General features: G+C 67.5%; 41 protein-coding genes and 1 pseudogene. 17 read left to right on the top strand and 25 right to left on the bottom strand.

Going from position 1 to position 50,585, the window contains the following annotated elements; genetic code table 11:
• The 5 genes and pseudogenes from ACGVWT_RS11120 to rhmD form a co-directional block, all read right to left on the bottom strand.
• Window positions 1-213: pseudogene (locus ACGVWT_RS11120) on the bottom strand (5-dehydro-4-deoxy-D-glucuronate isomerase); the annotation flags it as partial.
• Window positions 213-1,160 (bottom strand): amidohydrolase family protein, encoded by a 948-nt coding sequence (locus tag ACGVWT_RS11115; RefSeq protein WP_315462488.1) that lies wholly within the window; start codon window positions 1,158-1,160, stop codon window positions 213-215. The pseudogene ACGVWT_RS11120 and the gene ACGVWT_RS11115, both read right to left, overlap by 1 nt.
• A gap of 13 nt (window positions 1,161-1,173) precedes the next feature.
• Entirely contained in the window at window positions 1,174-1,923 is a 750-nt protein-coding gene (locus ACGVWT_RS11110; protein WP_315462308.1) for an SDR family NAD(P)-dependent oxidoreductase, read from the bottom strand.
• Window positions 1,920-2,783, bottom strand: a complete 864-nt coding sequence (locus ACGVWT_RS11105) for a fumarylacetoacetate hydrolase family protein (protein WP_315462309.1) — start codon at window positions 2,781-2,783, stop codon at window positions 1,920-1,922. The genes ACGVWT_RS11110 and ACGVWT_RS11105 overlap by 4 nt, the downstream gene beginning before the upstream one ends.
• An 11-nt stretch (window positions 2,784-2,794) precedes the next feature.
• The gene (gene rhmD, locus ACGVWT_RS11100) at window positions 2,795-3,982 is read right to left on the bottom strand and encodes an L-rhamnonate dehydratase (protein ID WP_315462310.1); all 1,188 of its coding nucleotides are present in this window, start codon (window positions 3,980-3,982) and stop codon (window positions 2,795-2,797) included.
• 136 nt (window positions 3,983-4,118) lie between these two features.
• Between rhmD and ACGVWT_RS11095 the strand changes: the two genes are divergently transcribed.
• The 9 genes from ACGVWT_RS11095 to ACGVWT_RS11055 all read left to right on the top strand — a co-directional run bounded on the left by ACGVWT_RS11095 (window position 4,119) and on the right by ACGVWT_RS11055 (window position 14,913).
• Window positions 4,119-4,883 (top strand): SDR family NAD(P)-dependent oxidoreductase, encoded by a 765-nt coding sequence (locus ACGVWT_RS11095; protein ID WP_315462311.1) that lies wholly within the window; start codon window positions 4,119-4,121, stop codon window positions 4,881-4,883.
• 221 nt (window positions 4,884-5,104) lie between these two features.
• Window positions 5,105-5,899: an IclR family transcriptional regulator gene (locus ACGVWT_RS11090; protein ID WP_315462312.1), complete on the top strand. Its 795-nt coding sequence runs from the start codon at window positions 5,105-5,107 to the stop codon at window positions 5,897-5,899.
• 102 nt (window positions 5,900-6,001) lie between these two features.
• The gene (locus ACGVWT_RS11085) at window positions 6,002-6,820 is read left to right on the top strand and encodes a rhamnogalacturonan acetylesterase (protein WP_315462313.1); all 819 of its coding nucleotides are present in this window, start codon (window positions 6,002-6,004) and stop codon (window positions 6,818-6,820) included.
• The gene (locus ACGVWT_RS11080) at window positions 6,808-8,043 is read left to right on the top strand and encodes a rhamnogalacturonan acetylesterase (protein WP_315462314.1); all 1,236 of its coding nucleotides are present in this window, start codon (window positions 6,808-6,810) and stop codon (window positions 8,041-8,043) included. The genes ACGVWT_RS11085 and ACGVWT_RS11080 overlap by 13 nt, the downstream gene beginning before the upstream one ends.
• A 1-nt stretch (window position 8,044) precedes the next feature.
• A complete protein-coding gene (locus ACGVWT_RS11075; RefSeq protein WP_315462315.1) occupies window positions 8,045-9,013 on the top strand; it encodes an alpha/beta hydrolase in 969 nt (322 codons plus the stop codon).
• Window positions 9,010-9,327, top strand: a complete 318-nt coding sequence (rhaM, locus tag ACGVWT_RS11070) for an L-rhamnose mutarotase (protein ID WP_315462316.1) — start codon at window positions 9,010-9,012, stop codon at window positions 9,325-9,327. The genes ACGVWT_RS11075 and rhaM overlap by 4 nt, the downstream gene beginning before the upstream one ends.
• Entirely contained in the window at window positions 9,324-12,278 is a 2,955-nt protein-coding gene (locus tag ACGVWT_RS11065; protein ID WP_315462317.1) for a beta-galactosidase, read from the top strand. Before rhaM ends, ACGVWT_RS11065 begins: the two co-directional genes overlap by 4 nt.
• Before the next feature lie 20 nt (window positions 12,279-12,298).
• The gene (locus tag ACGVWT_RS11060; protein WP_315462318.1) at window positions 12,299-13,411 is read left to right on the top strand and encodes a glycoside hydrolase family 105 protein; all 1,113 of its coding nucleotides are present in this window, start codon (window positions 12,299-12,301) and stop codon (window positions 13,409-13,411) included.
• The gene (locus ACGVWT_RS11055) at window positions 13,411-14,913 is read left to right on the top strand and encodes an MFS transporter (protein ID WP_315462319.1); all 1,503 of its coding nucleotides are present in this window, start codon (window positions 13,411-13,413) and stop codon (window positions 14,911-14,913) included. The genes ACGVWT_RS11060 and ACGVWT_RS11055 overlap by 1 nt, the downstream gene beginning before the upstream one ends.
• A gap of 18 nt (window positions 14,914-14,931) precedes the next feature.
• Here the strand turns inward: ACGVWT_RS11055 and ACGVWT_RS11050 are convergent, their stop codons facing one another.
• Window positions 14,932-16,860, bottom strand: coding sequence for a rhamnogalacturonan lyase (locus tag ACGVWT_RS11050; protein ID WP_315462320.1), 1,929 nt, complete (start codon window positions 16,858-16,860; stop codon window positions 14,932-14,934).
• Window positions 16,861-17,064: 204 nt separating this feature from the next.
• Here ACGVWT_RS11050 and ACGVWT_RS11045 point away from each other — a divergent pair, with 204 nt between their 5' ends.
• Window positions 17,065-20,184, top strand: a complete 3,120-nt coding sequence (locus ACGVWT_RS11045; protein WP_394426357.1) for a TonB-dependent receptor — start codon at window positions 17,065-17,067, stop codon at window positions 20,182-20,184.
• A gap of 41 nt (window positions 20,185-20,225) precedes the next feature.
• Here ACGVWT_RS11045 and ACGVWT_RS11040 read toward each other — a convergent pair whose 3' ends face one another.
• Together ACGVWT_RS11040 and ACGVWT_RS11035 are read right to left on the bottom strand one after the other, a co-directional pair.
• Entirely contained in the window at window positions 20,226-20,882 is a 657-nt protein-coding gene (locus ACGVWT_RS11040; RefSeq protein ID WP_315462322.1) for a DUF6250 domain-containing protein, read from the bottom strand.
• On the bottom strand, window positions 20,879-23,641 hold the full coding sequence (locus tag ACGVWT_RS11035; RefSeq protein ID WP_315462323.1) for a Tat pathway signal sequence domain protein: 2,763 nt from the start codon (window positions 23,639-23,641) through the stop codon (window positions 20,879-20,881). The genes ACGVWT_RS11040 and ACGVWT_RS11035 overlap by 4 nt, the downstream gene beginning before the upstream one ends.
• Before the next feature lie 145 nt (window positions 23,642-23,786).
• Here ACGVWT_RS11035 and ACGVWT_RS11030 point away from each other — a divergent pair, with 145 nt between their 5' ends.
• A complete protein-coding gene (locus ACGVWT_RS11030; protein ID WP_315462324.1) occupies window positions 23,787-24,800 on the top strand; it encodes a LacI family DNA-binding transcriptional regulator in 1,014 nt (337 codons plus the stop codon).
• 7 nt (window positions 24,801-24,807) lie between these two features.
• On the opposite strand, the gene ACGVWT_RS11025 is transcribed toward ACGVWT_RS11030, so the two are convergent.
• From ACGVWT_RS11025 to ACGVWT_RS11000, 6 genes are all read right to left on the bottom strand, one after another.
• On the bottom strand, window positions 24,808-25,905 hold the full coding sequence (locus ACGVWT_RS11025) for a glycoside hydrolase family 68 protein (protein WP_315462325.1): 1,098 nt from the start codon (window positions 25,903-25,905) through the stop codon (window positions 24,808-24,810).
• Complete coding sequence (locus ACGVWT_RS11020) at window positions 25,902-27,227, bottom strand: MFS transporter (protein ID WP_394426352.1); 1,326 nt, start codon at window positions 27,225-27,227, stop codon at window positions 25,902-25,904. The genes ACGVWT_RS11025 and ACGVWT_RS11020 overlap by 4 nt, the downstream gene beginning before the upstream one ends.
• A 97-nt stretch (window positions 27,228-27,324) precedes the next feature.
• Window positions 27,325-28,572 carry a TolC family outer membrane protein gene (locus tag ACGVWT_RS11015; RefSeq protein WP_315462326.1) on the bottom strand — a complete coding sequence of 416 codons (1,248 nt, stop codon included), beginning with the start codon at window positions 28,570-28,572 and terminating at the stop codon, window positions 27,325-27,327.
• A complete protein-coding gene (locus ACGVWT_RS11010; protein ID WP_315462327.1) occupies window positions 28,565-30,985 on the bottom strand; it encodes an FtsX-like permease family protein in 2,421 nt (806 codons plus the stop codon). Before ACGVWT_RS11010 ends, ACGVWT_RS11015 begins: the two co-directional genes overlap by 8 nt.
• A gap of 10 nt (window positions 30,986-30,995) precedes the next feature.
• On the bottom strand, window positions 30,996-31,673 hold the full coding sequence (locus tag ACGVWT_RS11005; protein WP_024310477.1) for an ABC transporter ATP-binding protein: 678 nt from the start codon (window positions 31,671-31,673) through the stop codon (window positions 30,996-30,998).
• Between the two features lie 11 nt (window positions 31,674-31,684).
• Window positions 31,685-32,980 carry an HlyD family efflux transporter periplasmic adaptor subunit gene (locus tag ACGVWT_RS11000; protein ID WP_315471954.1) on the bottom strand — a complete coding sequence of 432 codons (1,296 nt, stop codon included), beginning with the start codon at window positions 32,978-32,980 and terminating at the stop codon, window positions 31,685-31,687.
• 126 nt (window positions 32,981-33,106) lie between these two features.
• On the opposite strand from ACGVWT_RS11000, the gene ACGVWT_RS10995 reads away from it, so the two are divergent.
• From ACGVWT_RS10995 to yghU, 3 genes are read left to right on the top strand one after another with little or no spacing between them, the layout of a single operon-like run.
• Window positions 33,107-34,327: a sigma-54 dependent transcriptional regulator gene (locus ACGVWT_RS10995; RefSeq protein WP_315462329.1), complete on the top strand. Its 1,221-nt coding sequence runs from the start codon at window positions 33,107-33,109 to the stop codon at window positions 34,325-34,327.
• Complete coding sequence (locus tag ACGVWT_RS10990; RefSeq protein ID WP_315462330.1) at window positions 34,317-35,444, top strand: PAS domain-containing sensor histidine kinase; 1,128 nt, start codon at window positions 34,317-34,319, stop codon at window positions 35,442-35,444. The genes ACGVWT_RS10995 and ACGVWT_RS10990 overlap by 11 nt, the downstream gene beginning before the upstream one ends.
• 55 nt (window positions 35,445-35,499) lie before the next feature.
• Window positions 35,500-36,396 carry a glutathione-dependent disulfide-bond oxidoreductase gene (gene yghU / locus ACGVWT_RS10985; protein WP_315462331.1) on the top strand — a complete coding sequence of 299 codons (897 nt, stop codon included), beginning with the start codon at window positions 35,500-35,502 and terminating at the stop codon, window positions 36,394-36,396.
• Between the two features lie 84 nt (window positions 36,397-36,480).
• On the opposite strand, the gene ACGVWT_RS10980 is transcribed toward yghU, so the two are convergent.
• The 11 genes from ACGVWT_RS10980 to ACGVWT_RS10930 all read right to left on the bottom strand — a co-directional run bounded on the left by ACGVWT_RS10980 (window position 36,481) and on the right by ACGVWT_RS10930 (window position 47,825).
• The gene (locus tag ACGVWT_RS10980) at window positions 36,481-37,149 is read right to left on the bottom strand and encodes a response regulator transcription factor (RefSeq protein ID WP_315462332.1); all 669 of its coding nucleotides are present in this window, start codon (window positions 37,147-37,149) and stop codon (window positions 36,481-36,483) included.
• The gene (locus ACGVWT_RS10975; RefSeq protein ID WP_315462333.1) at window positions 37,149-39,812 is read right to left on the bottom strand and encodes a sensor histidine kinase KdpD; all 2,664 of its coding nucleotides are present in this window, start codon (window positions 39,810-39,812) and stop codon (window positions 37,149-37,151) included. Before ACGVWT_RS10975 ends, ACGVWT_RS10980 begins: the two co-directional genes overlap by 1 nt.
• Window positions 39,809-40,381: a potassium-transporting ATPase subunit KdpC gene (gene kdpC, locus ACGVWT_RS10970; RefSeq protein ID WP_315462334.1), complete on the bottom strand. Its 573-nt coding sequence runs from the start codon at window positions 40,379-40,381 to the stop codon at window positions 39,809-39,811. The genes ACGVWT_RS10975 and kdpC overlap by 4 nt, the downstream gene beginning before the upstream one ends.
• A 12-nt stretch (window positions 40,382-40,393) precedes the next feature.
• Window positions 40,394-42,427: a potassium-transporting ATPase subunit KdpB gene (gene kdpB / locus ACGVWT_RS10965; protein WP_116461526.1), complete on the bottom strand. Its 2,034-nt coding sequence runs from the start codon at window positions 42,425-42,427 to the stop codon at window positions 40,394-40,396.
• A gap of 14 nt (window positions 42,428-42,441) precedes the next feature.
• Window positions 42,442-44,145 carry a potassium-transporting ATPase subunit KdpA gene (gene kdpA / locus ACGVWT_RS10960; RefSeq protein WP_315462335.1) on the bottom strand — a complete coding sequence of 568 codons (1,704 nt, stop codon included), beginning with the start codon at window positions 44,143-44,145 and terminating at the stop codon, window positions 42,442-42,444.
• A gap of 13 nt (window positions 44,146-44,158) precedes the next feature.
• The gene (kdpF, locus tag ACGVWT_RS10955) at window positions 44,159-44,248 is read right to left on the bottom strand and encodes a K(+)-transporting ATPase subunit F (protein ID WP_017978036.1); all 90 of its coding nucleotides are present in this window, start codon (window positions 44,246-44,248) and stop codon (window positions 44,159-44,161) included.
• A gap of 113 nt (window positions 44,249-44,361) precedes the next feature.
• Entirely contained in the window at window positions 44,362-45,210 is an 849-nt protein-coding gene (locus tag ACGVWT_RS10950) for a TorF family putative porin (protein WP_315462336.1), read from the bottom strand.
• 154 nt (window positions 45,211-45,364) lie between these two features.
• Window positions 45,365-46,369: an adenosine deaminase gene (locus ACGVWT_RS10945; RefSeq protein ID WP_315462337.1), complete on the bottom strand. Its 1,005-nt coding sequence runs from the start codon at window positions 46,367-46,369 to the stop codon at window positions 45,365-45,367.
• Between the two features lie 66 nt (window positions 46,370-46,435).
• Complete coding sequence (locus tag ACGVWT_RS10940; protein ID WP_315462338.1) at window positions 46,436-46,930, bottom strand: DUF427 domain-containing protein; 495 nt, start codon at window positions 46,928-46,930, stop codon at window positions 46,436-46,438.
• Entirely contained in the window at window positions 46,927-47,289 is a 363-nt protein-coding gene (locus ACGVWT_RS10935; RefSeq protein WP_315462339.1) for a thiol-disulfide oxidoreductase DCC family protein, read from the bottom strand. Before ACGVWT_RS10935 ends, ACGVWT_RS10940 begins: the two co-directional genes overlap by 4 nt.
• Window positions 47,277-47,825 carry a TspO/MBR family protein gene (locus tag ACGVWT_RS10930; protein WP_315462340.1) on the bottom strand — a complete coding sequence of 183 codons (549 nt, stop codon included), beginning with the start codon at window positions 47,823-47,825 and terminating at the stop codon, window positions 47,277-47,279. Before ACGVWT_RS10930 ends, ACGVWT_RS10935 begins: the two co-directional genes overlap by 13 nt.
• Window positions 47,826-47,911: 86 nt before the next feature.
• Between ACGVWT_RS10930 and ACGVWT_RS10925 the strand changes: the two genes are divergently transcribed.
• The 3 genes from ACGVWT_RS10925 to ACGVWT_RS10915 all read left to right on the top strand — a co-directional run bounded on the left by ACGVWT_RS10925 (window position 47,912) and on the right by ACGVWT_RS10915 (window position 50,559).
• A complete protein-coding gene (locus tag ACGVWT_RS10925) occupies window positions 47,912-48,817 on the top strand; it encodes a polysaccharide deacetylase family protein (protein ID WP_315462341.1) in 906 nt (301 codons plus the stop codon).
• Between the two features lie 68 nt (window positions 48,818-48,885).
• Window positions 48,886-50,085: an NAD(P)/FAD-dependent oxidoreductase gene (locus ACGVWT_RS10920; RefSeq protein WP_315462342.1), complete on the top strand. Its 1,200-nt coding sequence runs from the start codon at window positions 48,886-48,888 to the stop codon at window positions 50,083-50,085.
• A gap of 72 nt (window positions 50,086-50,157) precedes the next feature.
• On the top strand, window positions 50,158-50,559 hold the full coding sequence (locus tag ACGVWT_RS10915) for a DUF2946 family protein (RefSeq protein ID WP_315462343.1): 402 nt from the start codon (window positions 50,158-50,160) through the stop codon (window positions 50,557-50,559).
• Window positions 50,560-50,585: the final 26 nt, after the last annotated feature.

Below are 50,585 nucleotides of genomic sequence, written 5' to 3'. Positions count from 1 at the left end.
CGCCGCCGATGCCGGCTCGGTCTGGTCGGGCAGCTTGACGCTGCCGCTTGCCACCGCGACGCCGCCGATCACGAAGCGCTCGGCGTGCGTATAGTTCAGCACGCACTCGCCGTCGCGGAACAGCCCCTGAATCAGATAACGATCGCGCAGCTCGTCGTTCGACACGCACTCCATCATGTCCGGATGCGTCGCGTAATAGGTCCGGTCGTACATCAGTGATCGTCCTTGGTAAGCGGCAGGTCGAGCCCCAGCCGGTAGATGCGATTGGCGTTGCCGGCGAACAGCGCGCGGCGCTCGCTATCGCTGCAATCGATGACGGCGGCATGGCATGCCTCCATCTGCGCGTCGATGCTGCCGAACAGGCGGTCGGTCGGCAGGTCGCTCGCGAACATCGCCCGATCGGTGCCGAACAGGTCGATGACGGTGCGCACCGTGTCGCGTACGAACGCCGCGTCCCAGTCGCGTCGCGCGAACCCGAAGCCCGACAGCTTCACCGCGACCTGCGGACAGGCCGCCAGCGCAGCAAGGCCCCGACGCCATTCGTCATAACCATCGGCGTCACTCAACACCGCCATGCCGGCATGGTTTACGATCACCGGCACGTCCGGATGCCGCGCAGCGAGCGTCGCGATCGCGGGCATCTGCCCCGGATAGCATTGCAGGTCGAACGACAGGCCATGCCGCGCCAGCGCCGCGAAGCCGCGCTGCCATGCATCGTCCCGGGTCACGTCGCTTGAGGTATAGCTGCGCTGCGGATCGGCGTGCCAGTTGACGATATGGCGGATGCCCCGCACCCGCGGGTGCCGCGCATGCGCGGCAAGCAATGTCTCGACGTCCGGGGCGTCAAGCGCCGCAAAGGCGACGATGCCGGTCGGCAGCCCATCCGCCTCCGCCAGCCCCTCCAGCCACTCCGTCTCGGCGAGCGCGTGCGCGGGATCGGCGCCGGCATCGACGTGCACCGCGCCGACGACGTTCCACCGCGCCATCTCGCGTCGATAGTCGGCGGGCAGATAGGTCGTGGCGATCGGTTCGACCGATCCGTTCGGGCCATCGTCTGCAAACGGCGGGGACAACCACGGATAGCGCAGCCGCGTCAGGTCCCACAGATGAATGTGCGCGTCGACGAACGGAATCGCCGCCTCGCCACCCGCGCCTGTCATCATTGCAGCGCCATCAATAGGTCGTCCGCCCGCCCGACGTGTCGAAGGTCGACGCCGTAGTGAAGCTGCATTCCTCGCTGGCCATGAAGCAGACCATCGCCGCGCTTTCCGCGACTTCGCCCAGCCGCCCCATCGGGATCTTGCCGCGCATATAATCGACCTGGCTCTGCGGCAGCTGCGCGAGGATCGGGCTTTCGAACGTCGCCGGGGTCAGCGCGTTGGCGATCACGCCCTTGCCCGCCAGTTCCTTGCCCAGCGATTTGGTGAGGCCGATCACACCCGCCTTGGTCGCCGAATAGGCCGAGGCGTTGGGATTGCCTTCCTTGCCCGCGACGGACGCCACGTTGACAATCCGACCATAGCCGTTGGCAACGAGATGCGGCACCACCGCGCGGCAGCAATAGAACAGGCCGTTCAGGTTGATGTCGACCACGCGCAGCCAGCTGTCGATCGGATATTGATCGACCGAGGCGGTCGCGCCCGTGATCCCCGCCGAGCAGACGAGGATGTCGACCTTGCCCAGCGCGGCAACGGTCGCGTCGGTCGCGCGGGCGACCGCCGCCGCGTCCGATACGTCGAATGCCTCGACGTGGGTCGCACCGATCTCAGGCTGGGTTTCGGCGAGGCGGTCGGCATCGACGTCCCACAAGGCGACACTGCCACCTTCCTCGACGATCCGCTTCGCCACCGCGCAGCCAAGACCCGACGCGCCGCCGGTGACGATCGCGGTGCGGCCGGCAAAGCGACCTGCATAGCTGCTCACGCGGGAAGCTCCATCGCGAAGGGCACGCAGGTCTGGCGCTGTTCGCCGAGGCCGGTGATGCCGAGGTGCATCGTGTCGCCCGCCTTCAGGAAGATCTTGTCGGGCTTCTGCCCCTCACCCACGCCTGGCGGCGTGCCGGTGATGAGCAGGTCGCCGGGATGCAGCGTAATGAAGCGGCTGACATAGGCGATGCATTCGGCAACGGGGAAGATCATCGTCGCGGTATTGCCGGTCTGCATCCGCTTGCCGTTGACGTCGAGGAACATATCCAGCGCTTGGCAGTCGCTGACCTCGTCCGCCGTCACCAGCCACGGACCCACCGGGCCGAACGTGTCGCAGCCCTTGCCCTTGTCCCACTGGCTGCCGAGTTCCTTCTGGAACGCGCGTTCCGACACGTCATTCGCCAGCACGTAGCCCGCGACGTGATCGAGCGCATCGGCCTGCTCGACGTAGCGGCACGTCTTACCGATCACGATACCCAGCTCGACCTCCCAATCGGTCTTCTGTGAGTCCCTGGGGATCATCACCGGATCGTTCGGCCCGGTCAGGCACGAGATCGCCTTGGTGAAGAAGATCGGTTCGGGCGGCGGTTCCAGGCCCGCTTCCTTGGCGTGATCGGCATAATTGAGACCGATCGCGATGAACTTGCCGATGCCCGCGACGGGTACGCCGTAGCGGGGTTCCCCCTCGACCAGCGGGAGACTGGCGGGATCAAGTGCAGCGAGACGGGCGAGCACCTCGGGCGTCACCTCGGCAGGCGTCAGGTCGGCGATTACGCCCGACAGATCGCGAATCTGGCCGTCTGCATCGATCAGGCCGGGTTTTTCGGCGCCGCGCGCGCCGTAACGACAGAGCTTCATGGCAAAAATCCTCAGTGCGTATAGGGGCGATGCAGCGGCACGTCGGCGTTCAGCTCGACGCCGAAGCCGGGCTTGTCGAGCGCGCTCGCGCGGATGCGGCCGTTCTGCGGCACCGGCTCGCCCAGCAATTGCGGCGCGAACATCGGCACCACCTCGGTCGGGCCGGGGTGCATCATCAGGAATTCGGCGAAGGGCGAATTGTGCCGGGTGATGACGAAATGATAGCTGTAGACCGACGATCCGTGCGGGATCATCATCACGCCGCGGCTGTCGGCATAATTGGCGATCTTGATCAGTTCGGTCACGCCTCCGCACCAGCCCACATCGGGCTGGATGATGTCGCAGCAGCCCATGTCGATCAGCATGCGGAAACCCCAGCGGGTTGCCTCATGCTCGCCGGTGGTAACGAGCAGGCCCGGCGGCGCCTTCTTGCGCAGCTCGGCATAGGCCCAGTAATCGTCGGGCGAGAGGGCTTCTTCGATCCACTTCAGCCCGCATTCGTTCCAGGCGCGTTGCGCGAGCCGGGTGGCATAGTCGAGGTCGAGCGACATCCAGCAGTCGTACATCAGCCAGAAATCGTCGCCGCACTTGGCTCGCATATCGGCGAGCAGCGCGATGTTCTTCTCCATCCCCTCCAGCCCCTCGGCCGGGCCGTGGTGGAGCGGCAGCTTGCCGCCGATGAAGCCGAGCTCCTTGGCGACATCGGGCCTCGCGCCGGTGGCGTAGAATTGCAGTTCGTCGCGCACAGCGCCACCTAGCATGTGATAGACCGGCTCGCCGCGCAGCTTCCCGAGCAAATCCCATAGCGCCAGGTCGACGCCGGAAATGGCGTTCACCACAAGCCCCTTGCGGCCGTAATATTGGGTCGAGAAATACATCTGGTCCCAGATTTTTTCGACCTCGACCGGCGAGCGCCCTTCGAGAAAGCGGGCGAGATGCTTCTCGACGATATAGGCGGCAGGCTCTCCGCCGGTCGTCACCGCGAAGCCGATCGTGCCGTCCTCCGCTTCGATCTCCACGACCAGCGTGCCCAGCACGTTGATGCCGAAGCTTTGCCGCGACTGGCGATATTCGGGATAGCGGCTCATCGGCGTGGCGATGTGATCGTCGATCCAATGGCCTGCGCCCTGATCGTGATAATCGGCCCCCGCCCCGCGCGCGACAAAGGCGCGGACATGCTTGATCTTCGACAACGCCACGGCAAGCCCCTCTGCCCGGTTTACTTTCTCACTTTATGGGATAGGATACTAGCTAGTGAGACTCCGGGCGTCAATCGGCTCTTTGGTCGAAATGGCACCGGGACTACAGCACAATGGATCGACGGAGAGGAATGCGATGAAACTGCTCGAAGGCAAGACGGTGGTCGTCACCGGCGCCTCCACCGGCATCGGCCGCGCCATCGCGATCGGCGCAGCACAGCATGGCGCGGACGTCGCGATCAACTTCGCGCGCGACACCGACGGCGCGGCGCAATGCATTGCCGGGATCGAAGCGGCGGGCCAGCGTGGGGTCGCGATCCAGGGCGACGTCGCCGATCCCGCCACCGCGACCGAGTTCATCGCGCAGGCGGTGAAGGCGTTCGGCAAGGTCGACGTGATGGTGTCGAACGCAGGCATCTGCCCCTTCCACAGCTTCCTCGACATGCCGGTCGAGACGTTCGAACGCACGATGCGCGTCAACCTGCACGGCGGTTATTATATGTGCCAGGCTGCAGCACGACAGATGGTCGACCAGGGCCATGGCGGATCGATCATCGCCGTCTCCTCCATTTCGGCGCTCGTCGGCGGCGAATTCCAGACACATTATACTCCCACCAAGGCGGGGCTCCATTCGCTGATGCAGTCCGCCGCGATCGCACTGGGCCGGCACAATATCCGCTGCAATTCGCTGCTGCCCGGCACCATCCTTACCGAGATCAACAAGGATGACCTCGCCGACGAGGGCAAGCGCAAATATATGGAAGGCCGTGTGCCGCTTGGCCGACTGGGCGTGCCGGAGGATATGGCGGGGCCGGCCATTTTCCTCGCTTCCGATCTGGCGCGTTACGTTACCGGCGCGGCGTTGCTGGTCGACGGCGGCGCCTTCGTGAACCTGCAGTAGGCGGGACCCTACCCCACCGTCACGCCGCGTGCGCCGTCGCCGAGCACGCAACGCGGGTTCGGCGACGTCCGCTGCGCATGGTCCGCACTCTTCTCGGTTCTGGCCGCTGATCGCCGGAAGCCCCCGCGTTTTAGCGCTCGACAGCGACCCGTGCGCCGGGCAAATAGTCCCATATTATGGCACGAGGACGCAGGTCGCTCGCGTCACAGGAGAGCTCGACCATGCCCGCATCCGCCGCCAAGGCCGCCCCAGCCGATCCCAGCGAGGCAAAGTCCCCCTCTGGCAGCCAGACGCTGTTGCGCGGCCTCGACCTGATCGACGCCGTCGCCGATCGCCCGATCGCGCTCGCCGAACTCGCCAGCCGGCTCGGTCTGACGCGCAGCACGACGCACCGCCTCGCCAGCGCCTTGATCGACCGCCGCTTCCTTACCTTCACGCCGCGCCAGGGCTATCGCCTGGGGCCGAAGCTGCTCGAACTGGGCTTCCTCGCGCAGCAGCAGGCCGACGTCGTCCAGATCGCGCGCGATCATATCGAGGCGCTCGCGGCCGCGTCGGAAGATACGGTGCATCTCGGCGTCCGCGACCATGACCGCGCTTTGTACCTCGACAAGATCCCCGGCCGCCGCCGCGTCGAGATCAGCAGCCGCATCGGCGACCGCCAACCGATGACGTCGACCGGTCTCGGCAAGGCGCTGATGCTCGACGATCCCGAGCGCCAGTGGCAGCCGCATTTCGAGGCCGATCATAATACGGCCGATTATGACCTGTGGCTGTCGCGCATGCGCGGTTACGTCGGCCGCGGCTGCGCGTTCGACCTTGAGGAAAACGAAGACCAGATCCGCTGCGTCGCGGCACCGATCCGCGATGCCAGCGGTCGCATCGTCGCCGCGATCAGCGTCTCGAGCGCTGCGCAATATATGTCCGACGATCGCATGACGACGTTGACCGACGAGGTACTCGGCACCGCGCATGCAATCAGCCGCGACCTCGGCTGGCGCGACCCGGCACAGGGCTGACCCCTTCTCATATAACAATCATCTCTTGCACTATATGGGATAGTCTTCCATACCCTGCATCACGGCCGACAAGAGCCGCGGGCGACAGGAGGATGGGTGCATATGGCGACGACGAAGCCACTGCTCGGGATCGCCGCGATCCTGCTGCCGCTGGCGGCCAGCGCCGCCGCGCAGGACCAGGCGAGCCAACCCCAGATGCGTATCGTCATCGCCGGCGATTCGACCGCCAAGGATTACAATGCGCAGCAATATCCGCTGTCGGGCTGGGGCAGCATGTTGCGCTGCGCGGTGGGGCCGGAGGTGACGATCGACGATCGTGCCCAGGCGGGTCGCAGCACCAAGAGCTTCATGGCGGAAGGACGGCTCGACGCGATCGCGCGGACGCTGAAGCCGGGCGACACCCTGCTGATCCAGTTCGGTCATAACGATGCGAACCAGGCCAAGCCCGAACGCTACACGCCTATCCCCGACTACGAAGCGAACCTGAAGCATTTCATCGCAGTCGCACGCATGGCGCATGCCCAGCCGGTGCTGATCACCCCGGTAACGCGCCGCGCCTTTAAGGACGGCCATGTCGTCCCCAGCTTCCCCACCTATTCCGCCGCCGCCAAGCGCGTCGCGGAGGAGACCAAGGTGCCGTTGATCGACCTTGCCGCGCTGTCCGAACGCTGGATCGACGCGCTGGGGCCGGACGGGTCGAAACGCTATTACCTCCATTACGCCAAGGGCGAAGGACTGCCCGGCTATAAGGACGCAGTCGACGACGACACGCACTTCAGCGAGCTGGGCGCGCGCCGCATCGCCGATCTGGTCGCGGGCGGACTCGCCGCTACCGGCCTGCCGATCGCGGGCCATGTCCTGATGGATCGCTCCGCGCTGCGCCGCGATACGCCCGCGGGCGGCCCGTCGTGTACGCTCTGACCGCACTGGCGGCTGCGGTGGCGGTGGCGGTGGCGGCACCCGCCGCCGTGCCCGCACGCACCTATGTCCTCGCCGGCTCGACGCGTGACGCGGCAGCGATTCGCGTCGCGCCCGGCCGGGCTTATGCCGACGGGTTCGGCTATGAGGCCGATCCCCATCTCTTTTCCATCGCGGCGACACCCGGCAATTATGCGGTGACGGTCACGCTGGGCGATCCCGCCCGCGCGACCGATACGACGATCAAGGCGGAGAACCGCCGCCTGATGCTCGACGCGGTCCGCACGCGTCCCGGCGAAATCGTCACGCGGCGGTTCATCGTGAACGTCCGCAACCCGCAACTGGCACCGCCGCCTGCGAACGCGCCCGGCGGCAATGCGGTGCGCCTGAAGCCTCGCGAGCTCGGCGCCCTCAACTGGGACGACCGGCTGACGCTCGAAGTGCTGGGCCACGCGCCCGGCCTGCGCACCGTATCGATCGCGCCCGTCGATGTGCCGACGTTGTTCCTGCTCGGCGATTCCACCGTCACCGATCAGCCTGCGGAACCCGCGGCGAGCTGGGGGCAGATGCTCCCCGCATTCCTCGCGCCCTATATCGCCGTCGCCAACCATGCCGAATCGGGCGAGACGCTGAAATCCTTTCTCACCGAGCTGCGGCTCGACAAGGTATTGGCGAGCGCGAAACCCGGCGACATCGCGATGATCCAGTTCGGCCATAACGACCAGAAAACGCAGTGGCCGCAGACCTATGCCGATGCCGCGACAACCTATCGCGACTATCTGCGCACCTATATCGCCGAACTGCGGCGCCGTGGCGTCATCCCGGTGCTCGTCACCTCACCCGAGCGGCGGATGTGGACCGCCGACGGCCATATCCGCCCGACGCTCGCCGATTATGCCGCCGCCGTCCGCACCGTCGGTGCGGAAACGCAGACGCCGGTCATCGACCTCAACGCCGCCTCGATCCGTTTCTACGAGGCGCTGGGACGGACGCGCGCGCCGCTCGCGTTCAACGACGATGGCCGCGACGCGACGCACCACGACAATTACGGCGCCTGGGTGCTCGCGCATATCGTCGCCGATGCCGCGCGGCGACAGGTGCCAGCGCTCGCCCGCATGGTTCGCCGCGACCTGACGCCGCTCGACCCCACCCAGCCGCCTGCGCCCGAGGCCTTTCGCCTCGCCGCCAGCGGCGCGCGCAGCACGCAACGCCCGGCAGGAAACTGACATGCCATTGGACCGCCGCACCCTGATCGCCGCTGGCCTGTCGCTCGCCGCAACCCCACGCGTGGCGCTCGCCGCGCCCGCCGTCAGCCGCTTCCCGATCTGGCCCAAGACGCCACCGGGCATGCCGACGCCGCCGGTCGTCGACACGTTCGTGCTGCGCGCACCCGAAGGCCCTGCCGACAATATCGCCTGGCCGCATATCGCGACGCCGATGCTAACCGTCTGCCCTGCGACGAAGCCGACCGGCGCGGCGGTGCTGCTGATCCCCGGCGGTGGTTATGCCCGCGTCGCGGTGGGGCGGGAACCGTCCGCCGTGGCGCGCTGGCTCGCGTCGCAAGGCCTCACTGCCTTCGACCTGCTCTATCGCCTGCCCCACGACAATTGGGCGGCGGGTCCCGACGCCCCGCTCCAGGATGCGCAGCGCGCGCTGCGCGTCATTCGTTCGCGCGCACGAGAGTGGGGCATCGACCCGACGAACATCGCCGCGATGGGCTTTTCGGCGGGCGGACACCTCGCCGCGCGCCTCGCATCACGGTCGGCGCTCAAGACCTACGCGCCGGTAGACGCAATGGATACCCAACCAACCACGATCAAAACCGTCGGCCTGTTCTTCCCGGTCATCACGATGACCGAAAGCTTCGCCCATGGTCAGTCGAAACGCGAACTGCTCGGGCGCGCGCCCGATGCCGCGACCGCCGCACGCTACTCCGCCGAGCTGAATCTGCCCGCCGACATGCCGCCGACTTTTCTCGGCCATGCCGCCGACGATCCCGTCGTGCCGGTCGCCAACAGCATTACCATGTTCCAGGCGGTCCACGCGCTGCCCCGTCCCGCGGAACTCCATATCGTCGAAACCGGCGGTCATGGCCCCCGCCTGATCGGCCCCGACGGCAAGCCCCACCCGTGGCTCGTGCGCTTCGCGACCTTCGCCCACCGCCACGGCCTTAACATTCCCGGAGACGATACATGAGCCAGCCGATCGCATTCCGCATGATGCTGAAGCCCGGCATGGCGGCCGAATATCGCCGCCGCCACGACGCGATCTGGCCCGACCTTGCCGAGGCCCTGCGCGAGGCGGGAATCCACGATTATTCGATCTTTCTCGACGAGGAGACGAACGCGCTGTTCGCCGTGCTCCGGCTCCATCCCAACGACACGCGCGACACACTGCCCGGCCAGCCGGTCATGCAGCGCTGGTGGGATTACATGGCCGACCTGATGGAGGTGCAGCCGGGCAACCGCCCGGTCGAAGCACCACTGACGCCGATGTTCCACTTCGCATGAGCCTGGCTGCCGCCCTGCTGCTGGCCGGTGCCGCCGCGCCCCAGGTCGCGCCGCCGACCGAGGTGCCGCGCGTCACCTTCGACAGCCGCTCGCTACGCATCGACGGCAAGCCGACGCTGATCTGGTCGAGCGAATTTCACCCCTTCCGCCTGCCCTCGCCCGATCTGTGGCGAGACATCCTGCAGAAGATGAAGGCCAGCGGCTTCAACACCGTCGCGATCTATATCGACTGGGGTTTTCACAGCCCGAAGAAAGGCGTCTACGACTTCACCGGCATCCGCGACGTTGAGCGCGTGCTGACCATGGCGCAGGAGGAAGGGCTCTATGTCATCACCCGCGCCGGGCCCTATGTGAATGCCGAGCTGTCGCGCGGCGGCTTTCCGGGCTGGTTGGTCAATCAGCCGGGCAAAGCGCGCACCGACGATCCCGAATATCTCGCGGCGGTCGACGAATGGCTCGACCGGATCAACCCGATTATCGCGCGTCATCAGCTAGGGCGGGGCGGCACCGTCATCCTCCACCAGATCGAGAACGAACTGGCGCTGACCACCCCCGCCCAGGGCCGCTACATGCAGCATCTGTACGACAAGGCCCGCGCCGACGGGATCTCCGTGCCGATGTTCCACAACGACCAAGGCCGCAACGGCTATTGGGTGCCCAAGAACTCCGACGTGCCGCTGACCGTGCCGGGGCCACAAGAGCTTTACGCCTTCGACGGCTATCCCGGTGGCGTGTGCGGCGTCGACAACAAGCCGACCAAGGGCGCCCCCGCCCCCGACTGGGGCCTGTATGGACCCGGCGGGGCAAAAGGCGGCGCCAGCGCCTCGCCGAAGACCCCCGGCTTCATCGCGGAGTTCGGCGGCGGCTGGTTCGATTATTGGGGATCGAACGGCATGTATCCGTGCAACGCGATCCAGCGCGGCAGCGGATACCAGCGCGTGTTCTATGGCACCAACATCGCCAACGGCATCGCGATCCAGAGCATCTATATGGGCTATGGCGGCACCAGCTGGGGCTGGCTGCCCGCGCCGGTGGTCTACACATCCTACGACTATGGCTCGGCGATCGACGAGGCGCGAAACCTGCGGCCCAAGGCCCTGGAACTGAAGCAGATCGGCCAGTTCCTGCAAGCGGTGCCCGACCTTGCCCGGCTGGAGAAGGCACCCCCGGTCGCGATCACCGGCAGCGATGCGGTGCAGGTCTATCACGACCGCAACCCCGATACCGACGCGCGCCTGCTGTTCGTCGCGCCCAAGCCGTCCAACGCGACCGGCGATGCGCGATTCACCATCACTGCGGACCTGCCCGACGGGCGCTACAGCTTCGCCAGCGAACTGCACGGGCGCGATGCAAAGCTGCTGGTGGCGGGCGTCAATCTCGAACGCCAGCGGCTGGTCTATTCGTCGTCCGAACTCCAGACGACAATCCGCCAGGGTTCGGAGGATGTCGCGCTCTTCTACGGCCGCGCGGGCGAACCGGGCGAGACGGTGCTGCGCTACGCGAGCGCGCCCAAGGTCACGGTGATCGACGGGCAGGTTTCGAGTGCCTTCGATGCCGCCAAAGGCGACCTGCGCCTGACCTATACCCATCGCGGCCTCGCCCGCGTGCGGATCGAGGGGGGCGGTCGCGCACCGCTCTTGCTGCTGATCGGCGACGTTGCGGCGGGGCAGAGCTTCTTCCGACAGGAGGCGCTGCTGGAGCGTGGTCCGGCGCTGGTGCGCCGTGCGACGGTGCGCGGAAACACGCTCGACCTGACCGGCGACACCGAAACCGCGGCACCGCTGGAAGTCTGGGGCCGGGTCCGTGTAGTCCGCTGGAACGGACAGGCGGTGCCCGTCACCCACTCGGCGAGCGACAGCCTGATCGCCCGCCGCCCCCTGCCCGCGCCCCAGGCTCTGGCCCTCCCCGACCTGATGGCGGCGACGTGGCGCTATGCCGAGGGTTCGCCGGAAGCGCGGACCAATTTCGATGACGCTAGCTGGACCGTGGCAGGCACGGCGCGCAACGTCGCAACCATACGCCCGCCGACCGGCCAGCCCAATCTCGGCGCGGACTCCTATGGCTTCCACGACGGCGACGTCTGGTATCGCGGCCGCTTCACCGGCTCGCCGCAAGCGCAGACCGCCACGATCCATTACGGCGCGGGTGGCGCGGGGATGCTGCAGCTGTTCCTCGACGGCCAGTTGGTCGGCCAGCACGAGCTGGCGGGCGGCCTGCCCCGGCCGATCACGACCGGCGTCGCCGAATTCACCCTGCCCCCGGAGGCACAGGCCCCCGGCGAGCATGTGCTGGCGGCGATGGTGCGGGTGAACGGCCACAACTGGGACCTCGACGTCGACGACGCGCACAAGGAACCGCGCGGGCTGATCTCCGTCTCACTCGCGCGGCCGGGCGGCGACAGCTTTGCCGTGCCGATCGCGTGGAAAATCCAGGGCCGTGCGGGCGGCGAAGACCTGAAGGACGTCGCGCGCGGCCCCAGCAACAATGGTGGCCTGTACGGCGAGCGCATAGGCTGGACGCTGCCGGGCTTCCCCGATGGCGCATGGCCGTCGCTCAAGCTGGCCGACGCCAAGCCCTATACCGGCACCAGCTGGTATCGCACCGTCTTCGACCTGTCCGTGCCCAAGGGCGATGACGCGACGATCGGCCTCCAGATCGGCGATCCCAAGACACCGCGCTCGCCCGGCCGCTACCGCGTGCTGATCTTCGTCAACGGCTGGAACATGGGCCAGTTCGTCGCCAATGTCGGCCCGCAACGCGTGTTCCCGATCCCGGACGGCATCCTGCACCATCGCGGCCGCAACACGCTGGCGCTCGCCGTCACCAGCGACGGTGCGCCCGGCAACGCGATCGAGGCCGTAAAGCTCGTCACCCTCCATCACGCGCGCGGCGGCGTGGGCGTCACCGACGTGGCCGCACCCGCTTACCGCGACCTTTATCCAACCCATTGATCCTTCGGAGAGACTTTCCCGTGGCAGCCCTCAATCACGACATCCCCCGCGCCGAGGTGACGGCGCAGATCGCCAAGCTGATCGACAACCTCGTCAACATCAAGGACGAGACCGGCGAGTTCCTGCTCCGGCTGGAGGACGGTCGCGTCATCGACACCAAGGGGTGGAACGACTGGGAATGGACCCACGGCATCGGTCTGTTCGGCCTGTACCGCTATTGGGAGCAGACCGGCGACGAAGCAGCCTGGGACGTGATGCTGAAATGGTTCGAGGACCGCTTCGCCGCGGGCACCCCGACCAAGAACATCAACACCATGTCGCCCTTCCTGACGCTCGCCAACCTGTACGAACATACCGGCGACCAGACCTATCTCCCCTATCTCGACATCTGGGCCGAATGGCTGATGGCCGATGACGGGCTGCCCAAGACCGAGGAAGGCGGCTTCCAGCACATCGTCTTCAACGACGAGAACCCGCAGGAGATGTGGGACGACACGCTGATGATGAGCGTGCTGCCCTTGGCCCGCATCGGCCAGATCCTCGGCCGGCCGCACTATATCGAGGAGGCCAAGCGCCAGTTCCTGATCCACATCAAGTACCTGTTCGATCGCCAGACCGGGCTTTGGTATCACGGCTGGACCTTCGACGGCCGCCACAATTTCGCGGGCGCATTGTGGGCGCGCGGCAATTGCTGGGTGACGATCGCGATCCCCGAGATCATCGAGATGCTCGACCTAGAGCCGGGCGACGCCTTCCGCACCTTCCTGATCGACACGTTAGCCGCGCAGGTGAAGACGCTCGCTGAACATCAGGACGAGAGTGGATTGTGGCACACGCTGATCGTCGATCCGACCAGCTATCTGGAGGCATCGGCCACGGCAGGCTTCGCCTATGGCATCCTGAAGGCAGTGCGGAAGGGATACCTGCCGCGCCATTACGAAGCGGTCGGCATCAAGGCGATCCGCGCCGTTCTGGCGAACATCGATGAGCATGGCGAACTGAAGCAGGTCAGCTTTGGCACCGCGATGGGCGACACGATGCAGTTCTACAAGGACATCGCGCTGACCTCGATGCCCTATGGCCAGAGCCTCGCCATCTGCGCGCTCGGCGAATTCCTGCGGACCTACATCTGATGTCCACCGCCGCCATCACCCCCGCCCGTCCGGTCCGCTGGTACAATTTCGCCGCCTATGGATCGAACGACATCCTCGGCGCCGGGTCGATGGCGGTCATCAGCACCTGGGTGCTGTTCTTCTACACCACCTTTTGCGGCCTGTCGGCGGCGCAGGCGACGCTGATCTTCGGCATCGCCCGTGTTCTGGACGCAGTGGCGAGCCCAACCATCGGTTATATCTCCGACCGTTTCGGTGACACTTGGGCGGGCCGCAAATTCGGGCGGCGGCGGGCGTTCATCCTCGCCGCCATCCCGCTGCTGCCGTCTTTCGCGATCATGTGGGTGTCGGGCCAGACCTTTTGGTATTATCTCGTTACTTATGTGCTGTTCGAGCTGGTCTACGCGCTCGAGATCATCCCCTACGAAACGCTCGCCGCCGAAATGGCGAGCGATTACCGCAGCAAGGCGAAGTTCGCCGGCTGGCGCATCATGTGCGGCCAGATTTCCGCGATCCTCGCTGCGGTCCTGCCTGGCCGGCTGGTCGAGCATCTCGGCAAGGATGCGCCCGACACCTACCTCTACATGGGCATCCTGTTTGCCGTGCTGTTCATGGGTGCCGCGACGCTGCTGTATCTGTTCAGCTGGGAACGCCCGCGTTCGGCCGAGACCGCGGCCCTCGCCCGCGAAAAGATGACGCCGACCACCGCGATCCGCGACCTCTACCGCAACCTGTTCTCGACGCTGCGGATCCGCGCGTTTCGCCTGCACCTAGGCATGTATCTCGGCGGCTATATCAGCCAGGACATCTTCAACGCCGCCTTCGCCTATTTCGTCGTCTTCGCGCTGGGCGGCACAACGCTGGCGGTGTCGAACCTCGCCGGCCTCACCTATGCGGTCCAGACGGTCGCGGTCCTGCTCGCGATCAACTTCGCGCTGCGCGCGTCGCCCGCGCTCGCCTATCGCATTGCGGGCGTCAGCTTTGCGATCGGCGTGCTGATCTTCCTGGGGCTATGGTGGAGCGGCCATGGCGCCAGCGGCTGGATCTTCGCGATCCCCGTCGTCTTCGCCGGATTGGGCCGCGGGGCGCTCAACTACATTCCCTGGGCGACGTACAATTTCATGGCGGACGTCGACGAAATCGTCACCGGCCGCCGCCGCGAGGGCGCCTTCGCCGGCGTCATGACCTTCGTGCGCAAGATGTCGCAGGCGATCGCGCTGATCGCGGTCGGGCAAATATTGCAGCTGTCGGGCTTTGTCGCCGGGGCAACGAGTCAGTCGTCGGTCACCGTCCATGCGATCGTCGCGGTGATGATCGGCGGCACGCTCGCCATCCTCGCCTTCGGCCTATGGGTGTCGCTGCGCTTCCGGCTCGATCCCACCACCCATGCCGTGCTGATGGACGAGATCGAACGGCTGCGCGCCGGTGCCACGACGCCCGCCAGCCCGCAAAGCGGCGCGATCGTCGAGGACCTGTCGGGCTGGCGGTACGACCAATTGTGGGGCCGCAACCCGGTCCTCTGACCGGGCTGCGCCATCCCCTTACTCGGGTGTATCGGACGCCTTGGTCATGCCGAGGTAGAAGCCGGTATGCGGCGGCTGGTTATACGCCGTGTTCTGCCACGCGATGCCGGCGCGATAGACCGAGTCCTGCAACAATGTGGTGATCCGGTGCGTCGTCGGCCACGGCGTCGTGTAGATGCGCAGCTCGCGATTGTCGGCGCTGCGCCACACCACCTCTTCGCGCCAGTCGCCGATCAGGTCGGCTTGCAGCGCTGGCGTCGCCTTGGTGCCGTTGTTCGACGCCGCACCCTCGGCGACCAGCAGCGGCTCGGCCTTGCCCGTCTTCCAGTTCCATTTCGAGATGGTCGTGCCGTCGAGCAGTTCGCGGAGCAAATCGCCGTCCCACCAGATCGCGAAGTTGGTCGGCTTTGGATGCGGCCCGATCGCCTTGCCGTGGACATCATAGAGATCGGGCTGGTTCGCCCCCCACATTTCCTCGCCGACATACCGTGGGTCGATATCGGCACTGAGGCCGCGGCCGGTGTCCGTCTTTGCGGGCTTGGTCCACAGGATCTTGCCGGTCCGCGCATCGAGCAAAGCCGATCCGATACCGCCATTGTGCGAAATCTGTTCGTGCACCCCGAACTTCTCCAGTCCCGGGCGCGACGGATCGAGGTCTCCGACATGCATCGTGTCGCCATGGTAGAGCGGCTGCGTCCACAGCCCCTTACCGTCGGCGCTGACCGCCATCGATCCGTAGATCACCTCGTCGCGCCCGTCGCCATTGACGTCGGCGATGCTCAACTGGTGATTGCCGCGATCGGCGTAATCCGCGTTGCCCGGCTGGTTCGTGTCGAACAGCCAGCGCTCGGTCAGCTTGCCGTTCCGATAGTCCCACGCGGCAATCGCGGTGCGCGCATAATAGCCGCGGCCGAAGATCATGCTCGGGTGCCGCCCGTCGAGATAGGCGACCCCGGCCAGAAACCGATCGACGCGGTTGCCATAGGCATCGCCCCACAGCTTCGCCATCTCGGCAAAGCCCGGATCGTTGCGGGGGCCTCGCGGCGGATCATAGGGGGCAGTGGCCAGCGCCTTGCCCGTACGCCCGTCGAACACGGTCAGATATTCCGGCCCGGTCAGGATACGCCCGGCGAGCTTCGCCACCATGCGCCCGTCAGCGGTGACATGCGCGCCGGTCTTATCCGCCTGCGGCACTTCGCCGTCGTGCTGGCGCCAGTCGCCCTTGGGGTCGCCGATGACGGTGCCCAGGCCATCGACCGTCCCGTCGGCGGTCTTCATCGCCACTTCGGCGCGGCCGTCGCCATCGAAATCCTGCACCAGGAATTGCGTGTAATGCGCGCCTGCGCGGATGTTGCGGCCCAGATCGATCCGCCACAGCCGTTTGCCGCCCAGCGTATAGCCGTCGAGATAGACCGGCCCGGTATAGCCACCCTGGCTGTTGTCATGGCTATTGGTCGGGTCCCATTTCAGCACCAGATCGGGCTGACCATCGCCGTCCAGGTCACCCATGCCGACGTCGTTCGCCGTATAGCTATACGCCTCGCCGTCCGGCGTCGTGCCGCCCGCAGGGGGATCGAGCGGGATCGACCAATAGCCCTTGGCCCAGACCGGCACCGCCGGCGTCATCGCGCCCGCCGTGCCCGGCGCGATCATCCGCACCGCGTAGCGGCTGGCGGACGTGCCGTCGGGATCGCGGAAGTTGGTCGATTGCGTGATGGGTGCGGGGGTCACCTTGCGTCCGTCGCGATAGACGTCGAACCCGACGCCTTTGGGATCAGACGACAGCGATCGCCAGTCGATCAGCACGCCGCCGCCCTCCGCCGGCACCGCCACGACACCGCGGTCCAGTCGCTCCGCCTGCCGCGCCGGATCCTGCGCCGATGCGGTGCCACCTGCCGCCAGCAGCACCCAGCTTGCCAGCCCGCCCAGCCACATCTGTCGTCCCATCGCATCTCTCCCCAGGCTTCAACGCCCTGTCGTTACCGCCGCGAAAGAGCGGCTTGGGGCAATCATAACAATCCTTCGTGGAATTCCAATCTATACGATTGCATTCCACATTGTGGTCATGTACACGGGTTGTCGAGAATGGGGCTCCATCGCCGCCAACCCGCGCAGATCGGGGGCAAGCATGGACGCACGAGGGAGGATGACATGACGGGTTCCACTGCATTCAAGGATTCACGGCTCGGTGCGCGTCATATGCTGCGCACCTCGGCGTGGGGGGCGCTGGCGCTGGGACTCATCGCAGGCACACCCGCGCTGGCACAGACCGCGACCCCGGCCCCGCAGACTCAGCCTGACGCCCCCAAGCAGGATCTCGACGAAAAGGCACCGGGCGACATCGTCGTCGTCGGCACCCGCGCCTCGCTGCAGTCGGCGATCCAGCGCAAGCGCAACGCCGGCACCGTCGTCGACTCGATCGTCGCCGACGACATCGCGAGCTTCCCCGATAAAAACATCGGCGATAGCCTGGCGCGCGTCACCGGCGTGCAGTTGAGCCGCGAATTCGGCGAAGGCAATCAAATCTCGATCCGCGGCGTCGAACCCGATCTGAACCGCGTCGAAATCAATGGCGTCGGCCAGTCCTCCGCACTCGGTTCTCGCGCCGGTGACTTCCGCGAATTCGCCTCCGAACTCGTCAAGTCGATCGACGTCTACAAGGGCTATCAGGCCAAGCTGACCGAAGGCGGCCTGGGCGGCACGGTCCTGATCGAAACGCGCAAGCCGCTCGAACTGAAGAAGGGCATCGCAACGGTCAACTTCGCCGAGCAGCATCTTGAAACGACCGACGACTGGAAGCCCCGCGCCACCTTGCTGATCGGTACCCCGCGTTTCCTGATCGACGGCCTCGGTGTCCTGGCCAACATCACGTACAGCGACGTCACCACGCGCCAGGATTACGCCAGCAACACCGGCTGGAGCCGCATTGCCGACTTCGATCGTTCGGACCAGAAAACGGTGGCGAATGACGCTTATTCGTCGTTCACTACATATGCCAGTTGCGCCAACGTCGGCGCAACGGCAAGCCAGACGTTCGCAACCCGCCGCGCGGCTTGCGAAAACCAGTTCTTCGACTGGGCACCCAACGGGCCGCGTTACCGGAACCTCGTACGCCACGATAAGCGCCTGTCGGGCGACGTGACGCTGCAGTACGAGTTCGCCAACAACTTCCGCGCCTATGCCGAAGTCCAGTGGAACAACCGCGACCAGCGGCTTCAGGACGTCAACTACGCGCTCGATATGGGCCGTATCCAGCGCTACCAGCTCGACAACCCGGTCGGGTCCAACACGACGCCGCAGATCAAGGCGGGCACGTCCACCGTCGACGCCAACCATGTCGTGACCAGCTACACGACGGCATTGACGTCAGTGCCCGTGAGTAGCACGGTCATCAGCGGGTCGAGCAACATCCTGGGCGTGCAACGGCGCGACTTCCAGTACGATCAGAAATCGCGTTACTATATCACCGGCTTCGACTGGGTCTTTGACCGCTTGCGACTGAAGGGCCTCGCCTCGCGCAGCGAGTCGCGCACCATCGGCAACACCAACCTCATTTCGATCAGCACCGGAATCTCCGGCATGCAGGTCGACCGACGCAACGATCTGGGCGTGCCCGTCTTCATTTACCCCAGCAACGTAAACCCTGGGGATCCGGCGATCTACACCGACTTTTCGCGTCCTGGAAATACGGCGCAGGCGGGCCCGAACGTGCAGTACAGGCCGACTGACAACGGCAACAGCGAGAACCAATTGAAGCTCGACGGCATCTTTGACGCCGATTTCGGCCCGCTAAAGAGCATCGAGTTCGGGGGTCAGTTCCGCTGGGCCGATTATTACGGCTACAACGGCGGCGGCTCACGCTTGCTGACGCCGGCATCGGGCTCGACCCCCGCGGTCTATCAAAGCAGCGCCAACGTCTCGCTCACCACGGCGATCACCAGCGCACCCACGGTGGCGCAGCGCGTCAACGGCACCAGTTACACGCTGACGCAGGCCGAATACGCCAACCTCATCAACGCGCTCGGCACGGCGACCGGCGGTGCGCCGATGTTTACCGGCATCCAGGGTATTCCGTCGGCTATCCCGAACCGTCTCGCCTATGCAAACTTCGACCCGAAGGTACTCGCCCTCTACTACGACTTGTCGGGCTTCAACCAAAGCCTGGTGCGTCAGGCCAATGGCCTGCCGCAGATCCCTGCGGTCAAAATCGATGAAACGATCGCCGCGGGCTATGCACAGGCCAACCTGGAATCGAGCGTGTTCGGTATGCGCCTGCGTGGCAATGCCGGCGTGCGCTACATCTTCACAAAGGACGTCGGCACCGGCACGAACGTCCGTCGCGTGACCCGCTTCACCGCGACCGGCGGTGTCGAGACGGTCACGATCGGCGCGCAGCAATTGTCGCTCTCGACGACCTATGTCGATATTCTGCCAGCGTTTAATGCGTCGCTGGAATTCACGCCGAACCTCGTCCTGACCGCCAACTGGGCGAAGAACCTGGCGCGTCCGAAACCAACCGACCTTGTCCCTAATATCAACTGCCTTGACGATCAGACGATCGCCGCGGCGGACGACGTTTGCACGGCTGGCAACCCGGCGCTGAAGCCGTATCGCGCCGATCAGTGGGAGGTGAACCTGTCCTGGTATCCCAACAAGGATACGCTGGTCAGCCTGGGCTATTACAAGAAGTCCGAAAGCAGCTTCGTCATCCAGAACATCCTGCGGTCGGGCGTCGACCTGTTCCAGGACGGCGTGACCTACACGGTGCGCCAGCCTGCGAACGGCTTCGGCGCGCTGCTCGACGGTGTCGAGGCGAGCGCGCAGACGGCTTTCACCTTCCTGCCCAAGCCCTTCGACGGCTTCGGTGCCAGCGCCAACATGACCTATGCGCGAGCGCTGCGCACCAACCTGACGAATCTCGGGACCAATCAACCGCTGAACGATTATCCCGGTCTGTCGAAGTGGACATGGAATGCGAGCATCTTCTACGACAAGGGCTGGCTGAACGCGCGTCTCGCCTACAACTACCGGTCGGACTGGCTGCAGACCGTGGCCGACTCGACCAACGGTAACCTGCCGATCTATCGCAAGGCGGAAGGCTATCTCGACGCCAAGGTGACGTTCCGCTTCCCGCAGTGGCACTACAGCCTGTTCATGGAAATGCAGAACATCAACAAGGAATACGGCCAGACGTACATCAAGAACATCGGTACGTCCGAAGTGTTCTACCCCGGCCAGCGTTTCTTTGCCGGTGCATCACTGAAGTTCTGATCATACCGCGGGGCCGGATCGCCAGACGATCCGGCCCTTTTCTATGGCCGCAAGAACCGCACGTTCCTGACCCGCAAATGGCTGCGGGTCGTCCGCAGGCCGAACCAGCCGCGCGTGTAAGGCGCAGCATCCTGCATCGTGAACAGCCGCACGCCGTCGCGCTCCACGGCAATCTCCTGCCCTTTGGCGATCAGGCGGATATGCGTCCATCGGTTGGGCACCAGCATCGCGGCGGCGTCGCTGCGGTCGTGTTCGGGCAATAGCGGTCGATCCCCCGTTCGACCGACATAGCGGCGCATGCGGGTCGTCGTGTTCCGATTTCCGCCGATACCCACGTAATAGGTCTTGAGCGTATCATATTGCGCGAAGGCGCCGCTGCGCGGCCGCATCAGCACCGATCCACGCGGCACCGCCGGGTCCTGCGCCATCCAGAAGGCGTTGACGTCGCTGACCGCATCATGCGGCCCGCCCGCCTGCACCGCCATCACGTCGTAATCGATCGCGACCGGTCCGGTCAGCGGCCGGACGTACCACAGCGTCACGCCATCCGCTGCGTCGATATCGATCACCCCGCCGCGCAGCAGCGTGACGGTGGCCCCCGGCTCAGCCTCGATCAGCCACCGCGACAGGGTTTCGCGCGCGCTGGCCGCTGGCGCCGCGATCACCATCGCGGCGAGCAGGAACGCGCGCACGGTCACAAGCTGCCGCCGTCTATCAATGGCGCGAGCAGCACCAGATTGGCGGTCGCCGCCAGCCCCCATTGCGCGGCGTCGTTGGTCGAGACGTCGGCGAGTTCGTCGACCGGCTTCAGCACCGCAGGCGGCAGGATGCGCCGCGTGCCCTTCGTCTGATCCCGACCCGCGCGGTCGCCCGCACCGGTGAACTCCGCCCACGCGCGCCGGGCAAGCGCAGTGTCCTTGGTCGCCACCGCGGCATAAGCGGTGAAGCGCGAATGCGCCTGCGTCAGTGCGCGCCCCTTGCCGGGATCGCCGGTTTTCGCGCGGAACGCGGCTTCGGGCGCGTTATAATACGCGCAATAGTCGATCCACGCGGCGCGATAGGCGGGCACGTCGACCAGTTCGAGCAGCTCGGCCATCGTCTCGAACACGCCGAACACGCCGTTCAGATGGCTCATGCTGACGGTATCGCCGCCCCCCACGAACCGCCCGGTGGCAAGATCGAACGCCGCACCGCCTGCGAACCATTGCTTGGGTAGCGTCGGCAGCGTGCGCATGCCCGCGACGATCCGGTCGCGCCAGCGTGTGTCGCGCGTCCGCTCCCATTCGGTCATCCAGGCGGCGACCAGCGGGCCCCAGATCGTGCCGAACGACATGAACACCTGCCCCGCCGGCAGGGGTTTTTCGGAGACGACCGCGCCCGTTCCCGCCGTCGCGCCGTCGTTGGGCAGATGCGCGCCGACCTTGCGCATGATGTCGACGTTGGCGAGCATCCGGTCGCTGTCGATCAGCGCGTGCATCAGGTCGCCGCAACGTTCGTCGGCGGCAAGGTAATAGAAGATGCGGCGATAGGCGGCGTTGGAGATGCGCGGCTGTTTCGAACTGTCGCCCCAATGCTGCACGCCATGGCGCGTGCCGAAGCCCTTGAAGCGCCCGGTGTGATAGACATCGACCTCGCCCGTGTGGCGCGTCATCGCCTCCGCCATGCGGAACACGTCGGCGCGGCCGGTGCGCAGATAGGCGTACCAGAGCCACAGGTCACTCGACAGCTCGCTATTGTCCCAGGCGAAACCGCCGATGTCGTAGCGCCAGACGTGCCGGTCATCGTCATAGCTGTGCATGACGTCGCCATAATTCCAAAAGCCGTACCAGCGACGCTGCTCGATCTGGCCGATGTAGAAGTCCAGCTCGCGCGCCGCGCGGGTCTCGATGCCGCCGCGCACGCCTGCTCCCGGCGTACCGGCCGGCCCCCAGATGCCGAAGACATTGGCGTCATGCACCGCCGCATTGGCAGCGACGATGCGCGGCGGGCGGGCGACCTGCGCCGCCATCTGCGCGAGGCGCGTACGGCTCGGCGTCGCGGGCAGCGCCCATAGCCGGAACTCGCTGGTCCGCGCGATGCCCGACGCATCGCCCCAGCCGGGCTCGTAATCCTCGTAGGTGACGTCGAGCCCCAAATTCTGGTGGGCATAATCCGCCATGCCCATCGTGCCGTGATAGAAGCGCAGGTCCATGGCCGGCGCGTCGGGTGCGTGATACCAGAGCGTGAAGCGCGCCGCGTCACCGTCCGCACCGGCAACGTCGAGGCCGACGGGGCAGCGCTGCCAGAAATCGTGCATGGCAAAGGCGACGCCGCCGCTCGCCCCCCCGATATAGCCAAGGCCCGCGGCACGCTGGCCGCCATCCACATCGACCCAGCCATGGCCCGGTCCGGTCCGCTTGGTGATCGCGAAGCCATCCGCATTCGGCTGGCGCAGGCGGAATTCGCCCCAGGCGGGGATATAGTCGAGCTTGTCGCGCACCGCCGCCGCCATCTGGCCGATCGACGGCACGGCACGCCCTTCGGTCTGGGCGGTGCGGAACGCCTTGCCGGGATCGCGACGCAGGCCGGTCAGCGGCCGCACCGCCTCGGCCCACAAACCGCCATCCTGTCCGGCGAAGCGGATATGACGGTCGTAGAGCGCGTCGCGCAGCGGCGCCTCACCGGTGACGCCCAATCCCCGGACGAAGCGCTTGGCGGGATCGCCGTCGAAGATCAGGCTATGCACCACCCGCACGGAGGCCGACCCCGCGTAGAAGTAGAGACGTAGCGAGAAGGGCAGCCACCGCTCGCCCTCTCCCTCATGCTGGCCTTCCACCCGCACCACCGCGCGGATCGGACCGGTCTGTTCGACCACCGCACGCTCGATCCGGCTGGCATAGCGCAACCGGCGCGGGGCCGCCTCGGCATCGTCGTCGGACCCATCCTGCGCCGACGCGGTCAGCGTGACATTGCGCAGCACCTCGCGCCCGCCACTCGTCGCACTGCGGATGATCGCGGCGCCACTGCGACCGATCGTCCAGCGCGTGTCCCCCACCGCGACCTCGATCGCGTCGCTACGCTCGGTCACGTGCACCGCCGGGCCCGTAGCGCCGGCCCTGCCCGCCTCGACCCGTAGGTCAGCCGCCAACGCGGCGTCGGCAGGCACCGCATGGCCGGTCCATTTGATTGAGCCATCGGGCCACCATGCCATCGGCCAGCTCTGCACGGGCTGCGTCGCACCGCCTGCGCGGACTCGGTACGCGTCGGCCAGTCGCGTGCCGCGCGGCCACGGCTGCCCCCAGGCCAAGCCCTCGTGCGCTGAAGGTGGTGTGCCGTCGAGCCAGCCCGCATTGCCGCCAGTCGCGGCCGTCGCCTTCGCAACGGGATCGACGGCTGCGACCGCCTCCGTCCCCATCACGCTTGCCGCGGTCGCGGCCGTCGTCGAAAGCAGGAACGTCCTGCGGCTCCAGTCGGCCATGTCCGGCACCCTCTCAAATATAGGACAGCTTTTCATCATATGATACTATTTGACGGCCGCGGTCAAAGGCGATTTCGGGCGGGCGTTTCGCCGCAAGATACGGTCGCGTCTTCATTTCCGCCGCAGCGCGACCTATGCCGTCACCATGACCACGGCTGAGCGCCCGATCCGCACCCTGAAGGACATCGCCCGGCTGGCCGGCGTCAATCCCGGCACAGTATCCCGCGCGCTCGCCAACAGCCCGCTCGTCAACGAACAGACGCGCCAGCGCATTGCCGCGATCGCGGCGGAACATGGCTTTCGCCCCAATCTGATGGCGCGCCGACTGCGCACGCAGCGCACCGGCGTGATCGGTATCGCGGTGCCGCTGGGCCATGAGCGGCGCCAGCATCTGTCCGACCCGTTCTTCATGACCCTGCTCGGTCATCTCGCCGACGGCATCACCGGGCGCGGCTATGACGTACTGCTGTCGCGCGTCGTGCCGGACAGCGACGACTGGCTGGACGATATCGTCCGGTCGGGGACGCTCGACGGCGTGCTGCTGATCGGCCAGTCGGATCAATTTGCGGTGATCGAAGAGGTCGCGCGTCGCTATCGCCCGCTCGTCGTCTGGGGCAGCACCGTGCCGGGCCAGGCGCATTGCGCGATCGGCGTCGACAATGTCGCGGGCGGCCGCTTGGTCGGCGAACGGCTGATCGCACGCGGCTGCCGCCGGCTCGCCTTCATGGGCGAGGTCCGGACGTTGGAGCTGATCGACCGCCACCGCGGTCTGTGCATCGCGGCGGAGGCCGCCGGCCTGCCGCCGCCGTTGCAGCTCGACACCCACCTCGCCTCCGACATCATGGCCGCGGAGATCGCCGCGAATCTAGACCGCGCGGGCGACGCGATCGACGGCATCGCCGCCGCGTCCGACGTGATCGCGATGCAGACGATCGCGGTGCTCGACCAGCGCGGGGTCGCCGTACCGCAGCGGATCGCCGTCACCGGCTTCGACGATCTGCCCTTCGCCGCGCAGGCGCGCATCGGGTTGACGACGGTGCGTCAGGATCTGCCGCGCGGCGCCGCGGCGATGGTCGACGCGCTGTTCGCGCGCATTGCGGGCGAGGATCGCGCGTCGCTGGTGATGGAACCGGTGCTGGTCGCACGCGACAGCGCCTGACGAGGGATCATTCGATCCGCGCGGTATCGCCCTTCAGGTTTAACCGGAAAAAGGGCGCCGCGGTGCCGCCGAAATGCGCGCGGCGAAAGGCGGCGTCGGTGCCGCGCGCGACGTCCTTCAGCCCCCAATAGTCGACGAAGCTCAGGACATCGCCCTCGCCCGTCACCCACCAGCAATAGGCCTGGCTGGGCTCCTCGACCGGGTTGGCGGCGACGAGGCCGCTGCCGTTGAGTGGCCGCCACGGACCGCGCAGATCGTCGGCCACCATGCCGTACAGGCCTGTGGGTGCGCCGATGCCGGCGGCGAAGCGTTTGGCCTGCGTCGACCAGAACAGATAATACAGGCCATCGCGCACGACGATATGCGGCCGCTCCAGTTCGTTGTTGACCCCGATCGCGCTCACCAGCGGCGCCTCCACCGCCCAGCCGAGGCCGTCGCGGGTGGCAAGGCCGATGACGCCGTCGTGGACGTCCGCCTCGCCCGCGGCGGAGCCGGTGAACAGCAGATGCTCGCGCGCCGTCACGGGATCGTGGAAATAGCCCGGATCGCGAAAGCCCTTGATCCGGTCGTCCACCGGCGCGTCCTGTTCGGTCGGCGCATACCAATGCCCGTCGGCGCGCACCGTCTCGATCGGTTCGCCCCAGTCGGTGACGCGGCCGTCGACGAGGCGCCCGGTGGTTTCGAACAACCGCTGCATGAAGCGCGGGCCACCGCCGGCCGCACCCGCCGCGGTGAAGTGCATCGTCAGCGTCTCACCGTCCTCGTGCAGCCAGGCGCTGCCCGACCATTCGCGTGTGCCGGGCGTGAAGCCGTCGGGAAAGGCATTGCCGTGATCGCGCCAGCCATCCGCGCCGATGCTGTATAGGCGGATGCGGGCGACGTCGTGTCGCGCCTCGGGATCGGGCGCGTGCGGCACGGCGAGGAAGAACCAATATTGCCGCCCGTCGATCGTCGCGGTCGTGCCGTCGCGACGCGCGATCGGCCACATGTCCCACAGGTCGCGCGCCGGATCGATCGCCACCACGTCTTTCGCCAGGATCACCGGCAGCCGCGCTGCCGCATCGGCCACCGCCCGCGCGGCATCCTCGCGCCGCCACACGCTCATGCCCGTGCCTCCACCGCGGGGCGCTCGCGCACCCAGACCACCGCCGCCGCCGCGCAGACCATCAGCACGCCGCACACTGTCAGCACGTTGCGCGGATCGCTGCCCAGCCACGGGCCATAGATCAGCGGCATCGTCGCCGAGAAGATCAGCATCGGCACGACGATCATCATGTTGAATATGCCCATGTACACGCCCGTCCGTTCGGGCGGGATCGCGCCGGCCAGAATGACATACGGGTTGCCCATCATGCTCGCCCAGCCGATGCCGATGCCGATCGCGGGCACGAACAGCATCGCTGCGGTCAAGACATGCGGCAGCGCCATCATCCCCGCGCCGGCCAGGACCAGGCAGACGGCATGCAGCTTGGCCGCGCCGATCCGGCGGGCGAGCGGCACCATCGCAAAGGCGGCGACGCAGGCGATGCCGTTATACCACGCCGCCATCACGCCGTTGGTCAGCACCGCGGAATGGAAGCCGCTGGAGGTCGCGTCGGCGGTGCCATAGACTGACCGGCCGATCGCGTAGATGACATAGGCCCAATAGGCCATCATCGCATACCATTGGAACAGGCTCATCAACGCGAGCTTACGCATCGCCATCGGCATCTGGACGATCGCGGTGCCGATCTCGCGCAGCGCCGCGCCCAGCCCCTTGGGCGCCGCCGCGATCCGCGCGCGCTCGGCGAGCGACAGCGGCAGTTCGGGCACGCGCCGCACCGAATAGACGATCGTCGTCAGCGACAGCACCGCGCCGACCATGAAGGCGATGCGCGCGGTATAGGGGATGTTGTGCGCGTCGACCCAATCCTGGTTCATCCCCGCCCAGACCAGCAGCGACGGCGTCAGGAAGGCGAGCATCTGTGCAAGGCCCGTAAACGCCGATTGCGTCAGAAACCCGATCTGATGCTGGCTGGGATCGAGGCGGTCGGACACGTAGGCGCGATACGGCTCCATCGTGATGTTGTTGCCGGCATCGAGGATCCACAGCAGCGACACCGCCATCAGGATCGAACTGCTCAGCGGCATGCAGAACAACCCGATCGCGCACATCAGCGCACCCACCAGGAAATAGGGCGTCCGCCGGCCCCAGCGCGAATCCGTCCGGTCGCTCAACGCGCCGATCAGCGGCTGGACCAGCAACCCCGTCATCGGCCCCGCCAATTGCAACAGCGGCAGCGACGCCTCCGACGCGCCCAGATAGCTGTAGATCGGCGCCATATTGCCCTGCTGGAGCCCGAAACTGAATTGCAGCCCCAGGAACCCGAGATTCATCTCAAGAATACGCGGCACCGACAATCGCGGCTTCATCTCCGGCATACGCATGGCGCCTCTCCCTGACGGACGCCATCGTCGCAGCGTCGTCAGGTCAGCGATAGCGATTTGCGCCGATCAACACAACAATCGATTGCATGCCGTGCAATTAGCCATAGGCGTTGCCGTCCAGCCGCCCCGTCGCGCGCAGCAGCGCTGCCTGCGCCACCAGGACATCCGCCCGCGCCGACGCCACCGCCAGTTGCGCGCTGCGATAGCTTTGGTCGGCGACAAGAATGTCGATCGTCGTGCGCAGGCCGACGGCATATTCGGCGCGCACTCCCTTCAGCGCAAGGTCGGCGGCGGCGAGACCGTCGACGTTCGCACGTAGCCGATCCCGCGCCGCACTCAGCGTCGCCCAGGCGGCATCGACGCTACGGACGGTTTCGCGCTGCGTCGCTTCGGCCTGAAAGCGCTCAGCGCGGTTGGTCGCCTGTGCCTGGCGAATGCGCGAGGGCACGAGGCCACCGGTCAGCAACGGTATGCGCAGACTGAGCCCGGCGGAGGCGGCGGCGTCATACCCACGCGTCCGGCCATCGGCGACGATCAGGCCGCGGCCGTAACCGCCCGTCAGGTCCAGCGATGGCGCGCCCTCCGCGCGGGCCGCATCGATCCGTGCGGCGGATCCTGCGACGACGCGGCGCTGCTGAAGCAGCAGGGGGTTCGACGCCTCGGCCGCCTCGCGTGCCTGGGCACGATCGACGGGCAGCGCGGCGGGCGGCGGCACGTCGGCCACCAAAGCACCGGCCTCCTGCCCCACCGCGGCGCGATAGGCGGCGGCGGCGGTGGCGAGCGCCCCTTCTGCGTCGGCGAGATTGGCGACGACGGTCGCGCGCTGCGCCTCCAGCTGTGCGACGTCGGTGCGCGTCCCCTGCCCCAGATTGAAGCGCGAACGTGCCTCGTCCACCTGTCGGTCGAGCCGCTCGATGCCGACGCGCGCCACCTCGACCGCCTGCTGGTTGTAGAGCAGGTCGGCATAAGCGAGCACGACGCCTTGCAGGATCGCCGCCTCTGTATCGCGCAGCCCCTCCGCTCCGGCGGCGACATCCTCGCGTGCCGCCCGGACCGCGGCGCGCACCCGCCCGCCGGTCCAGATCGGCACATCGGCGGCGACCGACGCGTTGCCGGTACTGCCATAGCCGAGCCGGTCGTACCCCGCGCCCCCGTTGGCCGACAGCGTGGGCCGCCCGAGCGCCCGCGCCTGCACGGGCGTCTCCGCCAGCGCCTCCTGCCACGCCCGCGCTGCCGCGAGCTGCGGGTTGGTGGCATAGGCCGCCGCGATCGCCTCGCGCAGTGTTTCGGCAGAGGCGGGCGCTGCGCTCAGCAGCAGCGCGATGGCGGCGAGGCGCTTAGTCATGGCGCAACGCCCATGCCGGCGCCGCGCGGCTCGCCTTCAACGCCTGCCCCAGCACGGTCAGCACGGCGATCACGACGGCGAGCAAGGTCGCGCCGAGGAAGAACAGCGGCGACAGGCTGATCCGATCTACGAAGCCCGCCAGCCACGTCCGCATCGCGAAGAAGGCGATCGGCCAGGCGACGAGGTTGGCGATCAGCACCGGCCGCAGGAACTGCCCGACCAGCAGCTTCACGATATCGCCGGACGACGCGCCCAGCGTCTTGCGGATGCCGATCTCCTTGATCCGCCGCGCGGTGTTGAACGAAGCAAGCCCCCACAGACCGACGCAACCGATCACCACGGCCAAGCCCGCACCGATCGCGAACAGGCGCGTCGCCTGCTCGTCGGCCTTGTAGAAGTCATCGAGCCGGTCATCCGCGCTCTTGCCGCCGAACGGCACCTGCGGCGCCATCCGCTGCCATATCGCCTTCACCTGCGCCAGCGCGACACGCGGATCGCCTGCCACCCGCACGCTCGCGACGGTCACGAACGACGGCGCCTTGGTCGTGTAGTAATAATAAGTCGCCACGGTCGGCGTGCGGGGCGATCTGAAGCGCATATCGGGGACGACCCCGATGATCGTACGCGGGCGGTCGCCGCCGACTGTCTTCCCGATGGCCTCATCCGCCGAACGGAAACCCAGCGTACCGACGGCCTTCATCGTGATGATGATGTTCTTGGCCGCCCCGGATGGTCGCTGACTGTTGTCGTCCATGCGATGCGCGTTGTCGAACAGCCGCCCCGCCACCGCGCCGACTCCATGCGCTTTGAAAAAGTCGGGTCCGACATCGACCCAGTTCAGCATCGGGCCGTCTCCCGGCCGCCCTGGGATCGGAACGTTGTCGCTGCTCATGCTGCCGCTACCGCCCACAGCAAAGTTGGAGAGGCCGACCGCCCTGACCATCGGCAGCGCGCGGATCGCGGCGACGATAGCGTTGGCCTGGCCCGGACTGATCTGCGAGCTGGACAGCGACGGGATCACCAGCAAGCCATCGCGCCGGAAGCCTACATCGGCGGTCCGCACGTAGCGGGTCTGCGCGACCAGCACCGCAGTGCCGATCATGAAGGCGATGGCGAGGCCGAACTGAAAGACGACCAGCGCCTCGCGCGTCCGCGTTCCCGCCCGGCCGCCGCCCGGCGCTCGTGACGACGCCAGCACCGCCGCCGCCGGAAACCGTGCGAGCATCACCGCGGGATAGAAGCCCGCCGCAATCCCCGTGACGAGCGCCAGCACGACCAGCGCCGGAACGATCACCTGATACGGGATGGTCAGCGACAAGCCACCCGCCGCATTGACCAGCGGCAGGCCCAACTCGGCCAGGATCAAACCGGCCAGCGCTGCCACTGCGACAGTCAGCACGGCTTCGCCCAGGAACTGGCGAACGAGCGCGCTGCGACTGCCACCTAGTACCTTGCGCATCGCGACCTCGCGTGCGCGTAACCCCGCGCGCGCCGTGGCAAGATTGACGTAATTGACCAGCGCGATCAGCAGCGTCAGCACGCCGACGATGCCCAGCGTCACGACCGTCTGCCGCTGTCCGTCGCCGATATCGTTGGTCAGATGCACCTTGGTCAGCGGATACATGGCAAGGCCTATCGATTCCGACGGCTTCGGCCCCATGTCCCGCACGCCATGCCGCTCGACGAACGCAGGCATCTTCTGTTCGAACGCCTGCGCCGCCGCCGGCGTGTCGAAGCGGAGATAGGTCGACAGCGACGTGCTGCCCCAGTGCGTCCATTGCTCGGGATGACCTGTCTTTGGTAGTTGGACCAGCATCGTGAATTGCCGTTCGGTCGCCGCGGGGAGATCGCGGAAGATGCCCTTGACCTGATATTGTTTCGGCAGGTCCCCAGCTGCGGCGATCGTCATCGTCTGGCCGATCGGATCGGTGGTGCCGAAATATTTGCGCGCCTGGCTTTCGCTGAGCAGCAGGCCGGTCGGCGATGCGAGCGCCTGTCGCCCGTCGCCCTTCACCATCGGGATATCGAACACATCGAAGAAGGACGGATCGACCTGCGCCACGTCCTCGCGCGTCGCGACGCCGTTGCGCAGCACGCTGCCGCCGTTCTTGCCGCCGGAGTAGCGCGTGCCAACGATATCGGGGAAATCGCCCTTCAATTCGTCGAGCAGCCCACCCATCGTTTCAGGCGTCGGGCCGTTATATTCGCTTCCTTTCAGGTTCCAGATGGTTTCGACCAGGTAAATCTTGTCGTGGTTCGGCAGCCATTTCTCGAACCCCGTCTCGAACCGGACGTACAGGCCCAGCACCAGGAACACGGCGATGCCCACGGCGAGGCCGCCGATGTTGAGCGCAGCATACAACTTGTGCCGGGTCAGCGAGCGATACAGCGACAAAAGCGCGAAGCGGTTCATGGCGTCCCCCTCAGATCGCGCGCATGGCGCTGGCGACGATGCGGCCGTCGAGCATGTCGATGCGGCGCTTCGCCATGTCGGCGTGGCTGGGCGAGTGGGTCACCATCACGATCGTCGCGCCCTCGGCATTCAGCGCGGACAGGATGCCCATCACCTGCTCGCCGTTGGCGGTGTCGAGGTTGCCGGTCGGTTCGTCCGCCAGGATCAGCTTGGGATCGCCGACGATCGCGCGGGCGATGGCAGCGCGCTGCTGCTGGCCGCCTGACAATTGGTGCGGGAAGTGTCGCGCGCGATGGGCGATGCCCACCTTGTCCATCGCCGCGGCGACGCGCGCCTTCCGGTCGCCTGCGTCCTTCCGATAGGCGAGGCCGAGCGCGATATTTTCCTCGATCGTCAGTTCGTCGATCAGGTTGAAGCTTTGGAACACGAAGCCCAGCGTACTGCCGCGAAACTTGGCGAGCTCCGCCTCATCCAACGCAGCAAGGTCGCGATCGCCAAACAGGTAGCGACCGCCCGTCGGGCGATCGACCGTGCCCAATGTGTTGAGCAACGTCGACTTGCCGCAGCCCGACGGCCCCATGATGGCCAGGAATTCGCCCGCCGCGACGTGCAGGTCGATGTCGGCAAGCGCGGTCGTTTCCACCTCGTCGGAGACGTAGCGGCGCTGGATATTTTCGAGACGGATCACGAATGGCCCTTTCAACGGATGTTGAGGATGTCGCCCTTCACGGACGACGTGTTGCTGGTGACGATGCGTTCGCCGGGCTGCAGACCGGACAGGATCTCGACCTGTTCGGGGTTGCGACGGCCGGTCTTGATGGTGCGGCGGCGGGCATGGCGGCCATCGGCGTCGAGAACGAAGGCCGCGGTGCCACCACCCGATTCCAGCCAGCCACCAACCGGCGCGACCAGAGCGGGTGCGGTGCTGCCGAGCGTGATACGCGTATCGATCGTCTGGCCGCGGTTCAGGCTCGCCGTCGGCGCCCGGTCGAACGTCAGTTCGACGCGGAAGCGACCGTCCTTCACCGCCGGCAGCACCTTCGACACGGTCAGCGCCATGCCGTTCGCCGTGGCGCGCTGACCGACCGCGACGCGGCCGAGGTAATATTCGTCGACATCTGCCTCCAGCTTCCACGACCCTTCGCTGTCGACCTGCCCCGCGGGGTCGCCGGGCTTCAGCGTCTGCCCGGGCTGAAGTATGAAGTTGGTGAGCCGCCCGCCTGCGGGTGCGCGGATTGTCAGCGCGTCGAGCCCCGATCGCACCGCGGCAAGGTTGCGCTCCAGCCGCGTGCGCGTGTCGTCGAGCCGCGCGCCCTGCGTCGTGGTGATCCGCGCCTCGGCGGCACCACCCGATTGCAGCTGCGCCAACCGCTTTTCCTGATACGCCGCTTCTTCGGCATAGCTCTTCACGCCAGCATCGGAAACGAAGCCCTTGTCGTGCAGCTGCTGGCGAATGCCGAGGTCGCGGCGCGCCTTGATGAGGTCGTAGTTCGCCTGTGCGATCTGTCCCGCCCGATCGAGGCGATTGCGCGCGATGCCAAGGTTCTCGCCGGCAAGGCCACCCAGCTGGCTGGCGATCTGCGCCTCGCGGGTCAGCACGTCGAGCTTCAGCGTCGGATTGGCGAGGGTCGCGAGCGGCTGTCCCTCCGCCACCATCGTACCGTCCTGGACCAGCAGTTTCTCGACCTGCCCGCCCGACAGCACGCCGACCAAAGTGGTGACACGCGGGGCCACGGTCGCCCGGACCGGCAGATAATCGGCGAAGGGTGCGCGTTCGACCGTACCGGTATCGATGTCCGTGGCGGCGACGTCCGTCGATCCGCTCGCCGGCATGATCCGCCACAGCGCGATCGCAGCGATCAGTGCGAGGCAAACGGCGATCGCGCCGCGGCGGCGCCACCATGGGCGTGCGGGCCGATCGACGCGGCGGTCCATGGCGGCGCCCGGCGACGTACCGGGGGAAGCAGTTGCGTGTTCGGACGGTTCGGTCATCATGGCGCCAGTGTCGCCGCGAACAGCCGAAAAGCCTAAACCGTTATGAATACTAGACTTTCACCCCAAGCACCGGACGACGACCGTTCGCAGGCGGACGCACTGTCCACAAATGGACGGTCGGACGGCGTGTCAACCGGACGGACGATTCTACTGATCGACGACAATCCGGCGGTGTTCGGCGCGATGGACATCGCCTTCCGCATGGCCGGCCATCGGCTGGATGGTGCGAGGGGGCCGGAAGAGGCGATGTCGCGCCTCGCGACGCAGCGCTACGATGCGATCCTGCTCGACCTCAACTTCACGCCGGGGGAGTCGAGTGGCGAACAGGGTCTCGCCTGCCTCGCCCGGATCATGGCCGACGATCCGGCCGCCTGCGTCATCGTGCTGACCGCGCATAGTGGTATCCGCATCGCGGTCGCCGCGATGCAGGCCGGTGCGCGCGATTTCGCGATGAAGCCGTGGCGCAACGCCGACCTGCTCGCGCGCGTCGAGGGCGCGATCTTGCGCGGCGCGGCAGCGGCCCCGGCATCGCCGCAATCCGCCGGAGCCGAACCCGCTCGCCTGCTCGGCGACAGCGAGCCGATGGAGCGGGTGCGCGCGCTGATCCGCCGCATCGCGCCGACACCGGCGGGCGTCACCGTCACCGGTCCGGCCGGAAGCGGCCGGACGCTCGCAGCGCTGGCGATCCACGCCGCCTCGCCATGGGCCATGCGGCCGCCGATCAAGATCGACCTGCGCGATCCCGCCGGCTGGGCGTTGCTCGACATGGGCGAAGGCACCGCGATCCTGCGCCACCCAGACGGGCTGGACCCGTTCGCACAGGATCAGCTTGCCCAGCGGCTGCCCACCGGCATCCGCTGCATCGCCATCGCGTCCAGCGTCTCGGCGCTGTCGCCCGCCCTGCAACGTCGGCTGGCGACGGTGGAGGTGGCGATGCCGCCACTCGCGCTGCGCGGCGACGATGCGGTGCTGCTCGCGCGCCATTTCGCGCGCCTCGCCGCGGAGCGGTTCGTGCGGCCGCCGGTCCGCTTCACCGATGCCGCGGTCACGGCGATCCGCAGCGCCGTCTGGCCGGACGAGGTCCGCGGCCTCGCGCTGGCGATCGAACGCGCGGTGCTGCTGTCCGACGATGGCATCCTCGATGCCGCCCTCATCGCACCCGCCGCCCCGATCGCGGACATTGCGGTCCCCACCGCGCCAGAAGCGAACTTCGCGCTGAGCGATGCCGAGCGCGCGATGATCGAGGCGGCGCTGCGCGAACATCGCCACAATGTTACGCAGGCGGCGACGGCGCTCGGCCTCAGCCGCGGCGCACTGTATCGGCGGATGGCACGCTATGGTCTCTAGGCGCGGGCCGTCGCCCATCGCCCTCAGCTTCGGGCTGATCGTGGCGGGCATCGTCGCGGCCTTGGCCTGGCAGCAGGGCACCTGGGGCCTAGGCGCCGGGGCAGCGCTGGTCGCGCTGTGGCTGGCCGCGCTCAACTGGTGGCTGGTGTCACGCCCGCGTGAGGTAGTGCGCCCCAACCCCGCACGGCCCGACGACGCCGACGGGCTGGTGCTGCGCCTGCTGCTCGACGCCGCGCCGACGCCGCTGCTGGCGATCGACGCCACTGCCGCGCGCGCGCTGAACCGCGCCGCCCGCCGCCTGTTCGGAACCGACGACCGTATCCTGCCCGTGCCCCCGGCGCTGGCCGATGCCACCGCCACCCACCTGCGCCACGAAGGCCGCGGCTGGCGGATCGACCGCGTGCGCGTCGCCAACGGGCAGGACGTCGCCGCGCTGATCGACATCGAACAGGAGGAGCGCGCTGCCGAAGCCCGCGCCAGCGCAGAGATGATCCAGGTCCTGGGGCACGAATTGCTCAACGGCCTCGCCCCCATCGCCTCGCTCGCCGAAAGCGGCGCCGCGGCGGTGGCGCGGTCCGAGGTCGATGTGGCGCTGCTGCGCGAAATCCTCGAGACGCTGGCGCGCCGGGCGGAGGGGTTGCAGCGCTTCACGGAAGCCTATCGCGCCATCGCCCGCCTGCCGGAACCCACGCGTCGTGCGGTGCCGGTGGGTGAGCTGGCGGATGATCTGGCGCGGCTCTTTGCCACGCGCTGGCCCGCCGTCGCGCTGTCGGTGGCGGCGGATGCCGACGCCTGGACGCTCGATCGCGACCAGATCGTGCAGGCGGTTTGGGCGCTGTTACAGAATGCTGCCGAAGCGGCCACCGCCGCGCACGCCGCCAGGGCCAAAGTGGCGCTGCGCGTCACGGCAAGCGACACGCTGGCCATCGAGATAGAGGACAATGGCGCCGGCGTTCCCGCAGACGCCGTCGCCCGCATCTTCCGTCCCTTTCATACCACCAAGGCGGACGGCACCGGTGTAGGCCTCAGCCTCGCGCGGCAGATCGCGCTGGCGCATGGCGGCACGTTGACGCTAGCCTCCGATGCGCCGACCCGTTTCCGCCTCACGATCCCCTGACGGCGCCAAACCCCCTTTCGCGCGTTCAGCGCCCGACCCAAGAGGAGCCCGATCGATGGCCAACGAAACCAGCGCCAATAACCAGCCCGCCGGCTATGTCCCCCCTGAAGTGTGGACGTGGAACCCAGGCAACGGCGGCCAATTCGCGAACATCAACCGCCCCATTTCCGGCGCGACGCAACAACGCGACCTCCCCACCGGCGACCATGCCCTGCAACTCTATTCGCTGGGCACGCCTAACGGGCAGAAGGTGACGATCATGCTCGAAGAGCTGCTCGCCGCCGGCCACGCGGGCGCGGAGTATGACGCCTGGCCGATCGAGATCGGCAAGGGCGACCAGTTCGGCAGCGGCTTCGTCGCGATCAATCCCAATTCGAAAATCCCGGCGCTGCTCGACCGTCGCAGCGATCCGCCGCTACATTTGTTCGAAAGCGGATCGATCCTGGTCCACCTCGCCGAAAGCTTCGGCGCGTTCCTGCCCGCCTCCGGCCGGGCGCGCGTCGAAACGCTCAACTGGCTGATGTGGCAGATGGGATCCGCGCCCTTCGTCGGCGGCGGCTTCGGCCATTTCTACGCCTATGCCCCCTTCCGCATCCAATATGCGATCGACCGCTATGCGATGGAGGCGAAGCGGCAGCTGCACGTGCTCGACACGCGGCTGTCCGACAATGCGTTCCTCGCGGGCGACGACTATACGATCGCCGATATCGCCGCCTGGCCTTGGTACGGCGGGTTGATGGACGGCATCTACAGCGCGCAAAAGTTCCTGTCGGTCGAGGAATACCCGAACGTCCGCCGTTGGACCAATACGATCGCCGCACGCGAAGGCGTCCGCCGCGGTCGCATCGTCAACCGGCTGACCGGGGCGCCCGGCACCTTCCTCGCCGAACGCCACAGCGCGGCGGATATCGACCGTGCGTTGGCGGAAGCTGCGGACGGCGCCAAAAACTGACGTCATCCCATCAAAGGCTGGGATCTTCCGGTTCCATGAGCCGAGAGAGGCCCCAGCCTTCGCTGGGGCGACGCCTCAGAGGCGTTACCCGATCAAGCGGTAACCGATGCCCTGTTCGTTCGCGATCAGGCTGCCGACCGCGTTGGGCGCCTCCAGCTTCTGGCGCAGGTTGCGGATCACGATGCGGAGATATTCGACCTTCGGATCGTGGCCGCCCCACACGCGCTGCAGGATCAGTTTGTGCGTCACGACGCGCCCGGCATGGTCGGCGAGCAGCGTCAACACCTCATATTCCTTGCGCGTCAGATGCACCTCGACGCCCGCTCGCTCCACCCGATGGGCGGCGGGATCGATCGTCACCTCGCCAGCGCGCACGACGCCGGCCCCCTTTGCCTCGCTACGCCGCAGCGCGACGCGAAGGCGGGCGAGCAATTCCTCACTGTCGAACGGCTTGGTGACGTAATCGTCCGCGCCGAGATCGAGTGCGGCAACCTTGTCCTCGGTCGCGTCGCGCGCGGAGACGACCAGCAGCGCGATCCCCGGCGTCCGCGCGATGACCGGCACCAGCTCTAGCCCGTCGCGGCCCGGCAACCCCAGATCGAGCAGCACCGCATCGGGCGCGGTCTGCGCCACCGCGGCCAGCGCCACGCGCGCATCGGCGGCATCGATCACCTCATGGCCGGCGCGCTCCAGCGTCTGGCGAAGCAACCGCCGGATCGCCGGTTCGTCATCCACCACCAGCACGCGCGCCATCAGATCTGCCCCTCGACCACTGCATCGCGTACGATCGTGGCGGACGGGAAAACCAGGGTAAAGCGCGCGCCCGCGCCATCGTCGCGGTTGGCGGCCTCCACGCCGACGCCCATCGCCTCGGCGAACGCCTTGACGATGGCGAGGCCCAGCCCTGTGCCTCCGGCCGACCGGTCCGATCCGTCGAAGCGGCGGAACGTGTCGAAGATCGCGCTCTCCGCTCCCGGCGGCAACCCCGGCCCCTCATCCACCACCGACAACCGCAACGTTGCGCCGCGATGCGCGCCGACGATCCGGATCGCCGTGCCTGGATCGGCATAGCGCCCGGCATTGTCGAGCAGGTTGAGCAGGCAATGGTGCAGCAACTGCGGATCGCATCGGACCAGCGGCAAATCGGGTGGCACCTCCAACCGGATTGCGTGACCGGCGAGCGCTGCGCGCGCGTCATGCGCCGCGCCCGTCACCGCATCGGCAAGGTCGATCGGCTCGATCGCCAGCGTCAGCGCCCCTGCCTCGATCCGCGCCATGTCGAGCAGATTGGCGACGAACCGGTCGAGCCGCCGCGTCTCGACCTCGATCGTCGTGACCAGATCCGGCGTCACGCCGTGGCGCAGTTCGGCGGCAGCGGCCTTCACTGCGGTCAGCGGCGTGCGCAGGTCGTGGCTGACCGACGACAGCAGCGCGCCACGCAGACGGTCGCGGGTGCGGATCGTCTCGACGTCGCGCATCTCACCCTCCAGCCGCAGCCGCTCCAGCACCATCGCCGCCTGGTCGATCAGGCTGGTCAGCAAGGGCAATTGGTCGGCACGCACCGGATCGCCGCCGCCATCGCGTGCCAGCCCCAGCACGGCCAGCGTCCGCCCGGCATGTGACAGCGGGTGGAACACCCAGTCCGATGCGGTCAACGTGCCCGATCCGCGCCCGGTGGTCGTCGCATTGTCGAATGCCCATTGCGCCGCGGCGAGATCGAGCGTGCCGAGCTGATACCCTTCCGCATCGGCGGCCTGCACATCGAGCCCCCCGGCACCCGCGCCAAGCAGCACGGCGTGCACGTCGAGAATATGCGCGATCTCGCGACAGGTGGCGCGCTTCACCGCCGCATCGTCGGCCAGCTCGGTCAGCTGACGCAGGAAGCCGGTCAGCGCGGCATTGGTGCGCGCGCTCTGACTGGCCAGATCGGCCTGCGCCCGGACGCGCGCCGCGAGATGGCTGGTGACGAACGCGACACCGAGCAGCACGAACACCGAGATGACGTTCTCAGGGTTGTTGATCGTGAACGTGCCGGTCGGGGGCAGGAAGAAGAAATTATAGGCGAGGCTCGATGCCAGTCCCGCAAACAGCCCGGTGCGCAGCCCGAAAAGGCTCGCCGCCGCCATCACCGGCAGCAGGTACAGCATGCCGACATTGCCGAGTTGCAGCACGCGGAACAGCGCGGTGCCGATGCCGGTGACGCCCGCGATCATCGCGCTGGTCGCGACATAGCCCAGCCGCGTGCCCCAGGCGCCGCGTCGCAGCGGCAGGCGTTCGGGCTTTGCGGCACCACCCGCGACGGGCAGGACGTGGACGGTGACGCCCGGCGTCTCGCGCACCAGCCGGTCGACCACCGATCCGTGCCGCAGCTCGAACCAGCGCGACCGGCGCGACTTGCCGACGATCAGCTGCGTTGCGCGCGCATCGGCCAGATACCCCTTGATCCCCTCGACCACCCCCGCCGCGGGAACGGTCACGACCGTCGCGCCGAGTTGCGTCGCCAGCGTCATCGCCGCCGCGACGCGGGCGTGCTGCGCATCGCTGAACGCGGCGACGCGCGGTGTCTCGATGAACAGCGCCGTCCACGGCCCGCGCAGGCCATCGGCGACGCGCTTGCCGGCCCGCACCAGCCCTTCGCCGCCGGCCAGTTCGTTGATCGCGACGACGATCCGCTCCGCCCCCGCCCAGGTGCCGCCGACCCCCAGCGCGCGGACATGCTCCAGCATCTGCGCGTCGACCGCCTGCGCGGCGCGGGTCAGCGCCAGTTCGCGCAGGGCCGACAAATTGGATTTGGAGAAAAAGTGCTGGAGCGCGCGCGTCGCCTCCTGCGGCAGATAGACCTTGCCCGCCTTGAGCCGCTCGATCAGTTCGTCGGGCGGGATGTCGACGACCTCGATCTCGGCCGCCTCCAGGACGCTGTCGGGCACCGTCTCGCGCACGCGGACATGGGTGAAGCCCGCGACGATATCGTTGAGGCTTTCGACATGCTGGATGTTGATCGTCGAATAGACGTCGATCCCGGCGGCGAGCAGTTCCTCGACGTCCTGATGCCGCTTGGGATGGCGGCTGCCCGGCGCATTGGTGTGCGCCAGCTCGTCGACCAGCGCGAGGCGCGGCGCGCGGGCGATCAGCGCGTCGAGGTCCATCTCGTGCAGCGTCCGCCCCTCGTACGGGATGGCGAGGCGCGGCAGGATTTCGAAGCCGCGGGTCAGCGCGTCCGTCTCGGCACGGCCATGCGTCTCGACCACGCCGACGACGACATCGACGCCCTCGCGCGCCCGCGCCTTCCCTTCGGACAGCATCTCGAACGTCTTGCCGACGCCCGGTGCCGCCCCAAGGAAGATCTTCAGGCGGCCACGACCCTCCTGCGCCGCCTGACGCAGCAGTGCCTGGGGGTCGGGCCGGCCGTCACTCATCGCCTGACGGATGCGTCGAGCGCGCGGTTAAGTGCAAGTACATTCACATGGGGGTCGCCCAGCAGCGGGCTCTCGGTCGCACCGGCGATCAGCGCCTCCACCCGGGCGAGCGGCAGGCCGCGGACACGGGCGATGCGGGGCGCCTGCGCCAGCGCTGCGCCGGGCGACAGGTCGGGGTCGAGGCCCGATCCGCTGGTGGTGACGAGGTCGGCGGGGATCGGCCCCGTCACACCCTCTGCCCGGCGCTTCGCCACATCGGCGGTGACGCGATCGGCCAGCGCCTTGCTTGCGGGGCCGAGGTTCGATCCGCTCGACGCCATGCCGTCATAGCCCTTGCCCGCCGCCGACGGGCGCGTCTGGAAATAGCGGTCCGACGTGAACGCCTGCCCGACCACGTCCGACCCGATCACGCGCCCGCCCTGTTCGATCAGGCTGCCGTTCGCCTGATGGGGGAAGACCAGCTGGCCAACGCCGGTCATCGCCAGCGGATAGACGATGCCGAGCAATGCGGCGAACAACAGCGTCATCACGATCGCCGGCCGCAATGCCGAAGAGAAATCCTTGCCCATATTCTATACTCCTCAGGCCAGTCCGAGGCCACCGACGACGATGTCGATCAGCTTGATTCCGATGAACGGAGCGAGCAGACCGCCCAGCCCATAGATGGCCAGGTTGCGCGCCAGCAGCGGCCCCGCCCCCATCGGTCGATAGGTCACGCCCTTCAGCGCCAGCGGCACCAGCGCCGGGATGATCAGCGCGTTGAAGATGATCGCCGACAGGATCGCGCTTTGCGGCGTCGTCAGCCCCATCACGTTGAGCACGCCGAGCCCCGGATAGAGGGCGACGAACATCGCCGGGATGATCGCGAAATATTTGGCGACGTCATTGGCAACCGAAAAGGTCGTCAGCGCCCCGCGAGTCATCAGCAACTGCTTGCCCAGCCCGACGACCTCGATCAGCTTGGTGGGGTCGCTGTCCAGGTCGACCATATTGCCCGCCTCGCGCGCCGCCTGCGTGCCGGTGTTCATCGCCACGCCGACGTCCGCCTGCGCCAGCGCCGGCGCGTCGTTGGTGCCGTCGCCGCACATCGCGACCAGCCGCCCGCCGGTCTGTTCCTTGCGGATCAGGTCCAGCTTGTCCTCTGGCGTCGCCTGGGCGAGGAAGTCGTCGACGCCCGCCTCTGCCGCGATCGCCGCCGCGGTCAGCGGATTGTCGCCGGTGATCATCACGGTCCGGATGCCCATCTGCCGCAGTTCGGCGAAGCGTTCGCGGATGCCCGCCTTGACCACGTCCTTCAGGAAGATCGCACCGAGCAACCGGCCGTCCTTCGCCACCGCCAGCGGCGTGCCACCGGCGCGGGCGATCTCGTCCGTAATGCGGCGCAATTCGGTTGCCGCGGCGGTCTCGCCACTGCCCGGATTGGCGCGCAGGATCGAATCGACCGCGCCCTTCTGGATCAGCGTGTCCCCGATCCGCACCCCCGACACGCGGGTCTGGGCGGTGAAGGCGATCACCTCGGCGTGGCTTGGCAACGTCGCCGTCTGCCCGAACCGTTCGCGCGCCAGCACGACGATTGAACGGCCTTCGGGCGTCTCGTCCGCCAGGCTGGCGAGAAGCGCAGCTTCGGCGAGATCCTCTCCGCTCGCACCGCCGACGCTGCGGAACTCGCTCGCTTGCCGATCGCCGATCGTGATCGTCCCCGTCTTGTCGAGCAGGAGGACGTCGATATCGCCCGCCGCCTCCACCGCACGACCCGACTTGGCGAGCACGTTGAAGCGGACCAGCCGGTCCATCCCCGCAATGCCGATCGCGGACAGCAGCGCGGCGATCGTCGTCGGGATCAGCGTGATCAGCAGCGCCGCCAGGATCGCGACCGGGATCGACCCGCCGGCATAGCTGGCGAAGCCCGGAATGGTCGCGACCGCGATCAGAAAGATGATCGTCAGGCCGGTCAGCAGGATGGTCAGCGCGATCTCGTTCGGCGTCTTCTGCCGCTCGGCGCCCTCGACCAGCGCGATCATGCGATCGAGGAAGCCCTGCCCCGGTTCGACCGTGACGCGCACCTTGATGGAATCGGAGATGACGCGCGTGCCCGCCGTCACCGCCGACCGGTCGCCACCCGCCTCGCGGATCACCGGCGCGCTTTCGCCGGTGATCGCGGCTTCGTTGACCGATGCGACGCCCTGGATCACCTCGCCATCGGACGGGATCAGATCGCCCGTCTCGACCAGCACGACGTCGCCGACGGTCAGCCTCGTGCCGGCCACCAGCTCCCAGGCGTCGCCGACGCCGATCAGCCGCTTGGCCTTCAGTTCGGCCTTGGCATCGCGCAGGCTCGCCGCCTGCGCCTTGCCGCGCCCTTCCGCCAGCGCTTCGGCGAAGGTGCCGAACAATACGGTCAGCCACAGCCAGACGACCAATTGCAGTTTGAAGCCGGTCGACAGGCCGTCCTGCCCGACCGCGAGCAGCACGGTCAGCAGCACCGCGACGACCGCGGTGGTGAACATCACCGGGTTACGGATCAACTGCCGGGGATCGAGTTTGACGAAGGCATCGCGGATCGCCGGCACGATCAGCTCTGCAGTGAACAGCGAAGCGTTGCTTGTCTGGGCCATGATGACGGCGCCCCTTACGAAAGCTGGCCACCGATCATCGCGAGATGATCGGCAATAGGACCGAGAGCGAGGCTCGGCAGGAAGGTGAGGCCGCCCAGCACCAGGATGATGCCGACCAGCAGGCCGACCCACAGGCCGCCGGTGGTCGGGAAGGATCCCGCACCCGCCGACGTGTGCCGCTTGGCGGCAAGGCTGCCGGCGATCGCCAGCATCGGCACGATCACGAAGAACCGCCCGATCCACATCGCGACGCCCAGCAGGCCGTTGTACCAGGGCGTACCGGCGGTCAGGCCCGCAAAGGCCGATCCGTTGTTCCCGACCGCGCTGGTGAAGGCGTACAGGATCTCGCTAAAGCCATGCGGCCCCTTATTGAGCGGCCCGGCTAGGCCCGCCTGCGCGACCACGGACAGCGCCGTGCCGCCCAGGATCACCAGCGGCAGCACAGCAATCGCCAGCACCGCGAGCTTCACCTCGCGCGCCTCGATCTTCTTGCCGACATATTCGGGGGTGCGGCCCACCATCAGGCCGGCGACGAAGACGGCAAGGATGGCGAACAGCAGGAAGCCGTAGATGCCGGCACCGACGCCGCCGACCACCACTTCGCCCAGTTGCATGTTGATCAGCGGGATCATGCCGCCCAGCGCGGTGAAGCTGTCGTGCATCGCATTGACCGCGCCGCACGACGCCGCCGTGGTGACGACCGAGAAAAGGGCGGACGCGGCGATGCCGAAGCGCACCTCCTTGCCCTCCATATTGCCGCCTGCGACACCCAGATGGTGCAGCACCGGATTGCCCGCGGCTTCCTGCCAATAGGTGACGCCAACGCCGGCCAGGAACAGCAGCAGCATCGCCGCAAGGATTGCCCAGCCCTGCCGCGTGTCGCCCACCGCCTTGCCGAACGTCCAGGTCAGGCCCATGCCGATCACGAAGATCGACGCCATCTGCACGAAATTGACTAGCGCGCCGGGGTTTTCAAACGGATGCGCACTATTGGCGTTGAAGAAGCCGCCACCGTTGGTGCCGAGCATCTTGATCGCTTCCTGGCTGGCGACCGGGCCCAGCGCCAGCGTCTGGCGCAGCCCCTCCAGCGTCGTCACGTCGACCGAACCGGCCAGCGTCTGCGGCACGCCGCTCGCGATCAGGAAGATCGTGTAGACGATGCAGGCCGGCAGCAGCAGGTACAAAGTGATCCGGGTCATGTCGGCCCAGAAGTTGCCGATGCCATTTGCCTGCCGCCGCGCGAAGCCGCGGAACAGCGCGAAGGCCAGCGCGATGCCCGTCGCTGCTGACGTGAAATTGTGGATGGCCAGCGCCAGCATCTGGCTGAGGTTCGACAGCGTCGATTCCCCCGCATACCATTGCCAGTTGGTGTTGGTGGTGAAGCTGACCGCGACGTTGAACGCGCCATCCGCGCCCACGCCCGCATAATGCAGCGGGTTCAGCGGCAGCACCGCCTGCAAGCGCAGCACGGCATAGGTAAACAGCATCAGCGCAATGTTGAACAGCAGCATATGGACGGCGTAGCGGCGCCAACCCTGCTCTTCCGCCGGGTCGATGCCCGACAGACGATAGAAGCCGCGCTCGACGGGGCCGAGCACGGCATGAAGCGGCGTGCGCCGCCCCTCGTACAGCGCGAACAGCCACAGGCCGACCGGCTTGACGAGGGCGAGCAGCACCGCGACGAAGGCGAGGATCAGGCCCCAACCCTGAATGGTCATGACAGCGCTCCCTTCAGAAGCGTTCGGGGCGGAGCAGCACCGCCACCAGATAGGCGAGCAGGCCGAGCGCGCAGGCGGCGGCGAGCCACAGGTCGATGGTCATCGCGCGTCCCCCCTCACGCTTTGTCGCACAGGCGGGCATAGGCCAGCGTCAGCGCCGACAGCCCGCCGATGATCGACAGCCAGATGATATCCTGCATGGAAACGTCTCCCCGTTCAGAAGGCGGCGGTGAGCGAGACGAGCGCGGTGCTGCCAGCGATGTTGCCGGTGCCGTCCTGTCCCTTGCTGAAGCTCGGCCGCAGATAGGCGGCGTCACGGTTCGAGATGTTGGTGTCGATCCAGGCGACACCCAGCGTCAGATTGCGCCAGCTGGTGTCGACGCCCAGCGACCAATCCCAATAATCGCCGGTCGGCGTCGGGGCGGTGGCATTGGGGCCCAGGCCGTCCATGCCCCAGCTGTGGCCGATATGCGCCTTGGCGGTGAACGGCGTGCCGTGGATCGCCGCCGCGCCGTCGCCCCAGACGTACAGATTGTCGCTCTTCGCGCCGGGATGGTCGTAGACCCCCGCCGCCGCGCTCGCGCCGTTATCGTACCATTTGCCGATCGCCTGCTGCTTGGGAGCGTAGGCGGCCCCCGCGGTCAGCGAGACCGGGCCGGTGGTGCCCGACAGCTTCACATAGGGTTCGGCATAGTCGGTCTTGTTGGCGCCGCCCGGATACATGTACCAGGTCAGGCCGACGTCGAGCGTGCCGGTCGGGCTGATCTTGGTCTTGTACCCGCCGATCAGGTCCAGCTCCATATTGGCGCCGCCGAACGTGCCCCAGCCGGCAAGGTTCGACGCCCAGGCGCCGACATAGACGCCGCTCTTATGCGCGACGGTCAGCCCGGCCTGCACCGCCATATGCTCGTCGGTCTGCGAGATGCCGCGCAGGCGATAGTCGGACAGGATCGCAGCCGAGCCGCTGATCGTCACCGCCGGCGGCGGCGCGGTGTCGGTGCTCTGGGCATAAGCGGGCGCCGCGACGGGCAGCAGGGCGACGGCAAAACAATAACGGATACGCACGAAATCGAACCTCCCACGAACGGAGGATCCGGGCGCCACGAACGGGCGCCGGATCCTCCTGCGGGCAAGGCAATTAGGCCGTGCGTCCGTAGGGTTTCGAGAGCGATTATCGGGTCAGGGCGTATGTTTTCCGTATGTTTTTACGCGGGCCGGCTCACGCCGCCGCGACGAAGGCGTCCAGCCGCGCCAGATGTGCCGCCACCGCGTCCGGCGGCAGAAACGATCCGGTGAAGCTGTTGCGCGCCAGCGTCGCCAGCGCCGCGCGGTCCAGCCCCCGCGCCGCCGCCACCGCGCGGTAATTGTCCGCGACATAGCCGCCGAAATAGGCGGGATCGTCCGAATTGATCGTCGCGCGCAGCCCCTGTGCCAGCATCGCATCGATCGGGTGATCCTCGATCCGGTCGACGACGCACAATTTCAGGTTGGACAGCGGGCACACCGTCAGCGTCATCCCCTCAGCTGCCAGTCGCGCGACCAAAGCCGCATCCTCCAGCGAGCGGTTGCCATGATCGATCCGGTCCACGGCCAGCAGATCGAGCGCCTGCCAAACATAATCAGGCGGCCCCTCTTCCCCCGCATGCGCGACCAGCTTCAGCCCCTTCGCGCGGGCGGCGGCAAAGACGCGCGCGAACTTCTCGGGCGGATGGCCGACCTCGGACGAATCGAGCCCGACTGCGGTGATCCGGTCGAGCCACGGCATCGCCTCTTCCAGCGTTGCGAACGCCTCCTCTTCGCTCAGGTGACGCAGGAAGCTCATGATGAGCGCGCTGGTCATGCCATGCCGCGCTTCCGCCTCCGCCATCGCGGAGAGCAGCCCCTCGATCACCTCGGCGAACGGGATGCCGCGTGCGGTGTGCGTCTGCGGGTCGAACATGATCTCGGCATGGACCACCCCGTCCGCGGCGGCACGGTCGAAATAGGCAGCGGCCAGATCGTGGAAGTCGGCGCGCGTGCGCAGCACGTCCGCCCCGGCATAATAGATGTCGAGGAAATCCTGCAGGTTGGAAAAGGCATAGGCCGCCCGCACCGCCTCCACCGACGCATAGGGGATCGCGACACCGTTGCGCTTGGCCAGCGCGAACATCAGCTCGGGCTCCAGACTGCCCTCGATGTGCAGGTGAAGCTCGGCCTTGGGCAAGGCGGTGATGAAATCGGTCATGCGGTCACTCCAAGCACGGCGACCGAAACTGCAACGCGAACCGCCGTTCCGCAAGCGGCGCCCGGCCTACCAGCCCATGCTGCCCGGCACGCCCTTGAACGGTCCGGCCAGGTCCGCCGTGATCCATCCGCCATAAAAGCCGCCCGGCTGCGGGACCACCTGCTCGCCATCGACCAGGCAGCGGTCGAACGGCCCGGCGTAAAAGGCGACATGGTCGCGCAGGATCGCGAAGGCGCGTGTCGGATCGCGATAGCTCCACGCGACATCGGCCAGCCGGACGTCGCCGACCTGCACATGCCAGTACACCGCATGTCCCTTCCATTCGCAGAAGGAGCGCCGGTCGGACGGGATCAGCACGCCGGGCGCAATGTCCGCGGGCGGGATGTACCAGCTGGGCGGATGGCTGGTCTCCAGCGTGCGGACGGGCGCGCGGGTGTCGGCCACTACGACGCCGCGATGCTCGATGCGAACGTGCCGATCGCTCGCCTCGGCCACCGCGGGCCGCGGAAAGTCCCAGACGCTCTGCTGCCCCGGGCGGATGGGATCGGGCCGTGGCTTCACGCGCGGGCCTCGCGCCGCTGCAGCCAGCGCTGCAAGCGCGGCCGCACCCGCAGGAAGCTGCGGTACAGCCGCTCCAGCGTCGCCAGGACGATGGGATTGCGCGCCGCGACACCCAGCGGACGCAGCAGCGGGATCGCACGCCACATCGCCGCGAAAGCGGCCGCACCCGACAGCAACGGCCCATCGTCCTCGCGCGCATGGAAGCGCGCCAGCATCGCGCTGCGGTCGATCGGGCAGGTCCCTTGCCCGGCGACGTCGACGAAATTGATCCGGCCGCGACGGTCCAGCCGGCGCATCAGTGCGATCTCACGCTGGCACAGCGGACACTGGCCGTCATGCCATACGGTTACGCGGTGCATCGCCCCTCCGCCGGATTGTCGCGCCAGATCCGCTCGGCCAGCAATGTCGCGAAGCCCAGCCAGCCGACGAAGGGCACGGCCAGCGCCGCCGCCGGCCGGTCGACGCGCGCGGCGGTGGCGACATAGGCCGCGCCCGTCGCCACCATCGCGCCCGACACCGCCGCGCTCGCGCCCAATTGCCGCTCGCGAAAGAACAGCTGTGTCCAGCCGCCGATCAGTGCGCTGTTGACCAGCCACAGGCCGATCGCGGCATTGCGGGTCGGCCCCGGCGCGCGGCGGAACAGGCGATAGCCGCCCACCGCCAACCCCGTCTCCAGCACCGGCCACACCGCGCCGAAGGCGGCGTCGGGCGGCGTGAAGCCGGGCTTGTCGAGCTTGCGATACCAGCGCCGTACGCCGGGATGCGATGCGTCGGGTGCATTGCGCCGCCCGACCAGCGCGCTGATCCCAAGCACGGCGGCGACCGATGCCAGCGCCGCACCGCGGCTCAATCCGCCGCTGCCGGTGTCAGCCGGCCGTCCGCTGTCCCTGTCCAACTACCACCTCCTGTGATCACCTGTCGCTACAGCGAGCCACACGCGCGGACGTTCCAGTCCGCCACCACGGCAGATGATTTGGGCCCATGGCGCCCGCGACGCGTTACCGGCGGATGAGCTCGCACCACGACCGCTACGCCTATCGCCCCATCACCGATCGCCCCGTTTACGACTGGCCCAATGGTGGCCGCCTCGCCATCTATCTGGGCGTCAATTACGAGGTATTCCAGTTCGGCAGCGGCCTCGGTGCAGAGCTCGCCCCGGCACAGACCGATCCTGACGTGATGAACTATGCCTGGCGCGATTACGGCAACCGCGTTGGCGCGTGGCGGCTGTTCGATCTGTTCGACCGGCTCGACCTGCGCACGACGGCGTTGGTCAATGCGGACGTGCTCGATGCCTGCCCCGGCCTGGCCGAGGCATGCCGCGACCGTGGCGACGAGATTGCGGCGCATGGCGCCACCAACGCCGCGGCGCAGGGCGACCTGTCCGGCCGGCGCGAGGCGGCGATGATCGGCGACGTCACCGAACGACTTGCCGCGCTCGGCGTCCGTCCGACGGGGTGGCTCGGCCCCTGGATTTCCGAAAGCGCGCAGACCCCGGACCTGCTCGCGCAGCAGGGCTATCGCTACGTTCTCGACTGGGCGCATGACGACCAGCCGACGCGGCTGTCGACCGCGCACGGCGGGCTGCTGTCGATCCCCTATTCGCAGGAGATCAACGACATCCCCGCGATCATCGCCCGCCGGCAGGAGGCGGAGACGTTCGCCGGTATGATCCGCGCCGCCGTCGAGCAATTGCTGTCGGAATGCGACCGCCGCCCCGTGGTGCTCGGCATCGCGCTCCACCCGTACATCATGGGGCAGGCGCACCGCACGCCCGCCCTCGCCCGCGTGCTGACCGAGCTCCGCGCCGCGAACGACCCGCGTATCTGGTGGACCACCGCCGGCGAGATCGCCGCGCATGTCGAGGCAAACGATCTGGCGGTGTGAACCGCGGCCGGAAACCCATCACGATCGAAAAGGATGGCGCGACGCCTCCGTCCGGCTAGGCTGGCGCAATGCAGCGTCTTCACATCGCGATTGCCGGCTGCGGCCCGGCCGGTCTCGCCACCGCGCTGCTGCTGCATCGCGACGGCCATCATGTCACCCTGTTCGAACGGTTCGATGCGCCCCGCCCCGTGGGGTCAGGCCTGATGATCCAGCCGACCGGTTTTGCGGTCCTGCGCGCATTGGGTCTGGCCGACGCCCTGCTCGACCATGGTACCCGCATCGATCGCCTGCATGGCGAGGCGGGGAGCAGCGGCCGGGTCGTCCTCTCCGTCCGCTATGCCGCGCTCGGCAAGCGGGCGGGGTTCGGGGTCGGCGTGCATCGCGCGACCCTGTTCGCACTGCTGCATCAGGCCGTCGCTGCCGAGGGGATCGCGATCGAAACCGGCTGCGCGGTGTCCGGCAGCGACCTTTCCGCCGGCGACCGTCGCATCTTGCTGCTGGAGGGCGGCCGCCGGATCGGCCCATTCGACCTCATCGTCGACGCGCTCGGCACGCGGACGCCGCTGGTGCCGCCCTGCGGCCGCACGCTCGCCTATGGCGCGTTGTGGGGGACGCTCGACTGGCCCGCCGATGCCGGCTTCGATCCAGCCGCGCTCGAACAGCGCTATCGGCGGGCGAGCGTGATGGTCGGCGTGCTGCCGATCGGACGGTTTCCGGGCGACCCGCGCCAGCAGGCGGCGCTCTTCTGGTCGCTGCGCGCCGATCGGCTCGCGGAATGGCAGGCGGCGGGGCTCGACGCGTGGAAAGCGGAGGTGTCCGCCTTATGGCCGGCGACGCACGCTTTGCTCGACCAGATCCGATCCCCCGACCAGCTGACCTTCGCCCGCTACGCCCATCGGACGCTGCCGACTCCAGCGGAAACGGGCATGATCCACATCGGCGACGCCTGGCATTCGGCGAGCCCGCAATTGGGACAGGGCGCCAACATGGCGCTGCTCGATGCTTATGCGCTCGCGCTCGCGTTGCGAGGATCGCCGGACGTGGCCGCGGCGCTGGGCAAGGCGATCGCGATGCGGCGCCGGCACGTGCATCTGTACCAGGCCCTCACCGCGCTGTTCACTCCCGTCTACCAGTCCGACAGCCGGGCGCTTCCGTTCGTGCGCGATCGGATCGTCGGGCCGTTGTCGAAACTGTGGCCGGCAACGCGCATCCAGGCGGCGATGGTCAGCGGGCTGATCGGCAACCCGTTGAAACCCTTGTTCGGCTGACGGCACGCACCGCGCCGCGTTCCTACCAAAATGCAAGGTGACGGCAGCACCGTCCGGCGATAGGGCGGTGGGGTGAGCGCGATACGCCATCATATCCTGCACCATCGCTGGTTGGCCGTCTGGCTGATCGCGCTGACGCTGCTGATGAAGGTCGTGGTGCCCAACGGCTATATGCTGGGTTCGTCGAACGGCACCTTCACGATCGAGATCTGCTCGGGCTACGGCCCGGTGACGATGACCATGGCGATGCCCGGCATGGCGCATCACAACGACAAGCCGGATCACGGCAAGGCGGAGCAGCCCTGCGCCTTCGCCGGACTGAATGCCCCGGCGATGAGCGGCGCCGATCCGCTGCTGCTCGCGCTGGTCGTCGCCTTCATCGTCGCGACCGTGTTCCGGACCGCCGTTCCGCCCGCACCGCGGCAGTCTACCCGCCTCCGCCCCCCGCTGCGCGCGCCACCCGCCACCGCCTGATCGATGGCGAGACGGGACGCCTCGCC

It is taken from the genome of Sphingomonas sp. S6, from assembly GCF_043498045.1.
Classification (GTDB): Bacteria; Pseudomonadota; Alphaproteobacteria; order Sphingomonadales; family Sphingomonadaceae; genus Sphingomonas.
The sequence above is the reverse complement of the archived record's forward strand: the minus strand, read 5'-3'. Positions and strand labels throughout refer to the sequence as shown.

Coding starts and splice junctions, on each gene's coding strand:
- ACGVWT_RS11045 (WP_394426357.1), top strand. CDS start 17,065: ATGACGGGTTCCACTGCATTCAAGGATTCACGGCTCGGTGCGCGTCAT.
- ACGVWT_RS11010 (WP_315462327.1), bottom strand. CDS start 30,985: ATGAACCGCTTCGCGCTTTTGTCGCTGTATCGCTCGCTGACCCGGCAC.
- ACGVWT_RS11055 (WP_315462319.1), top strand. CDS start 13,411: ATGTCCACCGCCGCCATCACCCCCGCCCGTCCGGTCCGCTGGTACAAT.
- ACGVWT_RS11115 (WP_315462488.1), bottom strand. CDS start 1,160: ATGACAGGCGCGGGTGGCGAGGCGGCGATTCCGTTCGTCGACGCGCAC.
- kdpF (WP_017978036.1), bottom strand. CDS start 44,248: ATGACCATCGACCTGTGGCTCGCCGCCGCCTGCGCGCTCGGCCTGCTC.
- ACGVWT_RS11095 (WP_315462311.1), top strand. CDS start 4,119: ATGAAACTGCTCGAAGGCAAGACGGTGGTCGTCACCGGCGCCTCCACC.
- kdpC (WP_315462334.1), bottom strand. CDS start 40,381: ATGGGCAAGGATTTCTCTTCGGCATTGCGGCCGGCGATCGTGATGACG.
- ACGVWT_RS11075 (WP_315462315.1), top strand. CDS start 8,045: ATGCCATTGGACCGCCGCACCCTGATCGCCGCTGGCCTGTCGCTCGCC.
- ACGVWT_RS11030 (WP_315462324.1), top strand. CDS start 23,787: ATGACCACGGCTGAGCGCCCGATCCGCACCCTGAAGGACATCGCCCGG.
- ACGVWT_RS10925 (WP_315462341.1), top strand. CDS start 47,912: ATGGCGCCCGCGACGCGTTACCGGCGGATGAGCTCGCACCACGACCGC.
- ACGVWT_RS10990 (WP_315462330.1), top strand. CDS start 34,317: ATGGTCTCTAGGCGCGGGCCGTCGCCCATCGCCCTCAGCTTCGGGCTG.
- ACGVWT_RS11025 (WP_315462325.1), bottom strand. CDS start 25,905: ATGAGCGTGTGGCGGCGCGAGGATGCCGCGCGGGCGGTGGCCGATGCG.
- ACGVWT_RS11015 (WP_315462326.1), bottom strand. CDS start 28,572: ATGACTAAGCGCCTCGCCGCCATCGCGCTGCTGCTGAGCGCAGCGCCC.
- ACGVWT_RS10935 (WP_315462339.1), bottom strand. CDS start 47,289: ATGCACCGCGTAACCGTATGGCATGACGGCCAGTGTCCGCTGTGCCAG.
- ACGVWT_RS11085 (WP_315462313.1), top strand. CDS start 6,002: ATGGCGACGACGAAGCCACTGCTCGGGATCGCCGCGATCCTGCTGCCG.
- ACGVWT_RS10980 (WP_315462332.1), bottom strand. CDS start 37,149: ATGGCGCGCGTGCTGGTGGTGGATGACGAACCGGCGATCCGGCGGTTG.
- kdpB (WP_116461526.1), bottom strand. CDS start 42,427: ATGGCCCAGACAAGCAACGCTTCGCTGTTCACTGCAGAGCTGATCGTG.
- ACGVWT_RS11090 (WP_315462312.1), top strand. CDS start 5,105: ATGCCCGCATCCGCCGCCAAGGCCGCCCCAGCCGATCCCAGCGAGGCA.
- ACGVWT_RS11000 (WP_315471954.1), bottom strand. CDS start 32,980: ATGATGACCGAACCGTCCGAACACGCAACTGCTTCCCCCGGTACGTCG.
- ACGVWT_RS10945 (WP_315462337.1), bottom strand. CDS start 46,369: ATGACCGATTTCATCACCGCCTTGCCCAAGGCCGAGCTTCACCTGCAC.
- ACGVWT_RS10920 (WP_315462342.1), top strand. CDS start 48,886: ATGCAGCGTCTTCACATCGCGATTGCCGGCTGCGGCCCGGCCGGTCTC.
- ACGVWT_RS11020 (WP_394426352.1), bottom strand. CDS start 27,227: ATGCGTATGCCGGAGATGAAGCCGCGATTGTCGGTGCCGCGTATTCTT.
- ACGVWT_RS11105 (WP_315462309.1), bottom strand. CDS start 2,783: ATGAAGCTCTGTCGTTACGGCGCGCGCGGCGCCGAAAAACCCGGCCTG.
- rhaM (WP_315462316.1), top strand. CDS start 9,010: ATGAGCCAGCCGATCGCATTCCGCATGATGCTGAAGCCCGGCATGGCG.
- ACGVWT_RS11035 (WP_315462323.1), bottom strand. CDS start 23,641: ATGGCCGACTGGAGCCGCAGGACGTTCCTGCTTTCGACGACGGCCGCG.
- ACGVWT_RS11050 (WP_315462320.1), bottom strand. CDS start 16,860: ATGGGACGACAGATGTGGCTGGGCGGGCTGGCAAGCTGGGTGCTGCTG.
- kdpA (WP_315462335.1), bottom strand. CDS start 44,145: ATGACCATTCAGGGTTGGGGCCTGATCCTCGCCTTCGTCGCGGTGCTG.
- ACGVWT_RS11065 (WP_315462317.1), top strand. CDS start 9,324: ATGAGCCTGGCTGCCGCCCTGCTGCTGGCCGGTGCCGCCGCGCCCCAG.
- yghU (WP_315462331.1), top strand. CDS start 35,500: ATGGCCAACGAAACCAGCGCCAATAACCAGCCCGCCGGCTATGTCCCC.
- ACGVWT_RS10975 (WP_315462333.1), bottom strand. CDS start 39,812: ATGAGTGACGGCCGGCCCGACCCCCAGGCACTGCTGCGTCAGGCGGCG.